The sequence below is a fragment of the Yunchengibacter salinarum genome, from assembly GCF_037658235.1.
Classification (GTDB): Bacteria; Pseudomonadota; Alphaproteobacteria; order Sphingomonadales; family Kordiimonadaceae; genus Yunchengibacter; species Yunchengibacter salinarum.
Genome location: NZ_JBBJLN010000003.1, coordinates 287,380 through 330,912, shown reverse-complemented (window position 1 = coordinate 330,912; position 43,533 = coordinate 287,380). Strand labels below are relative to the sequence as shown.

Below are 43,533 nucleotides of genomic sequence, written 5' to 3'. Positions count from 1 at the left end.
CGCTCTCAAGCGCCCCCGTGGTGCCCGAAATCACCGCAGTGTCAAAGCCGAACAAAAAACCGCCCAGCGCCGCAACGATGGTGCTCAATATAACAACCGCATTGGGCCGCGGTGTGGCCCTGTCCGTATCACGCATCATATCGCCTTTCCGATTTTTCGATCGCCCTGCCGGAAGGTTTTTCCGATACGGGCGCGGTGTGAAATGGTCCGGTGCCACCCTGTGGGGCTGGCCTTGATCCGGCATGAAAGAATGAAGCAAAAAGGCGGACAACTGTGTCAGGCATGGCCCGCCACCGGCTTGGCCATGGCCTTGTCCTTCGGCGGCGAAGCCGGGCAGTATTGCCGGATATAATCGGCATGAACCGGCAGGCCGCGCATGGTGCGATCCACATTGTCCGCCACATGGTCAAGAAATGCCTGCAATTCCTGCCCCTGCATGGCATCGACGATGGGATGATACCCTTCCGGCATCAGACCCTGCCCCAACATGACCTGAATCCAGGAGTTTTCCGCAAACAGTTCATCCTGCTTGCGGAATACCTGGCCGGTTTCCCGGAACAGCCGGATACGGTGGGCCAGGTCTTCGGGCACCTCCATATCCTGGCAATAGCGCCAGAACCGCGTGTCCCGACGGTTCGTCACCTTATAGTGCAGGATGATGAAGTCGCGGATGTTTTCCAGCTCGAAACGGGTTTGGGCATTGAATTCATCCACATCCGACTGGCGCACCCCATCAAGCGGGAACATGCGGCAAAGGCGGGTAATGCTGCGTTGGATCAGATGAATGGCGGTGGATTCCAGCGGCTCGACAAAGGCCGCCGACAACCCGATGGCCACACAGTTCTTATGCCAGTGCTGGTGGCGTGTACCGGTACGGAAACGCAGGGAGAACGGCTCGGTGATGGTCGGCCCGTCCAGATTGGCCAGCAGCGTTTCCCTGGCCTCGTCCACCGACATGTAACGGCTGGAAAACACCAGCCCGTTGCCCACACGGTGTTGCAGCGGAATGCGCCACTGCCAGCCCGCGCCATGGGCGGTGGAGCGCGTATAGGGTATGGGCGCTTCAGTGGACTCAGTCTGCACCGCAAGGGCGGAATCACACAGCAGCCAGTGGGACCAGTCCTCAAATCCCACATGCAGCGCCTGATCGATCAACAGGCCGCGAAACCCGGTGCAGTCTATGAACAGGTCACCGGCATGGACGCTTTCATCCGCCAGTGTCACACTTTCAATGTCCCCGCTTTGCGGGTGCGTGGTCACATGGTCGATCTTCCCTTCCACACGGCGCACGCCATCCGCCTCCGCGCGCTGGCGCAGAAAGGCGGCATAAAGGGTTGCATCCACATGATAGGCGTAATTCAGCCCCAGCTTGGGCAGGTGGGCGAACCGGTTTTCCTCCGCCGCGCGCAGTTCCAGGCAATAATCGCCATAATCGCGCGCATGGCCTTCCGCCAGGCCCTTCAGCCAGAAATGCTGGAAACCTGCGGTCCAGTGATCCTTGCCGGTTATCCCGAAGGAGTGGATATAGCGATGGTCCACATCCCGCCAGTTGACGAATTCGATCCCCAGCTTGAAGGTGGCCTGCACCTTCGACATGAAGGTGGCTTCGTCTATTTCCGCAAGCTGGTTATAGGTCAACAGCGGTGGAATCGTCGCCTCTCCCACGCCGATGGTGCCAATCTGGTCGGACTCGATCAGCGTGATATCCAGAACCCGCCCCAGCGTGCGCGCCAGAAGCGCCGCGGTCATCCAGCCCGCCGTGCCACCGCCGGCGATCACCACTCTCTGTTTTTTCCGTTCATCGCCTGTCATGGGCCTGACCTTTCAACGATTGAGCATGTTGAGAAGATATGTACGAATCCTGCGCGCGTTTTCGTCCGTCATCGGGCCCAGAATACCCTGAGCCTCCGGCGGCAGATGATCCCGCGCCGTGGCCGGATCACCAAACACATAATGATCGAACAGGGCGCGCCATATGCGCTTCTGGTCCGGCGGCAGGGCGCGCAGAGTCAGGATTGCATGGGTCAATGCCGTTGCCGGGGTGCCCATATAGTCCGGGACATCCCGCCACCAGTAATTGACCAGAATGTTCAACGGGTCCGACGCCGCCACATAATGCCACCACATGGAAGGAATGAAGATGGCATCGCCCGGTTCCAGATCGGCGACGAAAGCCGCCGCCAGCGCATGACGGTACCGGGGGAAGCGGTCATGGTCGGGCTTTTCCGGGTCCACCAGCGAAACCGGCTGACCCGCCGGGGTATTGTCGATCGGCCCCACATACAGATTGGCGATCTGGTCCGGCGGGAACAACAAAAAGCGTCGCCTTCCCGCCGTCACACAGGCCACATTATGCGGCAGGTCATAATGCGGCGCGATGCGGCTGCGATTGCCGATCCAGATGCTGGCAAGCGGCTCCCTGTCCGCGAAATCCAGCGGGTTTTCCGCCCGCAGCCCCGGCAAGGCCGTATCGACCGTGGTGGAGGCCACATATAATAATGGCGGAGCCGGGTGGGGCAGCGCCTCTTCCAGCCTGTCCAGCACCCCGGCCAGGGGGGTGCGTTCAATGCGCACATTGGGGCCGCTCAGATCATCTTCATAGAAAACCCGCCCGTCGATCTCCGGCGCGCCATGGTTAAGGGCCACCGTCGCCCCGCCAACGAAACGCCGCAGATAGTCGAGCGTCGCGGCGGCCCCCTTTCGCCCATGATCGACCAATGGCCAGTCCGCCACCAGGCCGCGCATGACAAAGGGCATGACATGGCCGTTATCGCCATCCGGCGCATCCACCGGCAGCGGCATCGCCGGATGCCAGGCACGCTCGGCCAGCGGGGTCGGACCCTGGGCCGTCATCAGCCCAGTCCTGCCCGCCGCCTGGCGTTTTTCCGGTCGATCAGCGGCTTGATGCGCGACAGGGACGCCACCGCCATATAAACCGGCAGCAGGTAATTGGCCGCATTCAGCCGTGCAAGGCCGTCCCCATCCAGACCATACAGGGCTTCTTCATGGATGACATGAAAGCCCGCAAGCCGATTCTGGGAGCCGTCATCCAGTTCCAGATCCAGGGTCAGCGGTTCCAGCAGATCCATGTCCAGAAGCGTTTCCATGAACGCCTGCTCCATCTGATGGCCCTGATGCAACTGGTTCAGCACCGTCATCATTCTTTCAAGGTAGGGAGTATGGCCCCCATGGGGCAGAAAGATCGGGTTCCCTTCCGTGCTGGACAGGCGGGGGCTGTCCATGTCGATATGCAGAACAGGGCTGCCGTCCTGCGGCTCGAAGCCGATCATAAAGGGGCCGCGTTCCACACTGAGGGGGATATAATCCGCATCCCAGCCGGTGCCGGCATTCGGCCCCTTATCCGGCCCGGTATCGGTCAGGAACAGGTTTTCACCTTTTTCAAAGCCCAGCATGGCCACTGCGTGAAACGTGCCGCTGCCCGCATCCCGATGGAAAAAAATCGGATAATGAGCCTGAAGGTTTCGGAATTCAGAGGGATAGGCGATGGCATAATGCACCGCGTCGCCCAATTCGGCACAACGCCGGGAGCGGACCTTCAGGTCCGCATGGTCAACATTGTTAAGCAGGCGATGGTTTGCCACAAGGCCGCTCCGTATGATTTCTGACGCTGCGGGCACCATGTCCCGCCATTCACAAGGATGAGAACCGGGGGGCAAACCTGCCCCCCGGAAGTGCCATCATAGCGAACCGGATCAGAATTTATACCGAAGGCCGAAATTATACCGCGCGCCCGTCTGGGTCACGAAGTGCAGGATGTTTTCATGGCGCCCGCTGACCCGCTGGTTTGAATTGAAGATATTGATACCTTCCGCCAGAACGGTCCAGCCATCAGCAAAGTCATAGCTGACATTGGCATCCACCTGGGTAAACCCTTCGGTGAACATGGCGTTGCGGCTGCCGCCCGGATCGAACCGGCTGGCCAGGAACTTGCCCCGCCAGTTATAGGCCACCCGCGCCTGGAAGCCGTCCTTGTCATAGAAGCCGATCAGGTTGGCGCTGTCGCTCAGCCCTTCCAGCGCGAACTGCACTTCCTCCGGCGGCGCGGTGACATCAAAGTCCACATCGCCGCCCACGCTGGTATAGTTGGCGATGAAGCCGAAACCGCTTTCGCCAAAGGCATGTTGCAGCGCGATTTCCCAGCCACGCACCGTCGCCGTCTGCTCGTTGTTCACCGGGGCGAACACATCGAACACCAGGGCCGGGTCTTCCCCAGGCACGCCGAAGATACTGCCGGTCAGATTGCCATTGGCATCAACGCCGGTGATCTCCACGGTGGACGGGTCCGCATTGTTGAAGATGTACTGGCGGATCTCCGTGGTGGTGGCATCCGGGCCCAGGGCTGCCTGCGCCGCCTCGAAACGTTCCCCGCCGAACGGCGTGACCAGATCGAAGGGCGTTTCCTGAACCACATCCTGTGAAATGAAGTTCTTCACATTCTTGTGGAAATAACCAACCGAGAAGAAACTGGCTTCCGCATAGTAGTATTCAGCCGAGAAATCCAGATTATCGGACTTGAACGGCAGCAGGTTGGGGTCCCCCCGGCTGGCGGTACCACCGTCCACCCGGAAAAGCTGGTTCAGTTCCTGCCCGCCCTGAATGGCATTGAGCGATGGCCGCGTCAGGGTCTGGCTGAAGGACGCCCGGAAGACCACATCCCGCATCACGTCCATGCTGAAATCGATGGCCGGCAGGAAGTTGTCATACCCGCCCTTCAACTCGGTGAAATCCCGCTCATCCGAGAAGATGATGCCGAACTCGTTTTCCGCCACCCACTGGGTTCCCGTGGGGATGGGCACCAGCGCGCGGGAGGTCACGTCCGTATCCTCATAGCGCAGGCCCACCGTCAGGAAGGACGGCATATCGAGGATATCGAATTCCGCATTGGCCTCCGCATAAAAGGAGATGCTCTCCTCCTGAGTGCGTCGATCGGTGGTGAAATCGTCAGACCGGCATACGCCGTTGCCGCCGCAGGTGCCGTATGTCTGGTCCACCAGCGCGATCATTTCCTCGAAGTTCCAGACCGCCATCTGGTTGAACAGGTCCGGGTTGTCGGACCCTTCGATATTGCTGAACTTGTCGGAAACGGTGGTGATCGAGAACATGTCGTCCGGCACGTCGGATGCCGGGCCCTTGCCGCCCCAGGTGTCGTCCTGCACATTGGCAAAGGCCGACCGCACGCGGCTGTCCAGATACGCGGCACCGAAATTGATCGATTTCACGATGCCGGTGTCGAACTCATACTGGCCGGAAAACTGCGCCTGATCGATTTCGTTCCGCATGAAGCTGTTGCGGAAGCTGTTGCCCGTCACCACGATCTGGGACGGGTCCACTTCGTTGGAATCGTTCAGAAGATCGATGGAAATGACGGGGAAGGCTTCCTCGAAGTTTACGCCCTGCCCCACCACATTGAATGATGCCGTGCCGAGAACCGCATTGGAACCGAACGGGCTGTCCTGCTTAGAGCTGGCCGAGGAAGAATGAGCATCGAGCTCCAGGGTCAGATTGCTGGTGGGCTTCCATTCGATATTCCCGCCCAGCGAATTGTTTTCATTGCGGGAAGCGAACAGGCCGCCACCGAACGACAGGTCCGTCGGCGCGCCGTCGAAGCGCTCGGCATAGAACAGCGGGCCAACCACCGGACCATCGGTCCAGGCGCTGGTTGTGTTCCCGTGATTGAACCAGATGGACATGTCGTTGCGGCGGGTCTCGATCTCGAATTCCGCATAGGTGAAGTCCACGGTGGCGGTCAGATTGTCCACCGGCTGCCACTGAAGGGTCACCTGACCATTGATCCGCGTGCGGTCAATATCGTTGATGTTGTAGTTCATGTTCTGGGGCGTGGCAAAAATATCATCCGGCCCCGGCGGGTTGGTCACCTGCTGATTGTTGGGCGGCTGGGGCAGCGCGCCCCAATCGTTGGAATCGCCCCGGAACGGCCCGCGCCAGCCGCTGGTCGCACCTGCCTGGGCAAAGCCGGACTCACGGTCCTGGAAGCTGCCGGTCAGGGCGATGCCGAACTTGCCGTCTTCCGTCGTATTGCTGTAAAGGCCGGAAAATTCAGACCCGATACCGGTATCGTCAATGCGGGAATTGTCCAGCACGATCTTGCTGCCGAAGGTGGCTTTCATGCCGGGGTTTTCCAGGGGCCGCGTGGTGCGCACGTCAATGGTGGACCCCAGCCCGCCAAGCGGAATGGACGCCCTGCCCGTCTTGTACACATTGACCGCCGCGACGCCTTCGGAGGCGATATTGGCGAAGTCAAAGGACCGGCTGCCGGACGCGCCCGTATCCGCGATCGAGGACACCGGCATCTGCCGGCCATTGAAGGTGACCAGGTTGAAATCCGGCCCGAAGCCACGCACCGTCACCCGGCTGCCTTCGCCGTTTGTCCGGTCGATGGAAACACCGGTGATCCGCTGCAATGATTCCGCCAGGTTCGTGTCGGGGAACTTGCCCATATCCTCGGCGGTGATGGCATCCACAACGCCGCGCGCATACCGCTTGGTATCCATGGCGCGCTGCAACGAGCCGCGGATACCGGTGACGACGATCTCGTCCAGTTCCTCAAAGGCGAGCGCCGCTTCCCGTTCTTCTTCCTGACGTTCCGCTTCCGTCTGATCCGAATCCTGAGCATGAACAGGCGCCGCCGACATGACAGCCGCCAGAATGAACGGGAACGAGGCGGCCACGGGCCGACCAATTGAAATGCAGGACATATCCTCCCCCACGTGTGTTTTTTTTACCCTCTAACAAAACGCTTACCGGCTGCTTGACGGGCCGCCCCTCCTCCCAGAGGGATAATGAAAGCGCTTTCATGATCAATTACCGACATTGGCACGGCGCTGTCAATAGCCTTCTTGCCCTTGCCGGCCCCCTTCGCGCTGCAACACAGGGCAACGGGCCTGCCCCGATTTCATCCAAAGGCTTCACATGACGGCGGTTCGGGGCGCGGCTCCGGGCGCTTGACTGGAAGCGCTTACATAGTATCATTTGAAAATATACGGGATTTTTTCGGTCCCCCCGCAGCCTAACATGCCCGTCTCAGGCGAAAGGTATCCCACATGCCCACCGACTCGCACGCCGATCTCCCGGATGATTTTCTCTTCGGGGCGGCCACATCCAGTTTCCAGATCGAGGGCGGCGCGGACAGCCGCCACGCATCCATCTGGGACAGCTTCTGTGAAAAACCGGGTGCCATTGCCGATGGCAGCAACGGGCGGGTCGCCTGTGATCACATAACCCATTGGCGGGAAGACATCGATCATGCCGCCGCCATGGGGCTGGATGCCTACCGGCTGTCGCTATCCTGGCCCCGGCTGATCGACCCGGATGGCAACCTGATCGGGGAAGGTATCGCCTTTTACATCGCCCTTCTGGAACGGGTGGCGGAACGGGGCATGAAAGCGTTTGTCACCCTGTATCACTGGGATCTGCCCCAATATATCGAAGATCGCGGTGGCTGGATGAACCGCGAAACCGCGGAGCTGTTCCGCCAGTATGCGGATCAGGTCAGCCGAGCGCTGAACGGGCGGGTGGATGCCTGGATCACGCTGAACGAACCCTTTTGCAGCGCCTATCTGGGCTATGAAACCGGGGTGCACGCGCCCGGCCTCATCGGGGCGGACAAGGGCCGCGTCGCGTCCCACAACCTGTTGCTGGCCCATGGCATGGCGCTGGCCACGCTGCGCCGGAACTGCCCCGCCACCCCGGCGGGGATCGTGGTCAATTACAGCCCCTGCCTGCCCTTTTCCCGAAGCGCGGCAGACCGCAAGGCCGCCCGTCTGGCTGAGAATTACAAATATCTCTGGTATCTGATGCCAGTGCTGGAAGGCCGCTACCCGGACATCATCGATGACCTGCCCCCGGACATGCACCCGCCGGCCATTCAGGATGGCGACATGGCACTGATCGCCGCGCGCCCCGATTTCATTGGCCTCAATTATTACACGCGGGAAACCTACACAGCCGACGGGGACACCCTGTTCCGGCAGGTTCCCGACCATGGCCCGAACACCACCGCCATGGGCTGGGATATCTGCCCGGAGGGCCTGTACGATCTTCTGTGCAGTCTTAACCGGCGGTTTTCCCTGCCCCCGATCCATATTACGGAAAACGGCGTGGCGCTGCGGGACGAGCCCGCACCACAGAATGCCGACGACACCATTGACGACGGCGCCCGCTGGGCGTTTCATGAGCGCCACATCGCCGCCATCGCCCGCGCGGTTGCCGCGGGCGTGGATGTGCGCAGCTATTTCGCCTGGAGCCTGATGGACAATTTCGAATGGGCGGAAGGATATACCCGGCGCTTTGGGCTGATCCATGTGGATTATCGTGACCAGACCCGACGCTGGAAAGCGAGCGCCCACGCATATCAGCGCTTTCTGCAAAACCGCAAGCGGGCTTCCGGCACCCTTACCAACGGGAATGTGGCACATTGCTGAGCATCAGGGAAAAGGTGGCTTACGGGCTGGGGGATACGGCCAGCAATTTCGTCTTCCAGACAGTCATCCTGCTGATGTCCTTTTTCTATACCGATATCTTCGGGCTGGCACCCGGCATTGTCGGCACCCTGTTTCTGGTCGTGCGCATTTTCGACGCGGTGACGGACCCGCTGATGGGCGCGTTGACGGATCGCACCCGGTCCCGGCATGGGCGGTACCGGCCCTATCTGCTGTGGCTGTCGGGGCCGTTTGCCCTGATCACCATTCTGGCCTTCACCACCCCGGATTTCAGCGAGACCGGCAAGGTCTGGTACGCCTTCATCACCTATACCATGCTGATGGCGATCTATACGGCGATCAACATTCCCTATTCCGCCATGGCCGGCACGCTGACCGCCGACAATCAGGAACGGGTCAGCCTTCAGGGATACCGTTTCTTTTTCGGTATGCTGGGCGGGCTGGTGGTCACGTCGCTGACCCTGCCGATGACCGACTGGCTCGGCGGCGGCGACATGGCGCGCGGATATCAGCTTGCCATGACCGTGCTGAGCGTGGTGGGCTTCGTGCTGTTTCTGCTCTGTTTCCTGGGCACGCGGGAACGGGTGGTGCCCACCGGGCAAAGCCACGGGCGGCTGAGGGCGGATTTCCTGCTGCTGCTGAAGAATGATCAATGGCGCATCCTGTGCGCGGTGGCGACCCTGGTGCTGGCCGGTCTCGTGATGCGCACCACCCTGACCGCCTATTATGTGAAAGCGTTCCTGGACCTGTCCGCCTGGCACGCCCGCGGATATTCGGTGGCGGATCTGATCACCCTGTTCATCACCACCGGCATGGTCGGGGGCATTATCGGCGTGTCACTTGCCCCCGCCATGACACGGCGGTTCGGGAAAATCCGCACCTATCGCATGGCCTTGCTGGGCGCGGCGATGCTCAGCCTGGCGAGCTACTGGATTCCCGCCCACGCTGTCATACCCGCGCTCATTCTTTATGCGGTGTGGAACATGACCCTTCAGGCGGGCACGCCGATCCTGTGGGCCTTCATGTCCGACGTGGTGGATTATGGCCATGCCCGATCCGGGGTGCGAATCAACGGCATCACCTTTTCCACGGTGATTTTCTTCATCAAGCTGGGGGTGGCTTTTGGCGGCGCGCTGGCAGGCTGGTCGCTGGCCTTTTACGGCTATGACAGCAGCGTTCCCGCCAGCATTGCCACGCGGAACGGCATTCTGTTGTCCCATTCCGTGGCCCCGGCCCTTTGTTTTCTGGCCGTCGCCGCCATCATGGCGCGCTATCGTTTGACACAGGCGCGGCTTGCCGCCCTGCGTCCGGCCATTTTATCCTGCGACGGGCAGGATGACACATTGCGGAATCAGGACCAGGGGAGTTGATCTGACATGGCAACCATCTATGCGGTATCGCGCCTTGCGGGGGTCTCTCTTGCAACCGTGTCGCGGGTCATCAACGGCAATGTAAGGGTCAAGGCGGAAACCCGCAAAAAGGTGGAAGACGCCATCAAGGCGCTGGATTACCACCCCAATTCCGCCGCCAAGTCGCTTGCCTCCAATCGCTCGGACAGCATCGGTCTGCTGGTGTCGGAGTTGCACGGCCCCTTTTTCGGTGGCTTGATGAGCGTGATCGAAAAGGACCTGCGCGAAGCCGGGAAGCATGTGATCATCACCGCCGGTCACGCCAATGCCCGAAGCGAGGAAAAGGGCATCGACTTTCTGATCAACCGCAATTGCGATGGCCTGATCCTGCACTGTGAGGACCTGAGCGACCTGAAGCTGCTGCAACTGAGCGAAAAGGACGTGCCGCTCATCCTGGTGAACCGCTATGTGGAGGATCTGAAGGACGGCTGCATCGATCTGGACAACCGCGAAGGCGGCAGGCTGGCCTGCCAGCATCTGATCGATCAGGGCCACCGGCGGATCGCCTGCATTTCCGGCCCGAAATGGAAGCGCGACGCCATGAACCGCCTGAAAGGCCATCGAGGTGCCCTTGAACAGGCCGGCATCCCCTGGCAGCCCGCGCTTTGTGCGGAAGGCACCTATCGGGAAGAAAGCGGCTATGACTGCATGTTGCGCCTGCTGGATAGCGGTCAGCCCATGACGGCGGTGGCCTGCGGCAACGACGAAATGGCCGTGGGCGCAATGAAAGCCCTGCGCGAGCGGGGAATTCAGATTCCGCAAGATATATCCGTGGTCGGCTTTGACGATGTGGTCTTTGCCACGCTCGCCGTGCCACCGCTGACCACCGTTCACTTCCCGGTCGATGATATGGGCCACCTTGCGGCGGACCTGATCCTGTCCAAATGCTATGGGGAAGAGCGTGACATCGGCGCCCTGCGCTTCAAGCCGCGGCTGGTGGTCCGCAATTCCGTCGCACCACCAGCCGCCTGATCCTAACGTGTGATCCTAACGCCTGAGCCCGCCATGCAGCGCCCGAACTTGGGCGCCCTGGGGCCTTTGCTTCGGGTCATGAACAGTCCAGCGTCAGCCCCTTGCCGCCCTGCACGGCCCGATCCTGACCCAGGCTGATTTCGACCCGCGCCAGAGACAGGGACAACGGCCCCCGCCCCCTGATCGTGAACACATCGCTGACCGTCCCCAGGTCCGCCCCGGAGCCGAAACAGGCCATGGGGACCGACACACGCCGCCAGCCATCCGATGCCGCCATTTCGGACTGCATCGGCGCCAGCGACAGCCAGTTCCCGCCAACACCCACGGATACGCCATCCACGGCGCCTTCATTCACTTTCAGGAAAAAGCGCAGCGCACCTTCGCGGAACCGGGCGATATCCCGCGCCGGGCCGGATATTTTCATGCGCCCCCGCGTATCGGCCCGCCAGTCAAGCCGAACCGCGTCTTCCTGCACGTCCTTGTCCTCGACGCTGATGGTCATGCTTTTCCCCGGCAGGGAGAAAACCGGCCCGGACTTCATGCCGGACTGCCCCTCGCTTTCCAGAAAAACCGACAGCGCCCCGCTGGCCCGGCCATGATACAGAACCAGATCGTTCGGGCGCCCCTGGCGAACCCCCGGCACATCCACCGGCAGGGTATCGGGCCCGGCGGCTCCATCTTCATAGGACAGCCCGTATCCATATGCGAACAACGGGTCATAGCCCTCCGCGTCATGGTTCAGCGGTGCCTGCAAGGGCGTACCCGGCCAGGAAAAGGACAGCTTTCCGGTGAAGTCATGGCGCGGGCGGCCCGCATCGTCAGCGACCAGCACATCCGCCACCCCGGCACCTTCGGAGCCCGGCAACCAGGCCGCCACAAAGGCATCGGAGGCATTCAGTTCAGGGTTCACCCACATGGGGCGCCCGGACAGAAACACGCTGACCACCGGCACATCCGCCGCCTTCAGCCGCTTCAGCACAGCCAGCGCGCGCTTGTCACCCGGCTGGAATTCCAGCGTTTCCACATCACCCTGGAATTCCGCATAAGGGGGCTCCCCGAAAACCACGACCGCCACATCGGGGGCTTCGTCGAAACGGCCATCACGCGCATGGCGCACACGCCCGCCCGTCGATGCTTCGGCGACGGCCTCACGCAGCCCCTCCAGAATGGTGGTGCCGCCGGGGAAATCCTCGCGCGTGGTGTCCGTGCCCTGCCATGTCACGGTCCAGCCACCGGACTGCCGGCTGAAATCATCCGCGCCATTCCCGGCCACCAGAATATCAAGACCGGGATCAATGGGCAGCACACCGCCCCGATTCTTCAACAGCACCAGGCTTTTTCGCACCGCTTCCCGCGCCAGTGCACGGTGGTCGGGATGGCCCAGCAGCGACCCGTCCGCCGCATGGGGCCGAGTGGACGGCAATCCCTTTTCCCAAAGACCGGCCCGCATCTTGACCCGCAAAATCCGCCGCACCGCGTCGTTCAGGCGGGCCATCGGAATGTCCCCGGCCTTCACCTGCGCCACGGTGTTGTGGAAAAGACTTTTCCAGCTATCCGGCGCCATGAACATGTCCACACCGGCATTCAGCGCGGCGGCACAGGATTCAGCCGTGCATCCCGGCACCTGTCCGTGGCCGTTCCAGTCCCCCACGACGAAGCCGTCAAACCCCATGCGTTTTTTCAGCACATCGGTCAGCAGATAACGGTGCCCGTGCAGCTTGTCGCCGTTCCAGGATGAAAAACTGGCCATGACGGTCTGCACACCCGCCTGAAGGGCCGAGATATAACCAGCCCCGTGAATCGCTCTCAGGGCGGCTTCGCCAAGGCGCGTGTCCCCCTGATCATCGCCTTTGGCCGTGCCACCATCGGCGATGAAGTGCTTGGCCGTGGCGATCACCCGGCTGTCGCCGAGGAAATCGGGCATTCCGGCCTCCCCCTGAAGGCCCGTCACCATGTCATCACCATAAGCCCGCACAAGGGCCGGCACCTCGCCATAGCTTTCATAGGTGCGGCCCCAGCGCACATCCCGCGCCACCGCCAGGGTGGGGGCAAAGGTCCAGTCGATGCCGGTGGCGCGCACCTCCCGCGCGGTAGCGGCCCCGATGCGGCGGATCAGCAGCGGATCGCGCGCCGCGCCCAGCCCCACATTGTGCGGGAACAGCGTCGCCCCCACCACATTGCTGTGCCCGTGCACCGCATCCGTTCCCCACATTATGGGAATACCGACGCCGCCGTCCTCTTCGTCCATGGACGCGGCATAATAGGCGTCGGCAAGGGCGAGCCAATCCGCGGGCGTGGCGTGCTTGTTCCGGTCGGGCATGGACCCGCCGCCATTCAGCACGGAGCCGAGATGATAGGTGCGCACATCTTCCGGCGTCACATGCTGAATTTCACCCTGAAGGGTCTGGCCCACCTTTTCTTCAACGGACATGCGATCGATCAGGGCATCGATGCGCGCCTCCAGCTCAGGGTCTGGCCGCACCGCACTGTTGACCACGGGCCATTGCTCCACCCCATCGGCAGCCCCGTCGTCAGGGTCCGCGGCCACAGCCGCACCGCCCAACACCAGGCCAGCCAACAGCCCCACCACCAGACCCCGCGCCTTGTGCGCACAGGTCAACATCCCGGACATTTCCCGCATAATACCCCTCTCCTTCTGATCCGCGAACCAGTCCGGCGCCCGTCACGGCGCCCTGCTCCCTCAACAACCCTATCCGCGATTCCCTATAAATGAAAGCGCTTACATAAACAAACCGACACAGCGGATGCAAGATGAAACCGCAATGGCGGCGCCCAAAGCCAGTTTACAAAGATTGGGTGATGGCCTGTGACCTCACGAGCACGCCCTCACGCCCCTTCCCCTGCCTCGCACATCTTTGCCTCGCGCCCCGGCCCACCGCCTGGTGTTCTGACGCCCGCGCCCATTGCGCACCGTGCGGAATAGTGGCACGCAAAAGGGGAACAAACTCAGCCCACAAATGGCCTCGAAAAAGGGGCTGGTCACTAAGAGCCAGATTTAAAAGTAATTGAGTGATATCAGAGGGTTGTGATTCAACACTTCTAGCAAGAACGTGGAGGATCGAATGCCCTGGGATGATATCACTCGCAAGCACCATAACCGCGACCATCTTCGTTATCCAACTGATTTGAGCGACCGTGAATGGGCCGTGGTTGCGCCGCTGATCCCTCCCGCCAAATCCGGCGGTCGGCCGCGCAAGACCGACATGCGGGAGGTGATGAACGCGATCCTTTATATCGCGGGCAGCGGCTGTCAGTGGCGGGCACTGCCGAAAGACTTTCCGCCGGCCTCCACGGTGCGGGGCTATTTCTATTGCTGGCGCGATACCGGTCTTTGGCAGACCGTCAACCACATCTTTGTCGCAGCCACGCGAGAACTGGAAGGACGCGACGCCTCTCCAACAGCCGGTGTTATCGACAGCCAGTCGGTTAAAACCACAGAAAGCGGCGGGGTTTCCGGCTATGATGCGGGCAAGAAGATCAAGGGACGCAAGCGCCATATCATTACCGACACGCTCGGCCTGATGCTGTTCGTGCTGGTTCATGCCGCAGATATCCAGGACCGGGACGGTGCGCCCGATCTCCTCAAGGCGATCCGGCACCGCTTCCCCTGGCTGCGCCACGTTTTTGCCGACGGCGGCTACGCAGGCGACAAGCTCCGTTCCGCTTTGGCCGGCTGCGGTGAATGGACCGTTGAAATCATTCGCCGTTCCGATGCTGCCAAAGGTTTCCAAATCCTCCCCCGCCGATGGGTGGTGGAGCGCACCTTCGGATGGTTCGGACGATGCCGCAGGCTGGCAAAGGACTGGGAGAAATCCGTCAAAAGCGCCACCGCATGGGTCACCATCGCCAGCATCAGGGTCATGACACGCAGGCTCGCAACCTATTGTGCCATCTCATGAACTTTTGAGTCGGGCTCTGACACCCGGACGGTTGAACCGTCCGGGCGTACGAATGGCAACGATCTACCGATGTTAGATAACCACATTATCCTGGGTCAGCAGGTCGGCGTTGATATTGGCGATGAAAACTTCATTGCCGCCGCCGGTATCGATCAGGAGCCCGGCGGTATCGCCCCGTTCCACGATGGTGGAGGCATCGATCACGGCCCGCAGATCAGCGAACCCCGCGCTGACATTGGCGAGGTAGAGCACGTCATCGTCAAAGCTGAAATCGGTAATCGTGTCGCTGCCGTGATTGTCGGCGAAGAAGAAATTGTCGCTGCCGGTACCGCCAACCAAGCGGTCATCGCCGGCACCGCCAAACAGGCTGTCATCCCCGGCACCGCCCCTTACGCTATCATTACCGCCTCCGGCAAAGAGATCATCATCCCCGTCCCCGCCAGACAGGCTGTCATCGTCGGAGCCTGCGAAAACCGTATCATTGCCTGCGCCCGCATTGATCACATCCCGGTTCTGAACATTGGCGCCGCGCCCGCCGAAAAAGGTATCGGCCCCGTCGCCGCCCACCAGGGTATCATTGCCCGTGCCGCCGCCAATCACATCATCTCCGGCAGCGCCAAAGACCAGATCATTGCCGTTGCCATTAAAGGTGCGGGTGGCCCCCAGATTGATCAGGCTTTCTTCCCCATTGTCATATTGACCATTATTGTTGACATCGAACCAGGCCCCGCCGATCACCGTATCGTTGCCTGCTCCGCCGAACAGGGTGTCGGCGCCATCGGCCGCAGGCGTCGACTGACCAGACCCGGCAGTGGAAGCATGGTCGCCGACGATCAGGTCCTGCCCGGCACCGCCTGCGATCAGGTCATTGCCGTCCCCACCCGCGAAAAGGTCACTGGAAAGGTCGTCGGGTCCGGCAAATATTTTGTCGTTGCCGTCGCCGCCATAGGCCAGGTCTTCCCCTTCCTGCCCCACCAGCGTATCGTCTCCGCCCAGGCCGCTAAGGGTGTTGTCGGCACTGGAACCGCGCAGCCGGTCCCCAAAGCCCGATCCGCTCAGGTCTTCGATATTGCGCAGCGAATCCCCCTGTGCATCGCCGCGCCGCGCAACCCCGGTGGCCAGATTGACCACCACACCCGCTTCGGAAAGGCCGAAAAGGACCGCGTCGCGCCCCTCCCCGCCATCCAGCGTGTCAGCGCCAGGGCTGGCCATCAGGGCATCATTATCATCGCGCGCCACCTGGCTGTCCGCACCGGACGTACCGACCTGCACATTTTCTTCAAACACACGGGCGCGGATCTCGCTGTCGCTCTCGAAGCCCACGGCAAATCCGCCCCCGTCGAGCGCGGCAATGGATGGGTTGAAAGAGTCCTCAAAAATCTCAGTGCCGATCCGGAATTCCCCGCCCACCGGATTGCCGTTTGCGTCATAGCGTTGCCCGAAGACGGCCCAGTCAAAGTGGTTACCCTGATCGAATGACTGCCAACTGATCAGAAATCCACCATCTTCCAGTGTGGTGATGGCAGGGTTTTCTTGAGCATTTTCTGTGTGCGTATTCACAAAAAAGCTTTTTTGCAGGGTTCCATCCGCCGAGAAAATGCGCGCTGCCACCTCACCACCATGAGACCAAGTGACCACGTAGCGACCATCAGAAAGCCCTGTCACGTCAGGAGAATATTGGTCAGTCGATCCCGCGGCGACGGCCACTTCACCGCCCTGCGCCACACCGCTGGCATTGAAGCGTTGAGCCATGATGTCGTTCTGCCCGGCATCGGAAAAACTGTCCCATGTCACCACAAATCCGCCATCGGACAGCGCCGCCACTTCGGGTGCATCCTGATTGTCGATGGTGGTACTGTTCACCTGAAACTCGCTGCCGACCCGGTCACCGGCAGTATTGAAGACCTGCCCGAAAATCCCGCTTTCGTCCCCGTCCTGCTCGAAAGACTCCCAGGTAACCACATAGCCGCCACCATCCAGCGCCGTGATGGCGGCGTTATATTGATCAGAGGACGTTTCGCTGTTCACCTGAAATTCACCCCCCAGCGGCGCGCCATCCGGGCTGAATCGCTGGGCGAATACACCCGCACCGCTACCATCCTGCGCCGCACTGTCCCAGGTCACCACATAGCTGCCGTCTTCAAGCGTGGTGACATCGGGGCGACTCTGATAGTTGTCGGTTTCGGTATTGACCTGAAACTCGTCCCCGATCGGGCTCCCGCCCGCATCAAACCGCTGGGCAAAAATGCCACCTTCATCGCCGTCCTGACGGTCGGACATCCACACGGCGATGAAGCCGCCGTCCTTAAGCGGGGAAAGCGCCGGGTCATCCTGAGCGAAATCGGTGAAACTGTTGACCCCGAAATCAATGGCTTCTCCAGCCGGCGTGCCGGGGGGCGCCACGGTGATGGAGACAGTGTCAGAAAAAGAGGTTTCCCCGGTCTCGTCCACCACACCGAAATCCAGTTCATCGAAATGGCCACCGGCCCCGTTCGCGGCGGGCGTATAGGTCAGCTTGCCCAGCAGGATATCGTTAAGTGAAATGGAAAAAGAAGACGACGTGATCGGCGCGCCGTCCAGCGCCAGCGTGCCATGATCCGGCAGATCGCGAATACGGATTTCAGTGATCGGGTCGCCGTCAGGGTCGTCAGACCGGAAATCGGAGATGGAAAAGACATAAGGCGTGGAAACCGTGGCGGTAACGTGGCTATCAAAGGAAACGGGGCGAGCCATAATGCGATCCTCCATTGCTGCACAAGGAGACCCATGCTACCCGCGGCGATGCGCGGCCCGCCAACAAAGCAGACGCGAAATTTTGAAATCCAGGATTTGTATTCCGAATAAAAAAAGCCCCCGCGGCTTGGGCCGCAGGGGCTGAGACGGCGCGCAAGCGGAACCGGCTTAGTACAGATCCCGCCTCAGGGGCATGGGCAGCCGCCCCACCTGGAAGGCAAGATCCTGCGCGATTGACCGGTCCAGCCGGAACCGGGCATCCTGCTTTTGCGCCACATCGTCGAACAGGCGGCGCACATTATCCCCCGGAAAAACCGTTGTACTGCGACGCCCGCACGGCGTTTCCGCCCTGAGGTCAGCCCCGGTTCTGAAATCGGCGGATGCCTTGTCCCGCATGGTTTCATCATACACCAGCGCACCGCGGGCGCTCATGGACAGGCGATATCGCAACCGGGCCCGAAATGCCTGCTTGATCAGGGTATAGTGCCCCCGCAACAATTGCTGACATCTGGCCAGATCATCCTTGCGATACTTCTTTGGATAGCGGCTGCTTACCGATTTGCGCGATTTTTCCACCAGATCCACATCGCGGGACAGGCCGGCGAAACGCACTTCAAGGTCCGCCCCGTAAGGATGATCCACAAGCCGCACATGCGGCGGCAGATAGCGCAACAATGCGGCCCGCACCGCATCGCCAAGGCTCCGGTCTCCATCCACATAGACGAACAGCCCCACACTTTCCCGCTTCAGAAAATCGGCATAATAGGCGGGGTAAAGCTCCGCCACGGCATGGGCGGCCACCGGGTCCCCGAACCAAGGAAGGCGATCGAGGCGGGACAGGAAGCGATCATGCTGCTTCGGCGTGGCGGCGAGCGACAGAAAGCGGAAGAAAGGCCGATCCATCAGGGCAGGCTCCTGCGCGAGGCGTGGCAGCCGCGCCGCGAACTCCTCCGCCGAGATGGCCTGCACTTTGTCACTATCCGCCGAGAGATAGGACGCGCCATCACCACACCCCGCCAGCAACAGAACCGATACCAGGGCCAACCGCTTCAAAAGCCACTTCATCAAGGGTCCTTCCGCCACAATCACTGTTCCAGATAGGCGCGCAAACTGGCGAGCGCTTCTTCCGCTTCCTTCACCTCGGTAAGAATGGCGGCCTTGTCCCTGTGGTCGATCCGCTGATCTTCCAGCGCCTTCTGTATGGCGCGGGCGATATCGCCCATGCGTATGGTCCCCTGAAGGGTGCCTTCCTGAACCGTCTCCACCGGGCAGCCCGCATCCATTCGGCGAACGATCATGTGCTCGCTGTCCTCGACAAAATAATCCAGCAACCGGGGGTCTTTCATGGCCAGGAACAAGCGCCTGATCTCCGCCGGGCGGAAATGCACCCTCTGGGACAGCCGGGAATAAAGCACGTCATAGGACAGCCCCGTGGCCTCTGCCACGTCCGTGATGCGCATCCCGTCGCCGCCTGTCAGCAACCGGTGCACATAAGCCGCAAATTCAAATCCGGCATTGCCACTCATTCCCACCTCCCTATTGATACGGCTTTTGATAATGCGATCAGGGTTTGTACAAGATCAATCAAAAGATGGTCTGGTCTTTGAAAGTTCTGCACCATCCGGTTAAGGTGCACACTCACCTTCCTGTCTCGTGAAAGGCTCATCACCCGTGACCGCCGCCCATTACCGCCCCCGCGCCGCTGACGGACACGGCGGCCATATCCGCCACCTTCTGGCCCGGCGCGGCACCCGCCTGGAAGGCAGCCACACGGCACCATGGGCCGCAAGGCAGCGGCTGCCCGTCAGTCGGCTGCTGGGCGATCAGTATGACCGCTTTGACGTGGTGCGCCGCCTGCTCATGTCGGACTGGCGCCGCGGCGTCATCATGGCAATCCTGAACCCGCAATGCACGGCGCTGGTGCAAACGCTGTCCGACAGCGGCCTTCTGACCCTGCGCGGTGGCCGGGCCATGGCATCCACGGCACAGGCCCGGCGATATCTGTCCGGCGGCTGGCTGGAGGAACTATGCTGGGGCAGCCTGCTGGAAGCCGGGGCGGACGATGCGCTCTGCTCCGCCCTTGTCACGCCTTACTCCGGCGGCGGGCAGCGTAATGAACTGGATGTGGTGGCGGCCTGGCGCGGGCGGCTTTTGTTTGTCTCCTGCAAGGCGTTCCGCATCTATGCCCACCACTATCGGCCCGGCAGAATGCCGCTGGACCATGCCGTGGCGACGCTGTCGGAAAAGCGCACCCGATATGGCGCCGCGCACGACCGGGCGCTGTTGCTGAACACGCTTGACTTCTGGGTCGACAAAAAGCTGCGCCCCCGGATCAGGCCGGCAGACCGGCTTGCCAGGCGCGCCGGGATTTCCCTTCTGGGCTTTGAGGGGCTGACACCGCAGACCCTGCCGGACAGGCTTGGCGCGGTGCTGCGCGGCAGCGGAACCGGCGGCATCATTCCGACGCGGGACCGGCAGCCCGGCGCCTGGCTGCGCTGACAAGCGGGGCACCCCCGGCACCTTCAAAGCGGGAGCGCTTTTTTGAGCGCGCCGTGGCTACGAACATCATACCATAGCCGCCCGGTTCGCAAGCAGGAGCAGCCCTATGCACATGCACCCCATCCATGCCGCCGACGACACCCGACCCGGTCACGCGGACGCAAACGGATTCAGCTTCCGGATACGCGACACACACTGGTATTTCGGCTACCCGGATCGCCATATGGGGATCTGGGCCACACAGCCGGACAAGGCGGGCGCGCTGGCCAGCCCCGATATCGGGCCGTTGCTGGGCCCGGACCTGGAGCCCGACATTGATACCGTACTGCACCACCTGGCCGTCGACAGCGCCGTGGACATCCCCGCACACTCGGACCCGGAGCTGACCCGGCTCAAGCCCTGGCTGGCGGAAAAACTGGCCGAATACCTGAACCGGGTTCCCATGAACCTGCGCAAACGGCTGTGCCGGATCAAGCGCGGCCAGTGGCGGCTGATGCATCTGGCCTGCCTGTCCCTTTCATTTCGCCTGCATCTGTTCAGTATCCCATACAAAAGCCTGAAAACCGACCTGCCCGATCAGGTCGCCCTGTTCCGCCCCTTCCCCACCGGCAACCACGCGGCGGACACCATCGCCGCCCTGTTGACCAAAGACCGGATCGGCGACTTCATGAAAGCCCTGAAACCGGGAAGCACCCGTTTTATCCGGGAACGACGCGCGATCTTCGGGCCGACCGGCCTGCCGCCAGAGGGCACCTGGCTGGGCGATCACGTCGCCGCCATGGGCCGGCCCGGCGGACGCTATGGAAAGGTTTTTAGCCGCACCCCCCTGCTTGAAAAGCGCGCCCTGATCGGCGCCCTCGACCTGCCGGACTGGCTGCTGAGCGAGCAACTTTTCCGCCTGTTGCGGGAAGACCCCTTCGCCCACGGTGCCCTCAGCGTGACGGACTTTTCCGAGCGCGCCTTCCCCCCCGATAAAAGGCGCGATGTGCGCATGGCGATGGCGCAGGCCGTGGATCGCGGCACGCCGCTTCGTTTTCTGGAGCAAATGGGGCGCTACACCCCCATGGCTCAACACAGCCTTCAAGACGGCGCGGGCATCATCTTCGTGCGGGACCGGAAGTCCCTTCGCGCCCTGGGGCGCGCTATGCGCAACTGCCTGCGCCACGGCCCCTGCGGACCGCCCGGCGTGCCCGCCGCCTATTTCCGGCTGGATGGAACCATCCTGCCCAATGGCACACACCAGCCGCCCCGTGTGGGCGAACTGTTGGCCGAGCAGGCGGGCTGGAAGGTCCGGCAGCTTTTCGGGCCGGGAAACAGGCCGATTTCACAGCGCGGCGTGGAAGACGTGCTGACCCGGCTAAAAGAATCCAATCCCGGCGTAACCTTTGTCATGCGCCGCCGGGCGCCCGCTCTCGACCAATAAACCCGCCAAGCTCGAAACGGCCAAAGCCGAACACAGTCTGACCGCCCACATGGCAGGTCTCGGCCAGCGGCAGGATGATGCGCGCCACATCCGGCAACCCCTCCAGCGCCAGGGTTCCGATCATGCCTTTTTGAACAATCGGCTGATCCCCCTGCCGCAGGCTGTAGCGGGTCCAGCTTATGGGGGTCATGCGTTCGGCCCGAACAATGGGCGGTGCCGCTTTCAGCGCCGCCACCGCGGCTGCGGTATCCAGCGCCATATCCTGCCAGCGCGCCAACCCGGCAAGCCGGTTCAGCATATTCAGCAACAGCCGGTCGAGCGAGCCCGCCATCGCGCCCGTCCGGGTGACACACAGGGGCGTGCGAAACACCAGCACCGCCGAAGACAGCGGCGCCGATACGGGCCGAACATGGGTGATCGGGTCCGAATAGGCATCCAGCACCTCATAGGCCACCCGCTGGCGGCCATTTTCCCGCAGGGGCAGCCCCCCGGCAAGCGCACGCATGGCCAGGTCGGCCAGAAAGTCGGTGAACACCATGGCTTCCCCGAACAGACGCAGGCGAAACCGCACCCGCGTGCCGTCGTCATCCACCTGCACAAGGGCGGGCTTGGGAATGGGCTGATTGCCGTGATACTGGCCGAGCGTATCGAACAGCGCCGCCCGCAGCAGCGCCGCGCCCGGCGCGCCCCCGTCAGCGGCGGCATGGACCTGTCGGCCCAGCGCCCCGCGAAACGCCCCCGGCAGCCAGGGGCCTGTTTCCAGCGCATCGGGGCGTGCGGTTTCAACCGTCAGCGTGGCATGGCGCCACAGATCGCCCAGCACCGCCGGGGACACAGCGTCCGCCGGGGTGTGCAGAAAGGCGAAATCCCTCATAACAGCCAATAGGCCGCCGCCTGCGGGGCGGGCGGCAGGCCGTGCGCGGCGCACCCGCCAAAGGCCGAGGCCGGCACCCGATACCGACGGATGGACTCCGCCGCCGGTGTCAGCGCGACCAGATCAGCCATCAGGCGATCCGCCTGCTGGCGGCTGCCATAAAATTCAAACACGCTGGCCTGAACGCGCATGGCCACTTCCTCCAGCGCTTCGGCCACCTTGCGCCGCACCCGATCATCGGAAATATCATAGGCAAAAAGCCAAAGCCCGCCACTCATGCCCCTGCCCCAGCCAAACCCGAACCCGTAAAATCCGCCGCCATAAACCGCCCCTGTCAGTAAAAAACCGGTTTCGCCAGAATAAACGCGGCCCCGGCGCATCGCCAATCCTTTCTTCCCGCCCAGCCATACCCGATTGCGAACCCTGTGGATTTTATGTAATATACTAAAATTATTGATATAAATTGCGGATCATGGCGCTTGATTTGAAAATTCATATCGTTATATGGATATTTTTCTTGGACCCCGTGGATAAGCCAGAATAACAAGCGTGTTGACATAGCGGATACAGAGGGTAGGCTGTGACCCCACAGGGCCACACCAAGGCCATTGATACTAGTTCACGCCGCCTGGCGCTGGCTTGTGTGCTGTGACCCCACAGGGCCACACCAAGGCCATTGATACGAGCAACTCCACGGGGTTGTGTGGAGACTTGCTGTGACCCCACAGGGCCACACCAAGGCCATTGATACGTCTGCCTCTTTTGTTCTGTGCTGGAGGAGGGGCTGTGACCCCACAGGGCCACACCAAGGCCATTGATACGCGCAGGGCATTTTCCAATGCAAACTCACTGCTGTGACCCCACAGGGCCACACCAAGGCCATTGATACGAGATGGCGAACGCATCGCCGTACAGACCGTGCTGTGACCCCACAGGGCCACACCAAGGCCATTGATACTTGCCCGACCCGAATTTCCTCCCAGATTCGAGGCTGTGACCCCACAGGGCCACACCAAGGCCATTGGCGGGATGGGTGCGGCGGTCGGGGTGGCGGGATCAATAGTCCATGGCGTAGGGGGTATAGGTGTCCCCGTTGGCGACGGCGCGGGCGAACCGGCTGACCTGATCGGCCATCAGGGTGCGCCACGGGCCCCGGCGGCCTGTTTCCGGGCTGACCACGGGGCGGTCCAGCCAGTCTTCATAGCCGCGGATCAGGCGTTTCGCGCCTTCGGGGAACAGGCGTACCGCGCCGCCCTCGCCCGGTGCGAAATGGGCCAGATCCAGCAGCCGGTTCATGATCAGATAAACGGCCAGCCCTTCCACCAGCGGGGCGCGAAATTCCTCCATCAGATCCAGCGCCAGATTGGGCCGCCCGTCCTGTACCGCATGCAGCGGCGACAGGCCCGGATGCAGGCCGCGGCGCAGGATCAGCACCCCCATATCGCGCGCCAGCAGCGAGGCCGCGAAATTGAGAATGCCATCCAGCGGATCATCGGCGGGCGCGCGGCGGCGGCGGCCATCGGTCCACCCTTCCGGCAGGGCGCGGGCCATGGCGGGCCAATAGAGGGCGGCGGCCTCCCCCTCCACCCCCATGGCGGCCTCCACATTGTCGGCAAGCGGCAATTTGCGGATCAGGCGGCCAATGCGACGGGCGCTCTCCTTGATGCTTTCCTGCTTTCGGGGCCGGTTCCAGCGATATAGCTGCGCCCGCTGATTGTGCAGCCGCCCGGCCACCAGGCTGCGCACCAGCACCATGCGGCGGGCGGGGTTCAGCACCGCTTCCGCCTGTGCCAGATGCAGGCGGTGGCGCTCCGCCTCCGCCACGGGGGGCGCCAGGCGGGCTTCCGGCTGGCCGTGGCCATTGGTGAAGGTGATTTCCGCCCCGTCGGCGGCGGCGAGGCGCAGGGCCTCTGGCGTTGCGTCCACATCCGGCCCCAGTTCCACGCGCCCGGCCCCGCCCGGCGGCAGGGTCAGCACCGCGCGGCGGCGGCCGCGTTCGTCCCCCGGCCCTTCCACCGCCAGCCCCGCCCCATGCACCGCCAGCCGGTGGCCTTTTTCAAGGATATATAGCGGCCTGAAGGGGGACGGGGCCTGATGGGGGGCATCCTCCGCGCTGTTCGCCGACGCCTGCGCCAAAGGCCGGGCGGGTTGCGGGGGATCGGGCGGCGGCAGGTCATCCGGGGCCGGATCGCCCAGCGCGGGGGACGGGGGCAGATCGTCCGGTGCCTTGGATTCCAGCACGATGGAGCGCACGAACAAATGCCCCAGAAAGCGAAATCCGGTTTCGAAATCCACCAGCCGGGTTTTCTCCGGGTCCAGCCGCAGCCCCTCGGCGGCCAACAGATCGGTGATGCGGCGCAGGCCCGCTTGCGCCCGTTTCGGGGTGCGGCAGAGCAGCACGAAATCATCGGCAAAGCGCACCAGACGCACCCCCGCCCCTTCGATCGCTTCATCCACATCATCCAGATACAGATTGGCCAGCAGCGGCGAAAGGGGGCTGCCCTGTGGCACGCCGATGTCCGCGCCCTCGGTGGCGGTGGTCAGCATGTCTGCCACCAGTGCCAACAGGCGCGGATCAGGCACGGTGCGTTCCAGCCGGGCCAGCAGACGGGCATGGGGAATGGTATCGAAATAATCGTCAATATCGGCTTCCACCACATGGCGATAACCGGCCTTGTGATACATGCGGATGCGGGCCACCGCCTGCCGCACGCCGCGACCGGGGCGATAGGCGAAGCTGGCGTCCTCCATCTCCGGGTCCAGCACGGGGGTGAGAGTTTGCGCCATGGCGGTCTGCACCACCCGATCCCGCACGGTGGGAATGGCCAGCCGCCGCATGCCGCCGCGCTTTTTGGGAATGCGGATCAGCTTCAGCGGATCGGGGCGGTACGTGCCGCGCACCAATTGGCGGTGAAGCCGGGCCAGATGCCGGTCCACCGCCTGCTCGAACAGCGCGGTGGTCATGCCATCCAACCCGGGGCCACCCCCATTGCCCCGCACCTTCAACCAGGCCGCGCCGAGCCTGTCCAACGTGCACACGTCCCCAAACAAAGACCCATCCATGCCACCCGCCCCCGATTGCGAACCCCGTGGATTTTTGATAATATATTGGAGATAAAGTAAAAAATGAAGAAATATATGAAATATTCCTGTAAAATATCTGAAAATACCCAGGTTGCAGGCTTACCCCGTGGATTCCACCGGAAATCAAAAGCCTTGACAGAGAAGATACAGAGGGTAGCCTGACAGCATTCAGGGCAAACCCAAGCCCATTGATACGCGGCGATGCGGCGGGCGGTCCGCACCCACCCTGACAGCATTCAGGGCAAACCCAAGCCCATTGATACGGTGCCGACCCAGACGGGCTGAATGCCCGTCCTGACAGCATTCAGGGCAGACCCAAGCCCATTGATACTGTGGCGCTGGTCTTTAGAGGCCATCTCGCGGCCTGACAGCATTCAGGGCAGACCCAAGCCCATTGATACATGCTGTGCCAAGACACGGCAGGCTTTTGCCCTGACAGCATTCAGGGCAGACCCAAGCCCATTGATACGACGCTGGCGGCGTTTTCGCCCAGCGAATCGACCTGACAGCATTCAGGGCAGACCCAAGCCCATTGATACCCAGCCGCTTTTCCTTTTTGCCCTTGCGCTCCCTGACAGCATTCAGGGCAGACCCAAGCCCATTGATACGGTTCGCCAGCCCAAAAGCTGCCCCACCATACCTGACAGCATTCAGGGCAGACCCAAGCCCATTGATACTGGATTTCGACGGCGATTCTGACTTTTTTCGGCTGACAGCATTCAGGGCAAACCGATACCCCGCCCCCTTATGAACACATAAAAGCCCCGCCGCCCGGACCAAATAACCGGGCGGCGGGGCTTTCTTTTTGGTAGTTCGAGGTGCGGATGCGACAGACTACGGCTTCTATCGCTCAGGAATGGTCGTCCGTTTCCTCATAGTCTGGCAAGGGCGCGTTATTGGACCAGTTGGAAAATTCCGTCAAAGACGCCTGTTTCAACTGCCCGGACATTGCCGCACCCGTGCCCATATGCGCGGCCGCCCGCAGAACCTTGACGGCTGGTGTGTTGGCGAGATCTGTATTGTTGAGTTTGCTCTTCATATAGTCCTCAAAGCCATTTAAGGCAGACTGCAACACGGTATCCACAGCCGCTGTCTCGGCCCCCCGCTCGCCCATCAAAGCCAGCCATGTGCCTTGCCCTTCCAGCCTTGGCTTGATCGCGCCATAGCCATAAGCTCTGGCGCGGCCAATGGAATGGCAGTACCGGCCCGTGCCATTTTCAAGACCGGCGAGAGACCCGAACGTAAGGGCCCAGACAAGGGCACCAAGTTCGATTTGGGTTAGGTTCTTGAACCGAATGGTCTGCTGAAAGCATGTCCCCTCAGGCAGGAAGGCAAGCGCAGTATCCCGCCTCGGTCTCGGGGTTTGATCGTCAACCGTGGTCAAGGGGCCATTATTTTCCGCCGGTTTCACCGGATAGCGTTTCCGCCCCGCAATGCGGGCGTGTGGGCTGTCATAGCCCCTCTGTCCGCCCCCGCGCGCGCTCGCATCCAGATAAAACGCCGAATAAGATGCGCGGGGCGCGTTAAAGGTGCCCCAGGTTTGCGCGGGCTGCACATTATCCACCTTTGGTCCCATGGCAAAACCCATTTCCACCCGGCTTCTCAGGGCGCGGCGATCATCAGCGCCGGTTTCCTTGGCACCGGATTCCGTATCTTCTACCGCGCCGAACAGCGCCTTGGCAAAATCCCAACCGCCGGGTTCATCAAAGCGGGGAATGCTGTAAGTTGCGGCATCCGCCCCTTCGCCGGTTTCGCCCTGATGGGTGCGCGCCAAAACCTGAGACAGGGTGTGGCGGTACGGCTTGCGGATGATCGGGCTGAAATCAATATAAATGCCACACTCACGCGCGCTTTTGGCATCGGCCAGGTCGGTCAACTGCACATGTCCCGGCTTATAGTAGAATACCGGGATTCCGTACCCAGGATAGGGATGCTTCAGACCATTATCGCGGACCTTTCGGGCCAGGGGAAACTTTTTGTCGTCATTGACAACGGGATGCCCAAGAAGCGCCATCCAGAATTCCCACTGGGTGATGTTGCCCTCACCGGACAGGCTCGCCCGCACATTGGCATCACCCATAACCCGGTGGATTTCGTTCATATATGCATTTGACACCGCATGAGACTGCCCCGGTTCCGAGAAATTATATTCATGCTTCTTGCCAGGTTCATCAAAATAGCCGGTAAAAACCAGCTTATCCAGATCGCTGAAATCCGGCCCGTCAGCGGGTTGATCCTGACCGGCGCGCACCCGCTTAATCGCGGCCAAGATTTCTTCCCGCGAGGCCGGGGCCAATGAAGGGGCCAGCATGGCACTCACGTCCATGCCCCTGTTCACCATGTTTCTAACGGCCTCGGCCTGAAGTGCGCTAGCAACTCTGGCATCAAGATCGCCGCCGGAAGCCCGGCTTGCCGCACCCGCTTTCTGAAGCAGCGAATATTTCAGATCAATGGTCAGCTCGCGCCAGGCATCCACATTTCCAGGGACGCCTTCAATGTCCTTGTGCCTCAGATAGGTCAGAATGCGATCTATATGGACCTTACGCTTCGTATGGTTACGGCGGGTCGCCACCAGTTCATTGCCCAATCGATCGTTATTCTTTACCGGCGCCAGGGCCCAGCCGCGCTCCTGCGACCAGGAGAGCCAGCCGCACCGGGCCTCTGTCAATTTGATTTCATATGTAGCTATATTATTGCCTCTTTGTGAGGGAATAGTGCGCCAGGCATATTGCTCGTCCCGATCCGGCTTGGCCGCGCTGACCATGCCCAGATGAGCATGGCAGGCGATTTCACTGACGGAGCGCAACATCCCCTTGAGGCTGCTGCCCGGTAGGCAATAGCGCCCACCCACCTGAACCGGCAGCACCAAGGGCAGGCCGTTCTCGTCTTTCTGATCGCCAGCGGCGCCGCCGACACAGACCGGGGTTTGCGCAATCCAGCTAAGAGACAACACCCCCGAATAGGTGCCCTGGCGCGGGGTACCCACATCAATCTGATCGTAAGACTGGTCCGGCGCCACAACGTTTTGCGCGACCGGCGCGAAGCGATAGGGGGCGTGGGTCATTGTTTGTCTCCTGTGTCGCTATGGACCTTGGCATTGAACCAGCCGAAACCGGTGGTGGTGCCGTGGCCGAGGCGGAGGCCGTCTTGTGCGATGGCTTTAAGGCCGGCTTCAAGGGCGGCTGTGTCGCCGTCAGCGGCGCGGCGCTCATCCAGGCGGAGGCGGACCTCAAAGCCCACATTGCAATGGGCCTCAACTTTATACAGGTTTCCATCCACCGTGCCTTGGGTGAAGCGGTCTATGGTCACCCCGGCGAGTTCGACGGGCTTGGCGTGGTGTTCATCCTTCAAAGGCGTGATTTCGAACTGCAACAAGCCGCGAAAGCCGGTAATTCCGAACAGCCGCTCTATGGGGCTGAGATTGGACGCCTCACTGGCGGCAGACAGGATGCGGTCCCGGTCATCGTCGCCGTTGCAGGTTGCATCCAGCGACAGGTGCCAGTGGAACGCCTGGCGAAGCGCGCCCTTGAAACTGCTGGGCGGCAGGGCGGGATAACCGTCCGCAATGAGGGGTTTGAGGGTGTTTTTCTTTTCTTCGGCTTGCCCTTGCGCGTCGTCCTTATGTGCGGTCTGGTCCAGCGTGATATAGGGGCCTTCGCAGTGCAGGATGAGCGTGTGGAGGGGGGTGTCGCCCCTCTTGGTATTTGAAGCACGCTCCTTTATCCCTTCGACGGTAACGAGGGAAAGATGCCCCATGCCCTGACCGGTTTTGCGCCCGATCCTGAGGCCGTGCTCCCTGAGGCTGAAGATGAGGTTCTTCACTTTGGATTGCGTGTCTTCGTCGTTAGCCCAAAGGGTGAGCGTGGTGGTGAATTTGACACCGGCGGGCACCCATTTATCGGCATAGAGCTTCTTGTCTTCCGCCGCGCCGGTGCGCCGGTCGATCCGCACATGGGGGGTATCGTCCAGAACGGGCGTATCATTCCCATTCATGACCAGGGGGCCGACCCAGAGCGCACCGGCGGTGATTTTTGTCTCCTCCTCCGTCTCGTCAGCGTTGGTTTCTCCCTTCTCCGCCTTGCCGAACAGGGCATCCCGGTCGCCATCCGCAAGAGCGCCCAATGCGCCCTTCAGGGTGGCGCCTGAAATCCAGGGATTGCCCTTGGCATCCTTCAATATGCCCGCGGATGTGACCTGATCCGCCTTGTTCTCATCCTTGGCGAACAGGTGCAGAATGGCCGGATCATCCCCGCCTACATGAAGGGGGGTTTCGGTTTTCAGGGTCAGCGTGATGGTGGTTGGCTGTTTCATGCTGCGCCCCCCTGCTTTGCGGGCCGAATATAAATTTCGCCATATCCCACCCGGCGGCCAAACGGCATGGTTCTCCAGTCCTCCTTGATCGCGGGCGGAAGGCCGCGGACAAGCGCTTCTTTCAGGTAATGGCCCTCGCCGGGCTCAATGAGGAAGGTGCTGCCCGCGCTGGTCAAAAGCCAGGGGTGGTAGCCTTGGACTGGCAGAGGGTAGCGGGATGCCAGCGCACCCCCCGCCCAATGCTGAGCCGCGCGGAAATCCTTGAGCGTGCAGCCGAGAGTTTCCCAATATTTCGCATACACATCCCAGAGCCATTGGCCGGGGTTCTTACTTTTCTTGAAAGCCTGCACATCATCAGCGGTGTGGAGGCAGGCGGGCGTCTGCAATGTAACGGCGAGGCATTCGCCCTCAGGCAGGTCCACAGTTTCGGCCTCTTCTGCGGTCACCGCCAGCATGGCGGATGTGCGGCCGACCGGGTACAGGCCTTGACCCAGAACCTTTTTCAAGCGGTCTCTATCATCGGGTTTGCAATCCCCCGGCAATGAAAGGTGCGCGACCCATTTATGCGAGCCCGGCACAATGCATTTAAGAGCGTAAAGCGCGCCCTCTTCGGCTGTGAAGGTGCCCTCTGTGATGCTGGTATGAACCCGGTATTCGTGTCGCAAATCGGCATCTGACCGGAAGTCTTCCGGTATTTCTTCCCAGTCTCCATCCTTGAAATCGGCCTGATAAAAGAACAGCGGGTCTTTGAGGTCGGACACATCATCGGTGAAAATATCGCGGAATTCGGGGCGACCATCCGGCTCCGCCTTGACCAGAGACAGCGGGGGCGTTTTGGGGCGCGGCCCGGTATTGACCGGAAAAGCGTGACTGATGCGAATGCTGTCGATCAGGGCGTCATAATCCTTCTCACCCGCGCGTTTGAAACCGGCGGCCAGGGCCGCTTTCAGCGCCGCACCGGGGATTGCCTCGCTGCCCTCAATCACATTTTCCGATGGCCGCGTGGCATTCACGAGGAAAGGCCGATCCGGCGTGCATGTTAGCTGCCACTCGGTCCCGTCCAGAGGGGCCTGCACAGGCTCGGCAAACTTGACACTCGCCTTCTGAATCCGCCCGAAGCCGACCGATTTCATGGCCCCGATGGCGTGGGCCGCTTTCAGGCTGCGCTCTACGGCCTGCGTGATATCCTGTTGCCGCCCCTCTTCTGCGTCCAGATAGGCCGTGCCCTTGAAGGTCACGTTGGTCTCAGGCAGGAAGGGGCTGTCGATCACCAGCATATGGCCGGTTTCGACCGCTCCCGTTCCTTCATCAATCCTGATGCGGGTCATCTGGGCGACGGCTTCGGGCTCCGGCGTTTCGCATATCAGATCATCGAAGACCAGCCGACCACGCTGAGGGTCCCAACTCCCCTTAGCCGAGGACTTGCCGAAAAGAGCATCCCGATCCCCAGCCTGATAAAAGTGCCGGGCGACCCCCTTCACCTGGCTACCCGGCAGGATCAACACCCCATCCGCATTGCGGATGGAAGCGGCATCCAGCCCGTATCGGGGATTGGCTTCCGCCGCGAACAGGAAGGGCGCCTTGACCGTGATCGTCACATCGAGCTTAAAAAGCGGCATGGTCACGACTCCTCGGAACTGGATTGAGGGGAAGCGTCACAAGAGGTCTCAGGCCCGTAATCCGGCACATAATCCCACAACTCCGCAAAGCTGATCAGCACTCTGCGCCGCCCGCCGCGGTCCTCAAATTGATCCCACAATAGATCACCCTCCAGGCCAAGCGCCTCTCTCAGCTTCTCTTGATCTATTTTGGTGGCTTGGGCCTCCTGCTCCAGATGACGGATCAGATGATATAATTGCGACCGCGCAATGGGCTCGCCGCCGTTCGGGCTCGCCTCGTCCTTGCCACTCTCCCCGGCGGCAAGAGCATGAACCCGGTCCGCCAGATCAAGCAGGGAGGGAAGACCCTGTTTATCCTCACCGGCTTCCCCCAACAGGAAGGTGAAGTCTTTTTCCTCCACACCCTTGAACAGTTCTTTCCGGTGCGCCGTGATCGCCGACTTGCCCGCTGTTGCGCTTTCGCTCTCGAAAATCTCCATCTGGATGACATTGGCGCTTTGGTTGCCAAGAGCCTTTTTGCCCTCATCCGCGATGTGGCGGGCGATCTCCGTCAACTGGCGAATAGGGGTTTTATAGTGGGCAATGGCGAGACCCACGGCATGGGTGAGAGGCTGCTTCTGGCCGCCCGCAATCTCTGACCAGGCCTCATCCCGCAGGGCGTCGGCGAGCGTTTCCAGAACCGGAAACGCCATCCATGCGGGGAAGACGAACATATACTCATCCCCGCCCCACAACAGCGTCTCGAACGGAATCACGCCCTCCGGCTGGAGCGCGCAAACCTTTTTAAGCACGGCGCGAAGCAGCCCCCTTTGTGCTGTTTTCACGTTCTCAGCGAAGTCTTTTTCGGTTGCGAGCGGGACGTTACTTTCCCTGATGGCCTTCTCGCGGGTGGCCGTGAATTTGTTGCCATCCAGATAGAGCACCGCGATCTTTCCCTGGACAGAAAGCGGCAACTTTATGCCTTTCGGCGTGCTCTCCGCGATCTCTTCGAAATTGTCCGAAAATTTTCGATCAGGGACCACGCTTCGGCCCAATTCCTGCTCATAAAAAGCCTGGCGGAGCTTTTGGCCGTATCTGCGGCGTGCGGCTACAGACAAGGAAGCCTCATCGGCCTTTTCCTTCGGCGTATGAACTTTACTTGTGCAAGGACGCACGCCGTCATAGGGGCAATATTTTTCGGCATTACCGCCAAGCGCCGGATCGACGGTGGGGCGTTTGAATTGTCTACCCTTGATCGCGCGATCCAGCGCGCGGCGCGTCGTCAGCCAACATTGGTTAGAGACATCCGGCTCTACGGCCAGCCCGATGGTCAGATGAGGCAAAATCCGGTTGACGAAATCCTCCACCGTTTCCGCTTCCCCCGAAGTCTCCTCCGGTTGCGTCTTTAGCGAAGCGAAAAGCCAGTCCCGCTTTTCCAGCAGCGCCTGGATGTCGTGGTCCCGGTATCGGGAAGGGTCCACGCTTATCTTGAACCGGCCAATGGACGCGCCCGTCCATAATTCTTCAAACGCGCCGTTGACACTGACTCTATCGGCAAATTTCTTGGCAACCACCTTTGGTGCCAACAAGGCAGCGCGGGACCCTCCGCGCAATGTGCTTAAATCTCGCACATCCCCCATGGTCTCCACGAAATTGAGGATTTCGACCTGAAGAACAAAATCCTTATAATCCGTCATCCAACCCTCCCCGTAAGATAATCATCGAAATAAGAAAAAAACAAAAACAGATATAGAAATTGCGAAAAATGAAAATTTAACTAAAGACCATAAATAAATCATAATATTCTGAATGATCGATTTCAATTTTATTTTGGATTTTTTTTCCTCATTTGTTTCGATAATTTTATTGCTAAATTTGTTCATAACCAAAACCAAAACCATCGATAGCGTGAAAACAAGAGAAAATACTCCGACAATCCTTAAAAATTTTCTCAATATAGAGTGAACATCATCCAAACCAAAAAAATCTAAAATGGGATTATGGTAATTATAAAAAATATTATTGAAGCTAAATATTGAGAATATTGTCACGACGGTCGCAATGACAGCTATTGCTTTTTCCGTAATTCTTTTTTTATTTTCACGATCCATTTCTTGAAGGTCATCAATTGCTTTTATTTCTTCACCTATCTCATCTTTTAGAGCATATAGCTCAAACTTTTCCATCATTTTAGAGAAAAGCTCACGCCCTTGTATTTGGGTGGTGATGGATGGAAACCATAATTTTTTTATGAATTCATTATAGTTTCGCCGTATTCCCCTAAATTTTTCATTCTTATAACTATAATCATGCATTCTATTACTATAATTCGTTAAAATCGCATTATAAAATAATACGAATACAAACATCGCTTTATAAATAACGAAATTATGGTTTTTATGAATAACATTCCTAGAAAACCAACCATTCCCCATAAAGGCAAAAGAGTGCCCGGTTAAATAATAGCGCGTTCCCATTTCGTGAAAGCGCATATACCGGCTGTCATCCACGTCTTCGGCCTCAAACCGACGGTCATACATGGGCGCGCTTGAATGGGGGTCAAGCTGACTGTAACGCAGCTCCACCGTGTTCATGCGGCTGCGCATTACCTCCAAATCACCCAGGTGCTCGCTGTCCGAGCGCAAAACAGCACTTGTCATGACCGGCATCCGATCATCACAAAGCGGCTCTATTTCGTGCTGACTTGGCTGCCGCTTCCCACTGCCTTCCTTTTTCTGAATCAAGTATTTTTCCGAGGCGCCGCTTTCCCCCCTCTCCGTTTCATAACCAAAATCTTTCAGCGTTTCCTTCAAAAGGCCGCCCATCCAGCCAGCCATCAGATCGGTGACAAGTTGATGCTCCAGCGCCATCATGCCGATCGGATGCTGGCCGTCGGCCTCAGTCCTACTCAGGCACAATTCAACAATCGGCCTTCGGCCAATTTGCTTGTGACATGCCCGAAAACGGGTTTGGGCGTTGAATTCGGTCAATTGCGCCAATGTCTGTATCTGCCGCCCTTCCCGCGGGCCGGCAAGAATGGACAGAACCTCGCTGTCCTCATGACCCACAAAGCTTTCATCACCACCAAGGTGACTCTCGGCGAATTCCACCTCCAGAAGCAGCGTTTGATTGTGCCCGGAATGAAAACGAAGCCCCGAAACCGGCAGCTCAACAACCCAGGCCCGCCTTTCTTTGCTCGCCGGGAAATGTCGAATGAATTTCAGTTGAAAAGAGAGCGCGTCTTTATGGAAGCGGGATATGATCCGCATCGCATCATCTTTGGACCGGTCATTAATCTGTGACGGTAAAATCGTGTCCCGAACAAAGCCGGAATAATATTGCCGCGCCTGTTTGTAAAAATCTGGAAATGAAAACGCGGCTTCGGGGCCTCGCTCGTCGGAAGCAGGGTCCCGTTTCCCCGTGAAATCGGCCGTTTCACCCTTTTGCTCTTCGACCTCTGTGTCGCAATCCTTCCGGTCAGGGCAATCCTTTGCCGCCGGGGCCACGGCTTCACAGACAAAGCGCCATGCCTTATTCCTCTCGCACCGCACCGGGCCCAGATCCAGCATGCGCGCCCGGCCATCATCCTCCGCATCATCAGGCAGGGAAACTCCCACCGGCAGGAAAAAGCTGCTTCGCCAGGCACACAAATACCGTGCATCCGCAAGCAGGTTCGCAAGAAAACGATCCGTCAGAGAAATCATCAGCTTGTTGGATTGATCGACATCCCCTTGGGGATCGGCAAGGCCGAAATAACAACTCCCGCCGCCGCCGCCATAAACAGCCAACCTATCGCGCGGCACCTTTCCCATATCCGAAACCGGCTGGGTGAAGACCGACCCGATAAAGGCGGCAACAAGGGAAGAATCCCACGCAGGACCCGAATATTCCACACGCCGAACAGCGCCCAATTTCCCCAAATCGTTAAACGCCCCGCTGGAAGGACCGACCTGTTCATCGTCGCTTGTGGAAGAGAAAAATATCGTCAGAATACGGCGCTGGCAAAAAGCCGGGTCGGACTTCGCGCCGACAGACGGAATCAGCGGCCACAATTCTTCATAAACGCCATCCAGCAGGGTCTTGCGCAGGGCCACCGGGGCGACGATCACCAGCAGGGCGTCATCGTCCGCATCCCCGATTGGATTGGACACACCGGCCCCCATCCAATTCCACCGCCCATACAGGCCCGCTATATCCTTATGGTCTTCCGTTTTCGTCGATTTCCCGCATGATCCCGGCATAGCTTTCGCTAAGCGATCAATGCCAATATCACGGAGATATTGTCTCGCCTGCGCTCGTCCACCGACGGCATCATCAACAACTTTCTTGAAATTTGGAAATGCCGTGCGGATCGATTGCTGGAATTCCTCGGATTTCTGCTCGATACGGGAAAAAACATGATCACAGAACGCAGCAAGGTTTGCTTCAGTTTTTCCGGCCTCATCCGCTTTCAGAAACTTCTGGAATGACTGCCCGCCCTGCTGCCGCATCAATTCGATCAAACGAAGATTCGACACCGCATGGCATCGCGCGAACTTTTCATCCCATTCCATCCCCTCGCCAGTCATCGCTGCCCGGCGCAATAAAGGCACAAAGCCCTTGTCATTGGCGGAGACCAGAGCGGGAAGGTTCAGCTTCAGGTTCCAGATATCAGCGATGAAATCATTGACCAACCCCCGGTCAATCGACAGAAGGTCGAGCAGCTGATCCAGACTGCTACGCGCCATCCGGCGATCATCCACCGTGCCGTCCACTCCAGCATAAAGATGATGATCGACAATGCGAACGGTCACGCCCTTGTCGCGCAGGACTTTTTCAAGCTCTGGCGCATAAAGCTCAAAAAACACGACAGATTGCGCGGACAACAAATCCTGAAGACGCGGATCATGAATAGGGAGTTCCTGCCCCCACTCCACGCTGACCAGGTGCACATTTGGCAGAGTGGCGGGATCGATAGCCCCGGCAAATGCCCCTTCTCTCTGCGTAACACCGTATAGCAAACGCCATGCGAGCAATGCTTCCAGGTCATTATCGGGAATCAGAATATGATCGACCACGAACCACCCCCATCGTCAGGTTCGCGCCAACGCTCCAACAAAATTCATCATGTTTCAATCAAAAAGAGCATATTTCAAAAAAGACTGGTGAATTTAAAAAGACCCCATCACCAAGAAAGAAAAAGAAAGCGTCACCGCAATCCGCCGCACCCTTGTGGTACGGGCCGGTCAGCGCACGCAACATCGTGCCCCCGCCACAGGGCGCGATAGTATTACGCAACGAACCAGCGATAAAAAACTGAACCGTCGGTAAAAGATGGTGCCCGCGCCCGGACTCGAACCGGGACGGCCTTACGGCCCAGGGATTTTAAGTCCCATGCGTCTACCAATTTCGCCACGCGGGCATGGTGAAATGTGCGACCGGTGGTATAAACCGCGATGATCCGCCATGGCAAGCACGGAGCGCGGGGAGATCCGGCGGGGGTGCAGGCTTTTGGAATAATGTGGTTTTTTATGGATGCGACAGGGCTGTCATATGCCGCCTTGCCGCCTGTCGTGCTGCTGTCGTGGTTCGACACGACCGGATGTCGCATAAAAAAAGCCCGGTAATGACGCAAACCATGTCAGACGCGATTATTCCATAAAGGGAGGATATCCATGACCGACACGCCATCCGTTGACGACACCCCCCTCGACACGCCGCAACCGGCCAGCGCATTTTCGTTCCGCCGCGGCATCCGGTTCCTGTGCCGGGACGGCGAGCGGGAAATCGATGTGTGGGGCTCCACCTGGACAGGTCGGGAAATCATCCGGGTGAACGGCGACGAAATGGTGAACGCCCGGTCCCTGTCCCTGCGGTCCAATCAGGTCTTCGACTATGCGGGCGACCGCTATGAAGTGCTGTGGGGGCTGAAAACCCTGGGCAGCATTGAATGCCTGATTCTGAAGAACAACCATCTGATTTTTCGGGGACTTGGCAAACAAACCGCCAAGAGGCGCTGGCCGATGATAATGCTGTTGTTCTTTATGGGCGGTATGGCCGGGGGGTTCGCGGCCTATCACCTGTTCAAGCTGCTCGGCGGGAGCTGATTCATGCGGGTTGATGGACAGAAACTGTACGCCGCCCGCCTGCGGCGAAGCTGGACCCAGGCCCAGCTTGCCGAAGCCAGTTGTCTGTCTTTGCGAACAGTGCAGCGGGTGGAGCGGCACGGCGCCGCAGCGGCGGAAACCATACAGGCGCTCGTCGCCACGCTGGAGGTGGACGTGCAGGACCTGGCCCCGCCGCTTCCTGAACCGGGCGGGGCTGTGTTGCCGGTGCGCTGGATACCCCCGGTGCTGTTCGTAGCGGGGCTCGCCGTCGGCTTTATCGCCGGTGTGGCCTTCGGTTAGGCCGACCCGCCCCGGCCCGGTTCGCATGAGGCCGCACCGAGCCGGGGCCTTCAGGCAAGAGTTTCCACCGCGCCCTTCGGCAAAGCCTTGTCATCCACCCAGTGCAGAAGATCATCCATGGCCGCTTCCAACGCGGCTTCATCCGGCGAGCGGATCACCACCTGCACGCCGGCCTCCCCCTGATGGAAAAAGGGATAGCTGCCCACGCCCACATCGGGGTGCCGGTCCTGCAAGGCGCCGATATCCCCGGCAAGGCGGCTTTCTGGCACATGAAGGGTGAGCGCTTTGGAATGCACCGTGCGACCGCCCTCAATCCGGCCATCAAGGTGGTCCAACATGCTTTGCATGATCTTCGGCACGCCAGCCAGCGTGTACACATTTTCCACCCGAAAGCCCGGCGCCACGGAAACCGGGTTGTCGATCAGTTCCCCGCCTTCGGGGATACGGGCCATGCGCTGCCGGGCCGCGGTGAAATTGTCCGCTCCGTAATGGGCTTCCAGCCGCGCAAAAGCCTGACGGTTTATGGGCAGGTCCACACCAAAGGCGTCGGCGATGCAGGCCGCCGTGATATCGTCATGGGTGGGGCCGATGCCGCCGGTGGTGAAAAGATATGTGACCTTGCCGCGCAGCGTATTGACCGCGTGGACGATCTCGTCCCGATCATCCGGCACCACGCGAGCTTCCACCATCTGAATGCCCCGCGCGTTCAGCCACTGCGCCAGATAGGGCAGATTGGCATCCTGCGTGCGACCGGACAGAATCTCGTCACCGATAATCAGCAGCGCCGCCGTATAGGTCCGATCCGAAGCCATGAAGCCCGCTCCCGTTCAGCTTTCCCCGAAAACCCGCTGGAAGATAGTATCCACATGGGCCGTATGATGGCCCAGGTCAAACAGGCTGCTGATGCCTTCGCGGCCCAACTTCTCCACCACGGTCCCGTCCGCCAGCAGCAGGTCTTCCAGTTGTTCCCGCCCGCGAGACTCCCATACCTTCATGGCATTTTTCTGCACAAGAGCATAGCTGTCTTCCCGGCTCATACCCGCCTGGGTCAGCGCCAGCAGCACACGCTGCGAATGGCACAACCCGCCCAGACGGTCCATATTCTCACGCATGGCTTCGGGATACACCAGCAGATTGTCCATCACACCGGCAAGGCGGGCCAGCGCGAAATCCAGCGTCACGGTGGCATCCGGCCCGATATTGCGCTCCACGGAAGAGTGCGAGATATCCCGCTCGTGCCACAGGGCCACATTTTCCATGGCGGGGATGGCATAGCCGCGCACCAGCCGCGCCAGCCCGGTCAGGTTCTCGGTCAGCACCGGGTTGCGCTTGTGCGGCATGGCGCTGGAGCCCTTCTGCCCCTTGGAGAAATATTCTTCCGCCTCCAGCACTTCGGTGCGTTGCAAATGGCGCACTTCCGTGGCAAGTCGCTCCACGGAGCTTGCCACCACCGCCAGCGCCGCGAAAAAGGCGGCATGGCGGTCGCGCGGGATCACCTGTGTGGAAATGGGCTCCGGCTTCAGCCCCATTTTCGCGGCCACATGTTCTTCCACGCGCGGATCGATATTGGCGAAAGTGCCCACGGCCCCGGAAATGGCGCAGGTGGCCACTTCTTCCCGCGCGGCCACCAGCCGGGCACGGCCCCGGTCGAATTCCGCATAGGCCTGGGCCATTTTCAGCCCGAACGTGGTGGGCTCGGCGTGAATGCCATGGCTACGGCCAATGCAGACCGTATCCTTGTGCTCATACGCCCGGCGCTTCAGGGCGGACAGCAGCGCATCCATGTCCGCGATCAGAATGTCCGCCGCGCGCACGCACTGCACATTGAAGGTGGTGTCCAATATGTCGGAACTGGTCATGCCCTGATGGACGAAGCGCGCCTCCGGCCCCACATGCTCCGCCAGACTGGTGAGGAAGGCGATCACATCGTGCTTCACCTCGGCCTCGATCTCATGGATGCGTTCTATATCCCACTTGCCCCGCGCCCAGACGGCCTCGGCCGCCTCTTTCGGGATCACGCCCAGATCGGCCTGGGCATCGCAGGCATGGGCCTCAATCTCGAACCAGATGGAAAACTTGGACTCATCGCTCCAGATGGCGGCCATGTCTGGCCGGGAATAGCGCGGGATCATGGATATCCTCCGAATTATGGGGCTGCGGCGCCTGTCTGCTAGCAGAAAGCGCCGGTTGCCACAAGCGGGCGGCGCTTGACATAAGGCGATGGCGCGCAAATCCTGTTGCCTCACCATCAACCGGGAGACTGTTCATGCGCGTTTCTGCCCTGCTGCTCGCCGCGGCGTTCGCCCTGATGATCGGCCTGCACGCACGCCCTTCGGCGGCGGATGAGCGGCCCATCCTGTTCGACAATGTGGCGCTGCTCACCATGACGGACGCGGACACGCCATCGCTGATCCCGGATGGTCGCCTGCTGGTGCGGAAAGATCGCATCAGGGCGCTGGGCACGGCGGAAAAGGTGAAAGCGCCGGACAACGCCCGCATTATCGACGGCGGCGGCGCCACGCTGATGCCGGGGCTGGCGGAAATGCACGGCCATCTGCCCTATTCAAGCTGGCCCGACGAGCGCGCCCATGACACGCTGTTCCTGTATCTGGCCGGCGGCGTGACCACCGTGCGCGGCATGTTGGGGGACCCGGTGCAATTCACGCTCCGCGACCGGATCGACCGGGGGGATATCGCCGGGCCGACACTGTATCTGGCCGCCCCCAGCCTGAACGGGCGCACCGTCACCAGCCCGGAACAGGCGGCAAAGGACGTGCATTCGCACAGCAAGGCGGGCTGGGACCTGCAAAAGATTCACCCCGGCCTGTCCGTGGCGGAATATGATGCCATTGCCGCCGCGTCCGCCGAAGCGGGCCTGCCTTTTGGCGGCCATGTGCCGCAGCCGGTGGGCGTGCCCCATGCGCTGGAATCCGGGCAGATTTCCATCGATCACATGGATGGTTACATGGCCTGGCTGAACGGCGCCGACGGCCCCATCCCGCAAGCGCGCCTTCAGGAAGCCGCCGAGCGCACGGCCCGGGCGGGCACCTGGATCGTACCCACGCAGGCCCTGTTCAATCTGTTTCGCGGCGGCGGCGACCCGGATCGGTTGATGCAACGGGACGAACTGGCCTATGTGGATGCGGCTACGCTGCGGGACTGGCGGGAAGCCGTGCGCCAGGCCAATCTGGGCGCCAGGCCGATCATTGCGGAAAACCGCCAGCGGCTGTTGAAGGCCATGGCCGACGCGGGCGCCAATATCGCCCTGGGCAGCGATGCGCCGCAGGTTTTCTCGGTCCCTGGCTTTTCCATCCGCCATGAAGTGGCCGCCATGAAGGCGGCGGGCCTGACCAATGCACAGATACTGGCGTCCGCCACCAGCGCGGCGGGGCGCTATTTCGAGGACAAGGACAGCTTCGGTACGCTGACCCCCGGCGCGCGGGCGGACCTGATCCTGGTGGACGGCAAGCCGCAAAAGGACATCCAGGCCCTGTTCAGGCTGAAAGGCGTGATGGCCGCCGGGCGCTGGCTGGACCGGGCCACGCTGGACCGGCGGCTGGAAGCCATCGCGGCGCGGCGGCAATAAGGCCCGGCGCCGGGCCGGCCCTGATCCGAACCGGGCCGAAAGGCGCCTAACCCCGCATGGACGACAGGAAAATGGCGTTCTGATAACCGGGTTGCAATTCCAGCCGGGCGGCCTTGCGGGGGCTGATGAAAGCGCCCCAGTCATGCTCTTCGGACAGGGCGACAGGCAGCTTCCGGGCGCGTTTTTTCAGCCGCGTTTCATAGACCGTCATCAAGCGGTCCCCCAGTCCGGGCCGTGTCTTGACCCAGCTTGCGATAAAGGTGAACCGCTTCACGCTCAGCCCTATTTCTTCGAGAATTTCCCGGCGCAGGCCATCAAAAAGGTCTTCGCCCGGCTCCAGCTTGCCGCCGGGCAGGTCATACAGGCCGCTGGACTTGCGCAGTACCAGAATCTTGCCATCCCGGCTCACCACCACCGCCTTGGCGGACATGGGCAGGCTTTCCAGCGCCCGCTTCTCGGACTTTACCTGTTGCCAGAGCGGCATATCCTTCCCCTGCCGGGCCCTTCAAGCGCACGCGCTCAGAGCAGCCCCATGGATTTGAAACTCCTGTGACCCTTGCGCCCCACAACAAGATGATCATGCACCCGAATGTCAAGCCGCTTGCAGGCGTCCACCAGTTCGCGGGTCATGGCGATATCCCCCTTTGAGGGGCTGGGATCGCCGGACGGATGATTGTGCACCAGAATCACGGCGCTGGCCCCCAGTTCCAGCGCCCGCTTGACCACTTCGCGCGGATAGACCGGGGTGTGATCAATGGTGCCTTCCCCCTGAACCTCGTCGGCGATCATCACATTCTTGCGGTCGAGGAACAGCACGCGGAAGCGCTCCCGCCGGCCACGGGCCATGGCGGCGCGCACATAGTCCAGCAGCGCATCCCAGCTTGAAATAACGGGCCGGTCCACCACGGATTCACGGGTCAGATGAATGACGGACGCTTCCACCGCCTTGATCGCCGCAATGGCCGTATCGCCGAGCCCGTCCACGCCGCGCAGCTCCGCCACCTCGGCGGCCAGCACCTCGCCATAGCTGCCGAAACGGGCGATCAGATCCTTGGCCAGCGGCTTCACATCCCGCCGGGGTATGGCCATGAACAGCAGCAGTTCCAGCAGCTCATAGTCGGCAAGGCCATCCGGCCCCGCTTTCAGGAAGCGGTCCCTCAGTCGCTGACGGTGGCCGCTGGCATGGCGGGCGGCGACGGGTGCCCTGTCCCCGTTCGCATTCCTGTCCCCGGCCTGATTCCCGTCCCCCGCCTGTGGCATTCTGTCCTCCGAACTCACTGTCATCGGCCCCGCACAGCCGCCCCCGGCTGTTGGCGCCGATCAAATCCCGTCAGGCCACCTCGAAGGGGGGCTTGTCCAGCCCCTTGGGCGAACGGGTGAACACTTCATGGCCATCTTCCGTCACCGCCAGGGTATGTTCATACTGCATGGACAGCTTGCGATCCCGCGTTACCGCCGTCCAGCCATCGGACAGGATCTTGGTGGCGGATCGGCCCTGATTGATCATCGGCTCGATGGTGAAGAACATGCCCGGCTTCAGCTCCGGCCCCGTGCCCCGGCGGCCAAAATGCATCACGCTGGGCTCGTCATGGAACACCCGGCCAATGCCGTGGCCGCAGAAATCCTGCACCACGGAATAGCGGTTGTTTTCCGCATGTTCCTGAATGGCGGCGCCGATGTCGCCCAGATGGGCACCGGGGCGCACGGCCTCGATCCCCTTCCACATGCATTCAAAGGTGATATCCGACAGCCGCTCCGCCAGCAGCTTGGGCCGACCAACGAAGAACATGCGGCTGGTATCGCCGTGCCAGCCATCCAGGATCACGGTCACGTCGATATTCACCGTGTCGCCGTCCTTGAGCACCTTGTCCCCCGGAATGCCATGGCAGACCACATGATTGATGGATGTACAGATGGACTTGGGGAAACCGCGATAATTGAGCGGCGCGGGCACGGCCCCATGGTCGGTGATAAAGATGTGGGCCAGCCGGTCCAGTTCGCCGGTGGTCACGCCGGGCCGCACATGGGGCACCAAATGGTCCAGCGTTTCCGCCGCCAGCCTGCCCGCCTTGCGCATCCCCTCAAAGGCGCTCTCGCCGTGCACCTTGATGGCGCCGGTGCGCATTGTGGGCGCGTCCAGTTCGTCGATATAGGTCATTTGTCCGTTATCCTTTGCCGCTGTCCGAATATGCGCAAGGCCCGCGTCACGATTATATGCCGCATCAGCATATCATGCCGGCGGAGCGAATGGGCCGGTC

Annotated in this window: 31 protein-coding genes, 1 tRNA gene and 2 CRISPR repeat arrays (1 of these 34 only partly in view); of the genes, 9 read left to right on the top strand and 23 right to left on the bottom strand. The window is 60.8% G+C overall.

Going from position 1 to position 43,533, the window contains the following annotated elements; translation table 11 throughout:
• Positions 1–276 precede the first annotated feature (276 nt).
• The 4 genes from WGH93_RS05000 to WGH93_RS04985 form a co-directional block, all read right to left on the bottom strand.
• Entirely contained in the window at positions 277–1,812 is a 1,536-nt protein-coding gene (locus tag WGH93_RS05000; RefSeq protein WP_374763759.1) for a tryptophan halogenase family protein, read from the bottom strand.
• A 12-nt stretch (positions 1,813–1,824) separates the two neighbouring features.
• Positions 1,825–2,853 carry a cupin-like domain-containing protein gene (locus WGH93_RS04995; protein ID WP_374763758.1) on the bottom strand — a complete coding sequence of 343 codons (1,029 nt, stop codon included), beginning with the start codon at positions 2,851–2,853 and terminating at the stop codon, positions 1,825–1,827.
• On the bottom strand, positions 2,853–3,602 hold the full coding sequence (locus WGH93_RS04990; RefSeq protein WP_374763757.1) for a SapC family protein: 750 nt from the start codon (positions 3,600–3,602) through the stop codon (positions 2,853–2,855). The genes WGH93_RS04995 and WGH93_RS04990 overlap by 1 nt, the downstream gene beginning before the upstream one ends.
• A gap of 111 nt (positions 3,603–3,713) precedes the next feature.
• Positions 3,714–6,737 carry a TonB-dependent receptor gene (locus tag WGH93_RS04985; RefSeq protein ID WP_374763756.1) on the bottom strand — a complete coding sequence of 1,008 codons (3,024 nt, stop codon included), beginning with the start codon at positions 6,735–6,737 and terminating at the stop codon, positions 3,714–3,716.
• Between the two features lie 345 nt (positions 6,738–7,082).
• Between WGH93_RS04985 and WGH93_RS04980 the strand changes: the two genes are divergently transcribed.
• From WGH93_RS04980 to WGH93_RS04970, 3 genes are read left to right on the top strand one after another with little or no spacing between them, the layout of a single operon-like run.
• A complete protein-coding gene (locus WGH93_RS04980; RefSeq protein WP_374763755.1) occupies positions 7,083–8,462 on the top strand; it encodes a GH1 family beta-glucosidase in 1,380 nt (459 codons plus the stop codon).
• Positions 8,456–9,850, top strand: a complete 1,395-nt coding sequence (locus WGH93_RS04975; protein WP_374763754.1) for a glycoside-pentoside-hexuronide (GPH):cation symporter — start codon at positions 8,456–8,458, stop codon at positions 9,848–9,850. Before WGH93_RS04980 ends, WGH93_RS04975 begins: the two co-directional genes overlap by 7 nt.
• A gap of 6 nt (positions 9,851–9,856) precedes the next feature.
• The gene (locus tag WGH93_RS04970; protein WP_374763753.1) at positions 9,857–10,861 is read left to right on the top strand and encodes a LacI family DNA-binding transcriptional regulator; all 1,005 of its coding nucleotides are present in this window, start codon (positions 9,857–9,859) and stop codon (positions 10,859–10,861) included.
• A 76-nt stretch (positions 10,862–10,937) separates the two neighbouring features.
• On the opposite strand, the gene WGH93_RS04965 is transcribed toward WGH93_RS04970, so the two are convergent.
• Positions 10,938–13,502 carry a glycoside hydrolase family 3 protein gene (locus WGH93_RS04965; RefSeq protein ID WP_374763752.1) on the bottom strand — a complete coding sequence of 855 codons (2,565 nt, stop codon included), beginning with the start codon at positions 13,500–13,502 and terminating at the stop codon, positions 10,938–10,940.
• Between the two features lie 442 nt (positions 13,503–13,944).
• Between WGH93_RS04965 and WGH93_RS04960 the strand changes: the two genes are divergently transcribed.
• Positions 13,945–14,781 (top strand): IS5 family transposase, encoded by an 837-nt coding sequence (locus WGH93_RS04960; protein ID WP_374763751.1) that lies wholly within the window; start codon positions 13,945–13,947, stop codon positions 14,779–14,781.
• Positions 14,782–14,853: 72 nt separating this feature from the next.
• Here WGH93_RS04960 and WGH93_RS04955 read toward each other — a convergent pair whose 3' ends face one another.
• From WGH93_RS04955 to WGH93_RS04945, 3 genes are all read right to left on the bottom strand, one after another.
• The gene (locus WGH93_RS04955; protein ID WP_374763750.1) at positions 14,854–17,514 is read right to left on the bottom strand and encodes a calcium-binding protein; all 2,661 of its coding nucleotides are present in this window, start codon (positions 17,512–17,514) and stop codon (positions 14,854–14,856) included.
• Between the two features lie 168 nt (positions 17,515–17,682).
• Positions 17,683–18,579 carry a hypothetical protein gene (locus WGH93_RS04950; RefSeq protein WP_374763749.1) on the bottom strand — a complete coding sequence of 299 codons (897 nt, stop codon included), beginning with the start codon at positions 18,577–18,579 and terminating at the stop codon, positions 17,683–17,685.
• Positions 18,580–18,599: 20 nt separating this feature from the next.
• A complete protein-coding gene (locus WGH93_RS04945; protein WP_374763748.1) occupies positions 18,600–19,040 on the bottom strand; it encodes a phage regulatory CII family protein in 441 nt (146 codons plus the stop codon).
• A 145-nt stretch (positions 19,041–19,185) separates the two neighbouring features.
• Here WGH93_RS04945 and WGH93_RS04940 point away from each other — a divergent pair, with 145 nt between their 5' ends.
• Together WGH93_RS04940 and WGH93_RS04935 are read left to right on the top strand one after the other, a co-directional pair.
• Entirely contained in the window at positions 19,186–20,013 is an 828-nt protein-coding gene (locus WGH93_RS04940; protein ID WP_374763747.1) for a Card1-like endonuclease domain-containing protein, read from the top strand.
• 106 nt (positions 20,014–20,119) lie between these two features.
• On the top strand, positions 20,120–21,436 hold the full coding sequence (locus WGH93_RS04935) for a hypothetical protein (protein WP_374763746.1): 1,317 nt from the start codon (positions 20,120–20,122) through the stop codon (positions 21,434–21,436).
• Here the strand turns inward: WGH93_RS04935 and cas6 are convergent.
• The 9 genes from cas6 to WGH93_RS04890 form a co-directional block, all read right to left on the bottom strand.
• A complete protein-coding gene (cas6, locus tag WGH93_RS04930; protein ID WP_374763769.1) occupies positions 21,402–22,310 on the bottom strand; it encodes a CRISPR system precrRNA processing endoribonuclease RAMP protein Cas6 in 909 nt (302 codons plus the stop codon). The genes WGH93_RS04935 and cas6 overlap by 35 nt on opposite strands.
• Positions 22,307–22,588, bottom strand: coding sequence for a CRISPR-associated endonuclease Cas2 (gene cas2 / locus WGH93_RS04925; RefSeq protein WP_374763745.1), 282 nt, complete (start codon positions 22,586–22,588; stop codon positions 22,307–22,309). The genes cas6 and cas2 overlap by 4 nt, the downstream gene beginning before the upstream one ends.
• A 299-nt stretch (positions 22,589–22,887) precedes the next feature.
• Positions 22,888–23,339: direct repeats of the CRISPR family, unit length 39 nt; unit sequence GCTGTGACCCCACAGGGCCACACCAAGGCCATTGATACG.
• Between the two features lie 27 nt (positions 23,340–23,366).
• A complete protein-coding gene (cas1, locus tag WGH93_RS04920; RefSeq protein ID WP_374763744.1) occupies positions 23,367–25,373 on the bottom strand; it encodes a CRISPR-associated endonuclease Cas1 in 2,007 nt (668 codons plus the stop codon).
• Between the two features lie 178 nt (positions 25,374–25,551).
• A CRISPR array of direct repeats spans positions 25,552–26,071; the repeat unit is 38 nt; unit sequence CCTGACAGCATTCAGGGCAGACCCAAGCCCATTGATAC.
• A gap of 173 nt (positions 26,072–26,244) precedes the next feature.
• The gene (locus WGH93_RS04915) at positions 26,245–28,458 is read right to left on the bottom strand and encodes a hypothetical protein (RefSeq protein ID WP_374763743.1); all 2,214 of its coding nucleotides are present in this window, start codon (positions 28,456–28,458) and stop codon (positions 26,245–26,247) included.
• A complete protein-coding gene (locus WGH93_RS04910; RefSeq protein WP_374763742.1) occupies positions 28,455–29,705 on the bottom strand; it encodes an RAMP superfamily CRISPR-associated protein in 1,251 nt (416 codons plus the stop codon). Before WGH93_RS04910 ends, WGH93_RS04915 begins: the two co-directional genes overlap by 4 nt.
• Positions 29,702–31,324: an RAMP superfamily CRISPR-associated protein gene (locus WGH93_RS04905; RefSeq protein WP_374763741.1), complete on the bottom strand. Its 1,623-nt coding sequence runs from the start codon at positions 31,322–31,324 to the stop codon at positions 29,702–29,704. The genes WGH93_RS04910 and WGH93_RS04905 overlap by 4 nt, the downstream gene beginning before the upstream one ends.
• Before the next feature lie 2 nt (positions 31,325–31,326).
• Positions 31,327–33,000 (bottom strand): Cas10/Cmr2 second palm domain-containing protein, encoded by a 1,674-nt coding sequence (locus tag WGH93_RS04900; protein ID WP_374763740.1) that lies wholly within the window; start codon positions 32,998–33,000, stop codon positions 31,327–31,329.
• Between the two features lie 21 nt (positions 33,001–33,021).
• Positions 33,022–36,360, bottom strand: coding sequence for a hypothetical protein (locus WGH93_RS04895; RefSeq protein WP_374763739.1), 3,339 nt, complete (start codon positions 36,358–36,360; stop codon positions 33,022–33,024).
• Positions 36,361–36,617: 257 nt separating this feature from the next.
• Positions 36,618–36,704 (bottom strand) — tRNA-Leu (locus WGH93_RS04890).
• Between the two features lie 253 nt (positions 36,705–36,957).
• Here WGH93_RS04890 and WGH93_RS04885 point away from each other — a divergent pair.
• Positions 36,958–37,389 (top strand): hypothetical protein, encoded by a 432-nt coding sequence (locus tag WGH93_RS04885; RefSeq protein WP_374763738.1) that lies wholly within the window; start codon positions 36,958–36,960, stop codon positions 37,387–37,389.
• Between the two features lie 3 nt (positions 37,390–37,392).
• Positions 37,393–37,689, top strand: coding sequence for a helix-turn-helix domain-containing protein (locus tag WGH93_RS04880; protein ID WP_374763737.1), 297 nt, complete (start codon positions 37,393–37,395; stop codon positions 37,687–37,689).
• A gap of 50 nt (positions 37,690–37,739) precedes the next feature.
• Here the strand turns inward: WGH93_RS04880 and WGH93_RS04875 are convergent, their stop codons facing one another.
• Together WGH93_RS04875 and purB are read right to left on the bottom strand one after the other, a co-directional pair.
• On the bottom strand, positions 37,740–38,501 hold the full coding sequence (locus WGH93_RS04875) for a competence/damage-inducible protein A (RefSeq protein WP_374763736.1): 762 nt from the start codon (positions 38,499–38,501) through the stop codon (positions 37,740–37,742).
• Positions 38,502–38,516: 15 nt separating this feature from the next.
• Positions 38,517–39,821, bottom strand: a complete 1,305-nt coding sequence (gene purB / locus WGH93_RS04870; RefSeq protein ID WP_374763735.1) for an adenylosuccinate lyase — start codon at positions 39,819–39,821, stop codon at positions 38,517–38,519.
• Between the two features lie 134 nt (positions 39,822–39,955).
• Between purB and WGH93_RS04865 the strand changes: the two genes are divergently transcribed.
• Positions 39,956–41,275 (top strand): amidohydrolase family protein, encoded by a 1,320-nt coding sequence (locus WGH93_RS04865; RefSeq protein WP_374763734.1) that lies wholly within the window; start codon positions 39,956–39,958, stop codon positions 41,273–41,275.
• Positions 41,276–41,321: 46 nt separating this feature from the next.
• On the opposite strand, the gene WGH93_RS04860 is transcribed toward WGH93_RS04865, so the two are convergent.
• From WGH93_RS04860 to sfsA, 4 genes are all read right to left on the bottom strand, one after another.
• Entirely contained in the window at positions 41,322–41,759 is a 438-nt protein-coding gene (locus WGH93_RS04860) for an NUDIX domain-containing protein (RefSeq protein WP_374763733.1), read from the bottom strand.
• A 35-nt stretch (positions 41,760–41,794) separates the two neighbouring features.
• Entirely contained in the window at positions 41,795–42,535 is a 741-nt protein-coding gene (gene radC / locus WGH93_RS04855; RefSeq protein WP_374763768.1) for a RadC family protein, read from the bottom strand.
• 70 nt (positions 42,536–42,605) lie between these two features.
• A complete protein-coding gene (map, locus tag WGH93_RS04850) occupies positions 42,606–43,433 on the bottom strand; it encodes a type I methionyl aminopeptidase (RefSeq protein ID WP_374763732.1) in 828 nt (275 codons plus the stop codon).
• Positions 43,434–43,531: 98 nt separating this feature from the next.
• Positions 43,532–43,533 carry a 2-nt sliver of a DNA/RNA nuclease SfsA gene (gene sfsA / locus WGH93_RS04845; protein ID WP_374763731.1) on the bottom strand. 700 nt of this gene lie beyond the right edge of the window, so only 2 of the gene's 702 nt are visible here; its start codon lies beyond the right edge, outside the window; its stop codon straddles the right edge of the window (only 2 of its three bases are visible, at positions 43,532–43,533).

Coding starts and splice junctions, on each gene's coding strand:
- WGH93_RS05000 (WP_374763759.1), bottom strand. CDS start 1,812: ATGACAGGCGATGAACGGAAAAAACAGAGAGTGGTGATCGCCGGCGGT.
- WGH93_RS04995 (WP_374763758.1), bottom strand. CDS start 2,853: ATGACGGCCCAGGGTCCGACCCCGCTGGCCGAGCGTGCCTGGCATCCG.
- WGH93_RS04985 (WP_374763756.1), bottom strand. CDS start 6,737: ATGTCCTGCATTTCAATTGGTCGGCCCGTGGCCGCCTCGTTCCCGTTC.
- WGH93_RS04980 (WP_374763755.1), top strand. CDS start 7,083: ATGCCCACCGACTCGCACGCCGATCTCCCGGATGATTTTCTCTTCGGG.
- WGH93_RS04970 (WP_374763753.1), top strand. CDS start 9,857: ATGGCAACCATCTATGCGGTATCGCGCCTTGCGGGGGTCTCTCTTGCA.
- WGH93_RS04965 (WP_374763752.1), bottom strand. CDS start 13,502: ATGCGGGAAATGTCCGGGATGTTGACCTGTGCGCACAAGGCGCGGGGT.
- WGH93_RS04960 (WP_374763751.1), top strand. CDS start 13,945: ATGCCCTGGGATGATATCACTCGCAAGCACCATAACCGCGACCATCTT.
- WGH93_RS04955 (WP_374763750.1), bottom strand. CDS start 17,514: ATGGCTCGCCCCGTTTCCTTTGATAGCCACGTTACCGCCACGGTTTCC.
- WGH93_RS04950 (WP_374763749.1), bottom strand. CDS start 18,579: ATGAAGTGGCTTTTGAAGCGGTTGGCCCTGGTATCGGTTCTGTTGCTG.
- WGH93_RS04945 (WP_374763748.1), bottom strand. CDS start 19,040: ATGAGTGGCAATGCCGGATTTGAATTTGCGGCTTATGTGCACCGGTTG.
- WGH93_RS04935 (WP_374763746.1), top strand. CDS start 20,120: ATGCACATGCACCCCATCCATGCCGCCGACGACACCCGACCCGGTCAC.
- cas6 (WP_374763769.1), bottom strand. CDS start 22,310: ATGAGGGATTTCGCCTTTCTGCACACCCCGGCGGACGCTGTGTCCCCG.
- cas2 (WP_374763745.1), bottom strand. CDS start 22,588: ATGAGTGGCGGGCTTTGGCTTTTTGCCTATGATATTTCCGATGATCGG.
- cas1 (WP_374763744.1), bottom strand. CDS start 25,373: ATGGATGGGTCTTTGTTTGGGGACGTGTGCACGTTGGACAGGCTCGGC.
- WGH93_RS04915 (WP_374763743.1), bottom strand. CDS start 28,458: ATGACCCACGCCCCCTATCGCTTCGCGCCGGTCGCGCAAAACGTTGTG.
- WGH93_RS04910 (WP_374763742.1), bottom strand. CDS start 29,705: ATGAAACAGCCAACCACCATCACGCTGACCCTGAAAACCGAAACCCCC.
- WGH93_RS04905 (WP_374763741.1), bottom strand. CDS start 31,324: ATGCCGCTTTTTAAGCTCGATGTGACGATCACGGTCAAGGCGCCCTTC.
- WGH93_RS04900 (WP_374763740.1), bottom strand. CDS start 33,000: ATGACGGATTATAAGGATTTTGTTCTTCAGGTCGAAATCCTCAATTTC.
- WGH93_RS04885 (WP_374763738.1), top strand. CDS start 36,958: ATGACCGACACGCCATCCGTTGACGACACCCCCCTCGACACGCCGCAA.
- WGH93_RS04880 (WP_374763737.1), top strand. CDS start 37,393: ATGCGGGTTGATGGACAGAAACTGTACGCCGCCCGCCTGCGGCGAAGC.
- WGH93_RS04875 (WP_374763736.1), bottom strand. CDS start 38,501: ATGGCTTCGGATCGGACCTATACGGCGGCGCTGCTGATTATCGGTGAC.
- purB (WP_374763735.1), bottom strand. CDS start 39,821: ATGATCCCGCGCTATTCCCGGCCAGACATGGCCGCCATCTGGAGCGAT.
- WGH93_RS04865 (WP_374763734.1), top strand. CDS start 39,956: ATGCGCGTTTCTGCCCTGCTGCTCGCCGCGGCGTTCGCCCTGATGATC.
- WGH93_RS04860 (WP_374763733.1), bottom strand. CDS start 41,759: ATGCCGCTCTGGCAACAGGTAAAGTCCGAGAAGCGGGCGCTGGAAAGC.
- radC (WP_374763768.1), bottom strand. CDS start 42,535: ATGCCACAGGCGGGGGACGGGAATCAGGCCGGGGACAGGAATGCGAAC.
- map (WP_374763732.1), bottom strand. CDS start 43,433: ATGACCTATATCGACGAACTGGACGCGCCCACAATGCGCACCGGCGCC.